Source organism: Phytoactinopolyspora halophila, assembly GCF_003287285.1.
Lineage (GTDB): Bacteria > Actinomycetota > Actinomycetes > Jiangellales > Jiangellaceae > Phytoactinopolyspora_A > Phytoactinopolyspora_A halophila.
In genome coordinates, this window is the sequence record NZ_QMIG01000037.1 from 1 (window position 1) to 43488 (window position 43488).

Below are 43488 nucleotides of genomic sequence, written 5' to 3' on the forward strand. Positions count from 1 at the left end.
AGACTCCAACCCAGCGGCTCAACCAGCTGCTCATTGCAAGCACCGATTGAACCTGCCATGTGGCCGACTAGTGTTCACGATCATCGGAGGGGGGATCGAGGGCAGTGAGCACGTACGGGCCGTCACTCGTCACGGCCACGCTGTGCTCGAAGTGTGCCGCCCACGCGCCATCAGTCGTCTTGACCGTCCAGTCGTCGTCGAGCGTGTACGTCGCCGGATCACCAAGGGTGATCATCGGTTCGACCGCCAGGCAGAGTCCCGGCTGGAGCTTCGGCCCGCGCCGGCGAGTCCGATAGTTCATCACGTGTGGGTCTTGATGCATCGCGGTGCCGATGCCGTGCCCGCCGTATTCTTCGACGATCCCGTAGTCGCCCCGAGACTGCACCAGCCGTTCGACGGCAGTACCTATCTCGCGTAGCCGACGGCCAGGGCGCATGGCCGCAATGCCCGCCCACAATGCGTCCTCGCAGTCACTCAGCATTCGTGCCACGTCGTCCGAGACATCTCCGACCGGCAGCGTCACCGCGGCATCTCCGTGCCAGCCGTCGACTACCGCGCCGAAATCGATGGATACGATATCTCCATCACGAAACGGCACGTCGTTGGGGATGCCGTGGACGACGACGTCGTTCACAGACACGCAGACCGTCGCTGGAAAGCCGTGGTAGCCCAGAAAATTCGACGTAGCGCCCCGCTCTTTCAGCTCTCGGCGGGCCAAGGCATCGAGATCGCGTCCGGTAGTGCCGGCTGTGACCGCCTCGCGCATCACAGCGTGGATCTCGGCCACCACCATTCCCGCCGCGCGCATTCCGACGAGCTCGGCGTCACTCTTGATCTCCAATGCCGGACGCCTCGCCCGCATGCCCTCAAGCGCTCCGCGATGCGGTAACGATCGCGTTCTCCACGCGTGCCGCGACCTCTTCGACCCGGCCCATGCCGTCCACGCGGACCAGCAGGCCACGCTCCGCATACAGCGCGGTCAACGGTGCGGTCTGCTCGTTGTAAACGCGCATCCGATTCCGGACGACTTCCTCCGAGTCGTCCGTGCGGCCCTCTTCCGCGGCACGCTTCAGCAGGCGGGAGACGATCTCGTTCTCGTCGACGACGAGTTCGACGACGTAATCAAGCTCGGCACCTTGCTCGGCCAGCACACTGTCGAGGAAGTCCACCTGAGACAGGGTCCGAGGGTAGCCGTCGAGCAAGAAGCCATCGGCGGCGTCGGGCTCGGAAAGGCGGTCACGCAACATGTTGTTGGTGATCTCGTCTGGAACGTACTCGCCGGCATCCATATACCGCTTGGCTTCGACACCGAGCGACGTTCCGTTGGACACGTTCGCCCGGAAGATGTCACCCGTGGAGATCGCGGGGATGCCGAAGTGTTCGGCCACCAGCTGTGCTTGGGTTCCCTTGCCAGCCCCGGGCGGGCCCATGATCAGAAGACGCGTCACTTCAAGAATCCCTCGTAGTTGCGTTGCTGCAGCTGTCCCTCGATCTGCTGCACAGTCTGCAGACCGACACCGACCATGATCAGAATGCTGGTGCCTCCGAACGTGTTGCTGAACGCCATGCCCATACCGGGATTGATGATGTTGAACGCCATCAACGGCAACAGGGCCACCAGACCGAGATAGATCGCACCGGCCGACGTGATCCGGTTCAAAATGTAGGTCAGGTATTCCTCCGTCGGCCGCCCAGCCCGGATACCCGGCACGAACCCGCCGTACCTCTTCATGTTGTCCGACACGTCTTTCGGATTGAACGTGATGGACACATAGAAGAACGCAAATCCCACGATCAAGAGGAAGTAGAACGCGAGATAGATCGGGTGATCGCCCCGCTGGAAATGCTCGGCGACCCACGCCGCCCATGCGCTTTCCTGGTTGAACTGCGCCCACAACATGGGCACATACAACAGCGAAGAAGCGAAGATCACAGGAATGACGCCGGCCTGATTGATCTTCAACGGAATGTACGTGGACGATCCCCCGTACATCCGCCGGCCGACCATTCGCTTGGCGTACTGGACCGGAATGCGGCGCTGCGACAGCTCGACGTAGACGATGAGGGCCACGACGACCAACGCCACGGCCAGAACCAGGGCGAAGATGCCCCATCCGCGAGTCAGCTGGATGTTCCAGAACATCCCCGGAACGCTGGCCACGATCTGGGTGAAGATGAGCAACGACATGCCGTTGCCCACGCCGCGGTCGCTGATCAGCTCACCCATCCACATGACCAGGGCCGTTCCCGAGGTCATCACTAGCACCATCAAGGCGAGCGATCCCACGGAGTTGTCGGCAACGATCTCTTGGGGGCAGCCGGGGAAGAACTGTCCACTCTCCGCCAGCGTCACCAGCGTCGTCGCCTGCAGCAGAGCCAGCCCGATGGTCAGATACCGGGTGTACTGGGTGATCTGGGCTTGTCCCGAGGGCCCTTCCTTCTTCAAGGTTTCCAGCTTCGGGATCACCACGGTCAGCAGCTGGAAGATGATGGCCGACGTGATGTACGGAATGATCCCGAGCGCGAAGATGGCCAGGTTCAGTAACGCGCCGCCGGTGAACAGGTTGAGCAATCCGTACAGGCCGAAGCCTTCTTCTTCGAGCGCTTGATCAGAGCAGATCTGCACAGCCTCGACGTCGACGTTCGGCGTTGGCAGATTGGAGCCCAACCGAAAGAGGACAATGATGCCCAGCATGAACAGCAGCTTCTGGCGCAGGTCAGGCGTCCGGAACGCCTGAACGAACACTCTGAGCACTTCGCTGCCTCCTGGAGACCGGCGACGGGCCGGCCCTCGTTCGTTCGTATACCGTCAGTGGGTGACCGCCGTCACAGCACCCGCTTTGTGACGATAACGTACCCGGCTGTCCGAAGAACGCCCGGACTCCGGGTACGTGATCGTCACAATTGTGTAGCCGTCCCCCCGGCCGCCTCGATCTTCTCCTTGGCGGTCTTGGAAAAGGCGTGGGCACTGACGTCCAGTTTCACGGACACCTCCCCGGTGCCGAGCACCTTCACCCGACGCTTCGGGCGTACCGCACCCTTGCCGGCCAGGTCCTCGACCGTCACCGTACCGCCATCGGGATACAGTTCCGCGAGCTTGTCCAGGTTGACTACCTGGTACTCCACGCGGAACGGGTTGTTGAATCCCTTGAGTTTCGGCAGCCGCATGTGCAACGGCATCTGGCCACCTTCGAAGGTCGCCGGAACCTGACCGCGAGCCTTCGTTCCCTTGGTTCCGCGCCCGGCAGTCTTCCCCTTGGACGCCTCGCCACGACCGACACGGGTCTTGGCCTTCTTCGCACCCGGAGCCGGACGAAGGTGATGCGGCTTCAGTGGAGATTTCTCGCTCATCGCCTCAGTCGACCTCCTCGACGGTGACCAGGTGAGATACCGCCTTGATCATGCCGCGAACCTCGGGGCGATCATCCTTGACGACGTGGTCACCGATGCGCTTCAGCCCCAAGGAACGCAACGAATCACGCTGCGCCGACGTTCCGCCGATCTTGCTCTTCACCTGGCGGATCTTCAACTGACTCATGCGTTGGCCTCCGCTCGTGCACGCAACAGCGCCGCCGGGGCGACGTCCTCGAGCGGCAATCCACGCCGGGCGGCGACCTGTTCCGGACGTTCCAGGCCACGCAACGCTTCCACCGTGGCATGCACGATGTTGAGCGCGTTCGCCGAACCCAGCGACTTGCTCAGCACGTCAGAGATGCCGGCGGCTTCCAAGACGGCGCGAACCGGCCCACCCGCGATCACACCGGTACCAGGCGATGCGGGGCGCAACAGCACCACACCCGCCGCCTTTTCACCCTGGACGGGATGCGGAATGGTGCCCTGGATCCGCGGCACCTTGAAGAACTGTTTCTTGGCCTCCTCGACACCCTTGGCGATCGCCGCGGGTACCTCCTTGGCCTTGCCATATCCGACACCGACCGTGCCATCACCGTCGCCGACGACGACCAGGGCGGTGAAGCTGAAACGCCGACCTCCCTGGACGACCTTCGCCACGCGGTTGATGGCGACGACACGTTCTACGTAGGTGGTCTTCTCCGCGCCGCCATCACCGCGACGACTGTCGCGGTCGCGACGGTCACGGCGTTCACGGCGCTCGCCACCGGCACCGCTCCCGCGGCGCTGTGGTTCAGCCATAACTCCTTCTCTCTCTGCTCGTCGTCACAATGCTCCGTCTACAGCTGAAGGCCCGACTCCCGAGCGCCTTCGGCCACCGCAGCAACCCGGCCGTGATAGCGGTTACCGGCGCGGTCGAATACCACGGACTCCACACCAGCCGACTTCGCGCGTTCGGCCACGAGCTCACCGACCTTGCGTGCCTTCGCGGTCTTGTCGCCCTCCATCGAACGGAGATCGGACTCCATGCTCGTCGCCGACACGATGGTGTGCCCCGCCGTGTCATCGACCACCTGTGCCACCATGTGCCGCAGTGATCGTGTAACCACGAGGCGCGGCCGCTGTGGCGTACCGCTGATCTTTTTACGGACCCGCAGATGCCGCCTGTCTCGCGCGGCTCTCTTGTCGCCCCGCCGAACTCGGCGGTTGATCCCGATGCCCATCGTCTACTTCTTCCCAGCCTTCCCGACCTTACGCCGGACTTGCTCACCTTCGTAGCGGATGCCCTTGCCCTTGTACGGCTCCGGTGGACGCAGGCCTCGGATCAGCGCCGCGACGTGGCCCACTCGTTGCTTGTCGATCCCTCGCACGGCGAACCTCGTCGGAGATTCCACCGTGAAGGTGATGCCCTCGGGCGCCGCGAACGGGACGGGGTGGCTGTAGCCGACAGCGAGCTCGATGTCCTCGCCCTTCGCTGTCACGCGGTAACCCACGCCGACGATCTCGAGCTTCTTCTCATAGCCGTCGGTGACACCGGTGACCATGTTGGACACCAATGTTCGGGTGAGCCCGTGCTTGGCCTTGCTGTCGGGCTCGTCATCGGGACGACGAACCTCCAGCGCGCCGTCTTCGTTGCGCTCGATCTCGATCGTCTCCGGCAGCGTATGCTGCAAGGTGCCCTTCGGGCCCGTTACCGAGATGTCCCGGCCATCGATCGCGACATCCACACCGGCAGGTACGGGAATCGGAAGCTTACCGATACGCGACACGTCCGTCTTTCCTCCTTCCCGCTACCAGACGTAGGCGAGGACTTCCCCGCCGACACCTTGTTTGGCCGCTGCCCGGTCGGTGAGGAGTCCATGCGACGTCGAAATGATCGCGACGCCGAGACCACCCAGCACCTTGGGCATGTTGTTGGCCTTCGCGTACACGCGAAGACCGGGCTTGCTGACCCGGCGAACGCCCGCAATGGATCGCTCTCGCGAGGGTCCGTACTTCAGCTCCAACACGAGAGCCTTGCCGACCTTGCCCTCGGCAGGCTCCTGCACGTCGTAACCGCTGATGAAGCCCTCTTGCTCGAGGATCTGAGCGATACGTTCTTTGAGTTTGCTATACGGCATCGGCACTTCATCGTGGAAGGCCGAATTCGCGTTTCGCAGACGTGTCAACATGTCTGCGATCGGATCGGTCATGGTCATGGTCGTCAAACCACTTTCCCGCCGGGGTTTCCGTGTCGCACGGACCTACGGCGATCTAGAAATGTCACCAGCTGGACTTCGTCAGGCCCGGAAGTTCGCCCCGGTGCGCCATCTCCCGAAGGCAGATCCGGCACAGGCCGAACTTGCGATACACCGAATGCGGGCGCCCGCACTTCTGGCAACGAGAGTACGCGCGGACCGCGAACTTCGGCTTCTTCTTGGCCTTGTGGACCAGCGCTTTCTTCGCCACGTCACTGCTCCTGTTTCATGGTCGCGTTCCTCAGCTCACTCGCTCCGCGCACGGCTGCTCCTCCGTCGCGACGCCGGGCACTCCGCTCGCTCACCTTGTCACTGCTCCTCGTTCTTGAGTCGCGTTCCTCGGCTCACTCGCTGCGCGCACGGCTGCTCCTCCGTCGCGACGCCGGGCACTCCGCTCGCTCACCTTGTCACTGCTCCTTGAACGGAAAGCCGAGCTGCCGCAACAACATCCGGCCCTCATCGTCGTTGGTCGCTGTCGTCACGACCGTGATGTCCATACCCCGGACCCGATCGATCCGATCTTGATCGATCTCGTGAAACATGGATTGTTCGTTGAGGCCGAACGTGTAATTGCCGCGACCATCGAACTGCCGGGGCGACAGACCGCGGAAATCACGAATCCGGGGCAGAGCGATCGTGATCAGGCGATCCAGGAACTCCCACATACGATCGCCACGCAACGTCACATGCACCCCGATCGGCATGCCCTCACGCAGCTTGAACTGGGCGACCGATTTACGGGCCCGGGTCACCGCGGGTCGCTGACCGGTGATGTCCGACAGATCACGAATGGCGCCCTCGATCAACTTCGTGTCACGGGCGGCCTCGCCGACGCCCATGTTCACGACGACCTTCTGGACCGAGGGAACCTGCATGATGTTCGCGATGCCGAACTGCTCACGCAGCGACGGAATGATCTCCTCGCGATAACGCTGCTTGAGCCGAGGCATGGCGGTAGTCGTTGTACTCATCAGATATCCTCACCGGTGCGCTTGGCATACCGGACCTTGTTGCCGTCCTCGTCGAACCGGTAGCCGACGCGCGTTCCGACGGTCTTCTTCTCGCCGTCAACGTCGACCTCTACGGCCAGCTGAACGTTGGACACGTGGATGGGCGCTTCCTTGTGGATGATGCCCCCTCCTTCACGTCCCCGGGCCGTTCGAGTTGGCCTGCTGTGCTTGGTGATCCGGTTGACACCTTCCACTAGCACCTTCTCGTCCTGCGGGAACGCCCTGATCACCTTGCCGACCGAGCCCTTGTCACGGCCAGCGATCACGACGACCTTGTCACCCTTCTTCACACGCATGACTTACAACACCTCCGGGGCGAGAGAGATGATGCGCATGAAGCGCTTCTCTCGAAGCTCGCGGCCGACAGGACCGAAAATGCGAGTGCCTCGCGGGTCGCCACCGTCTCTGATAAGAACGGCGGCGTTCTCATCGAACCGGATATAGGAGCCGTCGGGCCTGCGCCGCTCCTTCACCGTCCGCACGATCACGGCTTTGACGATGTCGCCCTTCTTCACACTACCGCCCGGAATGGCATCCTTCACGGTTCCTACGACGACATCGCCGATGCCGGCGTACCGCCGGCCCGAGCCGCCGAGAACGCGGATGCACAAGATTTCCTTGGCACCCGTGTTGTCAGCGACGCGTAGTCGCGACTCCTGCTGAATCATCTCAATGGCTCCTGTGTGTCACGCCGGTTCTCCACCGGCACACCCGAGGCGCGCCGGCAAGCCTTGCGGAACGGTCCTGGCACGGTATGAACTACTTCGCCTTCTCGACTATCTCCACGACGCGCCAACGCTTGGTAGCCGACAGCGGCCGGGTCTCCATCAGAAGGACGCGGTCGCCGATGCCGCAAGCGTTTTGCTCATCGTGCGCTTTGAACTTGTTGGTACGCCGTACGACCTTGCCGTACAGCGGGTGCTTGAAGCGGTCCTCGACGGCCACCACGACCGTCTTGTCCATCTTGTCGCTGACGACCCGGCCCTCGCGAAGCTTACGGAAGCCGCGAGTCCGGTCTTTCATGACAGCGTTCGTGTCACTCACAGACGTGTCCTTATTCGTCGGGCTCATGCGGCATCTTCCTTGGCCGCATCGTCGGAAGCGGGCTCGACCACGGGCGTGATACCGAGCTCACGCTCGCGCATGATCGTATAGATCCGAGCGATGTCGCGGCGCACAGCCTTCAACCGGCCGTGGCTCTCAAGTTGACCGGTAGCTGCCTGGAAGCGCAGGTTGAACAGCGTTTCCTTGGCCTTTCCCAGCTCTTCGACCAGCTCCGCGTCGGTCTTCTTCCGCAGCGACCCGGCGTCGAGGTCCTTCGATCCGATCGCCATCACAGATCACCTGTTTCGCGTGTCACGATCTTCGCCTTCATCGGCAGCTTGTGGATGGCCCGGGTGAGCGCCTCTTTGGCGATCGCCTCGTTCGGATACGAAAGCTCGAACATGACCCGTCCGGGCTTGACGTTCGCCACCCACCATTCCGGCGAACCCTTACCCGAGCCCATCCGGGTCTCGGCGGGCTTCTTCGTCAACGGCCGATCCGGGAAGATGTTGATCCATACCTTCCCGCCCCGGCGAACGTGCCGGGTAATGGCGATACGCGCGGCCTCGATCTGCCGGTTCGTCACATAGTGACCCTCGATCGCCTGGATGCCGTACTCGCCGAACGCCAGGCTCGTGCCGCCCTTCGAGATACCGCGACGCTTCGGGCTGTGCTGCTTGCGGTACTTGATCTTGCGTGGAATCAGCATGATCTCACGCCTCCTGCTTGCTGCTCGGCTCAGCCGCCGACGTGTCCGCCGGTGTCGCCGAGGCGTCGGCGGATTCCGTCTCGCCCGTCCCGCTGGTTTGCTGCTGACCACCGCGCTCTCCGCGAGCCGGCCGCCGGCGTTCGGGACGCCTGCGTTCGCGCTGCTGTGCCCGCGCCTGCGCCGCCTGCTCGGCCGCACGCTCGGCGCGGGATCCGGTGACATCGCCCTTGTAGATCCATACCTTCACACCGATGCGACCGAACGTGGTGCGAGCCTCGTAGAATCCGTAGTCAACATCGGCGCGCAACGTGTGCAGCGGTACCCGGCCCTCACGGTAGAATTCCGAGCGGCTCATCTCGGCACCGCCGAGCCGCCCGGAACACTGGATCCGAACACCCTTGGCGCCCGCACGCATCGTGGTCTGAATGGCCTTGCGCATCGCCCGGCGGAATGCGACTCGCGCAGACAGTTGCTCGGCCACACCCTGCGCGACCAGCTGGGCGTCGAGCTCGGGCTGTTTCACCTCGAGCACGTTCATCTGGACCTGCTTACCCGTGAGTTTCTCCAACTCCGAGCGCAGGCGGTCGGCTTCGACACCACGCCGGCCAATCACGATCCCCGGGCGTGCCGTGTGAATGTCCACCCGGACTCTGTCACGGGTTCGTTCAATCTCCACACTGGAGATTCCGGCACGCTCCATACCCTGGGTCATGAGCTTGCGGATCGCTACATCTTCGGCAATGTAGTCCCGATACCGCTGACCCTCATTGGTGCTGTCCGCGAACCACCGGCTCTTGTGGTCGGTGGAAATACCAAGTCGAAACCCGTGCGGGTTGATCTTCTGACCCACTAGCGGGCCCCTCCCTTCGCACCGCCGGCACCGGCCGAGGCACGCGTCCTCGCCGAAGCCGGAGCGCCGTTAGCCGACTGCTTGTCCGCCACGACGATCGTGATGTGGCACGTTCGCTTCTTGATCCGAAACGCCCGGCCCTTGCCTCCGGGCCGGAAACGCTTCAGCGTCGGTCCCTCGTCGACATAGGCCGTACCTACTTTGAGCGTGTCCCGCTGGGTACCCGTCAGATCGTAGGCATTGGCGACCGCGCTCTCCAGAGTCTTGCGCACCGGCTCCGCCGCCGCACTGGGTGTGAACTGGAGAAGGGCCGATGCCTCGTCGACATCCAGGCCACGGATGAGATCCACCACGCGGCGCGCCTTGGTGGGCGCGACACGGACGAACCGCGCCTGGGCCCTGGCTGCTTCCATCGTCAAACTCCTCAACTCAGCGTGGTAGACGTCACCGGCGACGGCTCTTGCGGTCGTCCTTCTCGTGACCCCGGAAGGTCCGCGTCGGAGCGAATTCGCCGAGCTTGTGACCGACCATGGCCTCGGTGATGAACACCGGGACGTGCTTGCGGCCGTCGTGCACGGCGATCGTATGTCCGATCATCTCCGGCACGATCATCGACCGGCGTGACCACGTCTTGATCACGTTCTTGCTGCCCTGGTCGTTCTGCGCCTCGACCTTCTTGGCCAAGTGCTCGTCGACGAAGGGCCCCTTCTTCAGGCTGCGTGGCATCTCTTCGGTCTCCCGACTCAGCGCTTCTTACCGGTCTTGCGGCGGCGCACGATCTGACGATTACTGGGCTTGTTCTTCCGGCGGGTACGACCCTCTGGCTTACCCTTCGGGTTCACCGGATGGCGGCCACCGGACGTCCGGCCTTCACCACCACCATGCGGATGATCGACCGGGTTCATGACCACACCCCGGACGTTGGGGCGCTTACCCTTCCAGCGCATCCGGCCGGCCTTGCCCCAGTTAATGTTCGACTGTTCGGCATTGCCGACCTCACCAACGGTGGCACGGCACCGGACGTCGACGTTGCGGATCTCGCCCGACGGCATCCGCAGCTGCGCCCACGTCCCTTCCTTGGCCACCAGCTGAACGCGGGCACCAGCAGAGCGTGCGATCTTGGCACCTCCACCCGGCCGCAGCTCGATAGCGTGGATGATGGTACCGACCGGGATGTTCCGCAGCGGGAGGTTGTTGCCCGGCTGGATGTCTGCCCGCGGGCCAGACTCGATCCGGCTGCCCTGCTTGACCCGGTTCGGCGCCAAAATGTAGCGCTTTTCGCCGTCCGCGTAGTGCAACAATGCGATGCGGGACGTCCGGTTTGGATCGTATTCGATATGCGCGACCCGCGCCGGCACACCGTCCTTGTCGGCCCGCCTGAAGTCGATCACTCGGTACTGCCGCTTGTGTCCGCCACCCTGGTGACGCGTAGTGATCTGGCCCGAGTTGTTCCGGCCGCCCTTCTTGGGCAGCGGCCGCACGAGCGACTTCTCCGGTTCGGACCGGGTGATCTCAGTGAAGTCGGCGACACTGGAGCCTCGACGCCCCGGGGTCGTCGGCTTGTACTTTCGGATTCCCATTCCAGACCTCGATACTCGTATCGTGACGCCGGTCTTACGTGACCGGGCCGGAGAAGATGTCGATGCGTTGGCCAGGAGCCACTGCCACGATCGCCCGCTTCGTGTCCGGGCGCTTGCCCATACCGAACCGGGTCCGGCGACGCTTTCCAGAGCGGTTGGCGGTGTTTACTCCGACGACCTTGACGTTGAACACCTTCTCGACGGCAATCTTGATCTCGGTTTTGTTCGCCCGAGGATCGACGATGAAGGTGTACTTGTTCTCATCCAGCAAGCTGTAGCTCTTCTCGGAGACGACTGGCTTGATGAGGATGTCGTGCGGGTCCTTACCGACCTTACTCATGTGGCCACCTCCGCCTCAGCTTGCTTCGCGCCGTCACCGTTCTGCTGGCGATCGGCGACGAACGCGTCGAACGCTGCCTTCGTAAAGATCAGATCGTCCGCACACAGGACGTCGTACGTGTTCAGCTGATCGTGCGGCAGCAAGTGAACGTCGGGCGCGTTTCGCAGGCTCTTCGCCGTCAGCTCGTCGCCGCGGTCGAGCACCACCAGCACACGACGGCGCTCGGTCAGCGCTCGCAAGGTGGCCAAGGCCGCCTTGGTGGATGGTGTGTCGCCGTCGACGAACCCGGTGACGACGTGCACGCGATCGTGCTGCGCCCGATCCGACAGCGCGCCCCGCAGCGCCGCCGCCTTCATCTTCTTCGGCGTGCGCTGCGCGTAGTTGCGTGGTTGCGGCCCGTGCACCGTGCCACCACCGGCGAACTGCGGCGCCCGAATCGACCCTTGCCGGGCCCTCCCAGTGCCTTTCTGCCGGTACGGCTTCGCTCCGCCACCGCGGACCATGCCCCGCGTCTTCGACGCATGAGTACCCTGCCGTGCGGCAGCCAGCTGTGCAACCACCACCTGGTGGATCAACGGCACGTTGACCTGAACGCCGAAGATCTCGGGGGGTAGTTCGACCGTCCCGGCCGACTTCCCACTCGTGTCGCGTACGGAGACCGTCGTCACTTCGATGCCTCCTTTACCGCCGTCCGGACCAGCACGACACCGCCGTTGGGGCCGGGGACGGCGCCCTTGAGCAGCAACAGCCCGTTGTCGGGGTCCACGGCGTGAATGGCCAGGCTCTGGACCGTGACCCGTTCGCCACCCATCCGGCCAGCCATCTGCTGCCCCTTGAACACCCGGCCTGGCGTCGCGCAGCCGCCGATCGCGCCTGGCGAGCGGTGTTTGCCGTGCACACCGTGCGAGGAACGCAGGCCGTGGAAGCCGTGCCGCTTCATGACACCGGCAAAACCCTTGCCCTTGCTCGTGCCTGTCACGTCCACCTTCTGGCCAGCCTCGAAGACGTCAACCGTCAGCTCCTGGCCCAGGGTGTACTCGGACGCGTCACGCGTGCGGAACTCGACCGTGTGCCGCCGTGGCGTCACGCCGGCCTTGTCGAAGTGGCCCTGAGCTGGCTTCGTGACCTTTCGAGGGTTCGGCGCTCCGTAGCTGATCTGGACCGCGTCGTAGCCGTCCCGCTCCGGGGTACGCACCTGGGTCACCACGCAGGGGCCGGCCTTCACGACCGTAATGGGAACGACCCGATTGTTCTCGTCCCATACCTGCGTCATGCCAAGCTTCTCGCCAAGCAGGCCAGATACGACCCGGCCACCGGCCTGAGTTGCGTCGATAGTCATCGCACTCGGTCCCTTAAAGCTTGATCTCGATGTCGACACCCGCCGGGAGATCGAGACGCATGAGCGAATCGACCGTCTTGGGCGTGGGGTCGATGATGTCGATGAGCCGCTTGTGTGTGCGCATCTCGAAATGCTCGCGGCTGTCCTTGTATTTGTGCGGCGAGCGGATCACGCAATACACATTCTTCTCGGTTGGCAGCGGCACCGGGCCCGCAACCTGTGCACCGGTACGCGTGACCGTGTCGACGATCTTACGCGCCGAGGTATCGATCACCTCGTGGTCATAGGCTTTGAGCCGGATGCGGATCTTTTGTCCCGCCATGGCTGCTATGTCGTCCTTTTCCCTCGTACCGCTCACGAACCGAATACTGGCTGTTGCCCGAGCGACCCCCGCGGTCGGGCGTGTCGCACCCGACAGGCACAATTCACCGCCTATCGACGGCGTCTCTCATCGGGAGATCGGCTAGACCGGGCCCGAACGTGAACCCGATCAACTAACAGGGAAGGTCTCCGTTTCGGTCACCACAGCTGGATAAACCAGCGTGCGGACCACGGCGGCCTCCGCCGAGCAACCTGACCAGTATGCCAGAGAGAACCGGCCTCTGGCCAATCCGGGTGATCGGATCCAGGTTGTAGCCACACCCCCGGGATGCCGGCCCCGGCGTCGTAGGATCTGTTCTTCGTCCTGTGACTACCCGGCCGTTTTCTGGCCGGCATTCCGAGGGTGCAACCTCTGGGCCCGATCTTGTGGTGCCGAGGCTCGCCCCGGCACCGCGTATTGTTCCTGCGTCCTACTTGATGATCTTGGTGACGTGGCCGGCACCGACGGTACGGCCACCTTCACGGATCGCGAACTTCAGCCCTTCTTCCATGGCGACCGGCTGGATGAGCTCCACCTGCATGGTGGTGTCGTCACCGGGCATGACCATGGCATCCGGGCCGTCAGGCAGCGTCACCACACCGGTGACGTCGGTGGTCCGGAAGTAGAACTGAGGACGGTAGTTGTTGAAGAACGGCGTGTGCCGGCCGCCCTCGTCCTTCGACAGGATGTACACCGTGGCTTCGAACTCCGTGTGAGGAGTGGTGGTGCCGGGCTTGGTGACCACCATGCCGCGCTCGACGTCGTCCTTCTTCGTCCCACGAAGCAGGAGGCCGACGTTCTCGCCCGCGCGGGCCTCATCGAGAATCTTGCGGAACATCTCGATGGCCGTCACCGCCGTCTTCTGCGCCTGGCCCGGGCGGATACCGACGAGCTCGACGTCCTCGTTGGGCTTGAGTACGCCACGCTCAACCCGGCCAGTGACCACCGTTCCACGACCGGTAATGGTGAAGACATCCTCGATCGGCATAAGGAACGGCTTGTCGTCCTGGCGCACCGGGTCCGGGATGTTCTCGTCCACCGCATCCATCAAGTCCTCAATGGACTTGACCCACTCGGCGTCACCTTCGAGCGCCTTCAGCGCGGACACCCGGATGACCGGCACGTCGTCACCGGGGAATTCGTACTCGGTGAGCAACTCGCGAACCTCGAGCTCCACGAGTTCGAGGATCTCCGGATCGTCGACCATGTCGGCCTTGTTCAGCGCGACCAAGATGTAGGGCACGCCGACCTGACGGGCGAGCAGCACGTGTTCCTTGGTCTGCGGCATCGGACCATCAGTGGCGGCGACGACCAGAATTGAGCCGTCCATCTGGGCCGCACCGGTGATCATGTTCTTGATGTAGTCAGCGTGACCCGGAGCGTCGACGTGTGCGTAGTGACGCTTGTCCGTCTGGTACTCGACATGCGCGATGTTAATCGTGATGCCGCGCTGCTTCTCCTCCGGAGCCTTGTCGATGTCGTCGAACGGCATCGCTGCGTTCAGCTCCGGGTACTTCTCGTGCAGGATCTTCGTGATCGCCGCCGTCAGCGTCGTCTTACCGTGGTCGACGTGACCAATCGTGCCGATGTTGACGTGCGGCTTGCTCCGCTCGAACTTCGCCTTAGCCACTGTAGGTCCTCTCCGTATCTAGGACTCGAAGGTTTTTCTTGAGCCGGTACTGCTCGGCTGCCTTACTTGTCGGGGGCCGGTGGAAAGCACCAGACCGAGATCGATCTCCGTCTTGATTCACTCTCCTCGAGCCTTCTTGATGATCTCCTCAGCTACGCTCCTGGGAACTTCGCCATAGGAATCGAAGAACATCGAGTAGCTCGCGCGGCCCTGGGTCTTGCTGCGGAGGTCACCGACATAGCCGAACATCTCCGACAGCGGGACCAGCGCGGTCACCACCCGCTGGCCGGCACGCTCCTCCATGGACTGAACTTGACCACGGCGGGAGTTGAGGTCGCCGATGACATCGCCCATGTATTCTTCCGGCGTCGTCACATCGACCTTGAACATCGGCTCGAGCAACACGGGATCCGCGCGGCGCGCAGCATCCTTGAACGCCATCGAGCCTGCGATCTTGAAGGCGAGCTCCGAGGAGTCGACGTCGTGATAGGCGCCATCCTGGAGCGTCACCTTGACATCCACCAGCGGATACCCGGCGACGACGCCGAACTCCATCGCCTCCTGACATCCCTCGTCCACAGCCGGGATGTACTCACGCGGGATACGGCCGCCGGTGATGTTGTTGACGAACTCGTAACCGCCGTCGCCATCGCCCCCGGTCGGCTCGACGTCGATGATCACCCGGCCGAACTGACCGGAACCACCGGTCTGCTTCTTGTGGGTGTACTCGACATTCTCGACCTTGCGCCGGATGGTCTCGCGGTAGGCAACCTGCGGCTTACCGACGTTCGCCTCGACCTTGAACTCTCGCTTCATGCGATCGACGAGCACCTCGAGATGCAACTCGCCCATCCCCGAGATCACGGTCTGGCCCGTCTCCTCGTCGGTGCGCACCTGGAACGTCGGATCTTCCTCGGCCAGGCGCTGGATGGCCGTCCCGAGCTTGTCCTGATCGCTGCGCGACTTCGGCTCGATCGCCACGTGAATCACGGGAGCCGGGAATTTCATCGATTCGAGGATGATGGGCTGGCCCGAGTCTGAGAGCGATTCACCGGTCGTCGTGTTCTTCAAGCCCATCACCGCAACGATCTGGCCGGCGCTCGCCTTCTCGATCTCCTCACGCTTGTTCGCGTGCATGCGGTAGATCTTGCCGATCCGCTCCTTCTGACCCTTGACGCTGTTCAGCACGTGGGAGCCGCTGATCAGCGTGCCCGAATAGATACGAATGAAGGTCAGCTTACCGAGGTGCGGATCAGCCATGATCTTGAAGGCCAGCGCCGACATCGGAGCGTCGTCCTCGGGTGGACGGGTGAGTGCGTGCGACTCGTCGCCAACCGCGTGCCCTTCGACTTCACCGGCCTCGAGGGGCGAGGGAAGGTAGCGGACCACCGCGTCCAGCATCGGCTGCACGCCCTTGTTTTTGAACGCGGAGCCACACAAGACCGGCGTCACCAAGTTCGCGATAGTGGCGCGCCGGATCGCTGCAATGAGCTCGTCACGGGAGGGTTCCTTACCCTCCAGGTAAAGCTCCATCATCGCCTCGTCGTTCTCGGCGATGGTTTCGAGCAGCTTGTCACGATGTTCTTGCGCTGCCTCGACGTGAGTATCCGGGATGTCGACCGTGTCGTACATCTCCCCCAGCGGCGTCTCGGCCGACCACATCATCGCCTTCATGTCGATGAGGTCGACCAGGCCGCGGAAGTCGGATTCCGCTCCGATCGGCAACTGCAGGACCAGCGGAGTGGCCTGCAGCCGTGTCACGATCATCTCGACACACCGGTGGAACTCCGCCCCGGTACGGTCGAGCTTGTTCACGAAGCAGATCCGGGGCACACCATATTTGTCCGCCTGGTGCCAGACCGTTTCCGACTGCGGCTCCACGCCTGCGACGCCGTCGAAGACCGCGACCGCTCCGTCGAGCACTCGAAGTGAACGTTCCACTTCCACCGTGAAGTCGACGTGGCCCGGAGTATCGATGATATTGATGGCGTGGTCGTCCCACTCGCACGTCGTCGCTGCGGACGTAATCGTGATGCCGCGCTCTTGTTCCTGCGTCATCCAGTCCATCGTGGCCGCGCCATCGTGGACCTCACCGATCTTGTAGTTGATACCGGTGTAGTACAGGATCCGCTCGGTAGTAGTGGTCTTACCCGCGTCGATGTGCGCCATGATCCCGATGTTGCGGACCTTGGCGAGGTCGATCTTGCGGAGGTCGGTCGCCATGTTCGTCTGCGTCTTCCTACGTCGTCGCCGAGTATCGGCTACCAGCGGTAATGTGCAAAGGCCTTGTTCGACTCGGCCATCTTGTGAGTGTCTTCCCGACGCTTCACACTGGCACCCAGGCCGTTGGAGGCATCGAGAATCTCATTCATCAGCCGCTCGGTCATCGTCTTCTCGCGGCGCGCGCGCGAGTAGTTCACCAGCCAACGCAGCGCGAGTGTCGTGCTGCGTCCGGCGCGAACCTCCACCGGGACCTGATACGTGGCGCCACCAACCCGGCGGCTGCGCACTTCCAGCGTCGGCTTCACGTTATCCAGCGCACGCTTCAATGTCACGACGGGGTCGGTACCGGTCTTCTCCCGGCATCCCTCCAGCGCACCGTAGACGATCCGCTCGGCGAGCGACTTCTTGCCGTCTTCGAGAACCTTGTTGACCAGCTGTGTCACGAGCGGCGAACCGTAGACCGGATCGACCACCAGCGGTCGCTTCGGCGCGGGGCCCTTGCGCGGCATCAGCTCTTCTCCTTCTTCGCACCGTAGCGGCTACGTGCTTGCTTGCGGTTCTTCACGCCCTGCGTATCGAGCGAGCCGCGAACGATCTTGTAGCGAACACCCGGAAGATCCTTCACTCGGCCACCACGCACGAGCACCATGGAGTGCTCCTGCAGGTTGTGACCGACCCCAGGGATGTAGGCCGTGACTTCGATCTGGCTGGTCAGCTTGACCCTCGCGACCTTGCGCAGCGCCGAGTTGGGCTTCTTCGGGGTGGTCGTGTAGACGCGGGTACACACACCGCGCCGCTGCGGACTGCCCCTCAGGGCAGGCGTCTTCTTCTTGGCGACCTTGTCCTGACGGCCCTTACGGACCAGCTGCTGGATCGTAGGCACTACGTCTCCGTCATCCTCGTCGTCTCAGCCGGGGGCTCCCGGGTGTCGGCTTATTGGTCGGACCGGCGATCCAACGGCACCGGGACCGAAGAACGCCGAGGTGTTGACGACCCCCGCAGTCGGGCGTGTCGCCCTACCTCGGTCCCGCACCGCCCGGATGAACCGATCGGTGTGGTCTGAACAATCCGTACCACCCGCCGAGCGGGCGGTACGAGCCTGAAAGAACTCCAGGCACGAGGAATGAGACTACCCGCTCGGGCAGTCTCAGGTCAAAGCGGAGGTGCGGTCTACGCACCTCCGCTTTCGACCTTATCAGGTGTACGAACCGAAATCGTAGTCCTCGAGACGTACGGCTTCGCCCGAACCCTGGCCGAACTCATAGTCGGAATAATCGGAGCCGTAGTCGACCATCGAATACATGGCCGCCTTGGCCTCCTCCGTGGGCTCCACACGCAGATTCCGGTATCGCGGGAGCCCGGTTCCGGCTGGAATGAGCTTACCCAGGATCACGTTCTCCTTCAGCCCGATCAACGGATCGGACTTGGCGTTGATCGCCGCCTCGGTCAGCACTCGCGTCGTCTCCTGGAACGACGCTGCCGACAGCCACGAATCGGTCGCCAGCGACGCCTTCGTGATACCCATCAGCTGGGGCCGCCCGGAGGCCGGCTGGCCACCTTCCGCGACCACCCGGCGGTTCTCCTCTTCGAACCGCACCCGCTCGACGAGCTCACCTGGCAGCAAGTTCGTGTCGCCACTCTCCAGCACGGTGATCCTGCGAAGCATCTGCCGCACGATGATCTCGATGTGCTTGTCGTGGATCGACACACCTTGCGACCGGTAGACCTCCTGCACCTGATCGGTGAGGTAGATCTGCACCGAGCGCTGTCCTTGCACTCGCAGGATGTCGTGCGGATCCGCGGTACCGGAGTGCAGGAGCTCGCCGACATCGACGTGATCGCCGTCCTGGACCCTCCACTGAGCGATGCCCGGTCCCCGGCGGTTGCTCCACTCGTAGACCCGGCGGCTGATGGGGAAGGACTGTTCGTCCGTGCCGTCATCCGGCACGATGATCACGCGCGCTCCCCTGCCGTCCTCTTCGACACGTACCCGACCGGACACCTCGGCGATAGGAGACTTACCCTTCGGGGCCCGGGCTTCGAAGAGCTCGACGACACGGGGAAGACCGTGCGTGATGTCTTCACCCGCGACACCACCGGTGTGGAACGTACGCATGGTGAGCTGGGTACCCGGTTCGCCGATCGACTGTGCAGCGATGATCCCGACTGCTTCGCCGACGTCCACCAGCTTGCCCGTGGCCAGCGACCGGCCGTAGCAGACCGCGCACACTCCGGTCTTGCTCTCACACGTGAGCACGCTTCGGACTCGAACCTTCTCGATGCCGTTCTGCACCAGGTACTTGATCTGGACATCGCCGACATCGTCACCTGCCGACGCGAGACGCGTGCCGTCTTCCGCCACGATGTCTTCGGCAAGTGCCCGTGCATAGACCGATGTCTCCGCCAGCTCGGCGACCGACAGCGTCCCGTTCGCATCGCGACTCGCGATCGGCAGGTTGAGCCCACGCTCGGTGCCGCAATCGACTTCACGGATGATGATGTCTTGCGAGACATCGACGAGACGCCGGGTCAGGTAACCCGAGTCCGCCGTACGCAGCGCCGTGTCGGCCAGACCCTTACGGGCACCGTGCGTGGAGATGAAGAACTCCAGCACCGACAGCCCCTCACGGAAACTGGACTTGATAGGCCGTGGGATGGTGTCACCCCGTGGGTTTGCCACCAGGCCACGCATGCCGGCGAGCTGCCGGATCTGCATCCAGTTACCACGCGCACCGGCATGCACCATCCGGTGGATCGAATTCGACGACACGAAGGACTCACGCATCGCCTCGTCGACCCGGTTGGTTGCCTCGGTCCAGATATCGATGAGCTCTTCACGGCGCTCGCCGTCGGAGATCACACCCCGATTGAAGTTTCGCTCGACCTTGTCTGCCTTGGACTCGAACTCTTCGAGGATGTTCTGCTTGGTGGGCGGCGCCACGACGTCAGAGACGGCAATCGTCACACCGGAGCGGGTGGCCCAGTAGAAGCCGGCCTCCTTCAGCGCATCCAGAGTCGAGGCGACTTCCGTCTTCTGGTACCGCTCGGCGAGATCGTTGACGATCTCTCCCAGACGCCCCTTGTCGACCTCGTTGTTGATGTAGGGGTAATCATCCGGAAGCATCTCGTTGAACAGGGCCCGGCCCAGCGTCGTCGACATCGTCAACTGTTGACCTGGCTCCCAGCCGTCCGGTTGCTCCACGCCGTCCGGCAGCCTTCCCGGAGTGACACGGATGCGAATCGGCGCCTGCAACGCCAGCTCGCCCTTATCGAAGGCGTTGATGGCCTCCGCCGTAGACTCGAATGCCCGTCCTTCGCCTACCAGGTCCTCGCCCTCGCTCGTGAGGACATAGAGACCCAACACCATGTCCTGCGTTGGCATGGTGACCGGGCGACCGTCCGCAGGCTTGAGGATGTTGTTGCTGGACAACATGAGAACCCGGGCTTCGGCCTGGGCCTCTGCCGACAGCGGCAAGTGAACAGCCATCTGGTCGCCGTCGAAGTCCGCGTTGAAGGCGGTACACACGAGCGGGTGGATCTGAACGGCCTTACCTTCAATCAGCTGTGGTTCAAAGGCCTGGATACCCAGTCGATGTAGCGTCGGCGCGCGGTTGAGCATCACCGGATGTTCAGCGATGACCTCTTCGAGCACATCCCAGACGATCGGACGCGCACGCTCCACCATGCGCTTGGCGCTCTTGATGTTCTGGGCGTGCGATAGGTCCACCAACCGCTTCATGACGAACGGCTTGAAGAGCTCGATCGCCATACCCTTCGGCAGGCCACACTGGTGCAGCTTGAGCTGAGGCCCGACGACGATCACCGAACGGCCGGAGTAATCCACACGCTTACCGAGCAGGTTCTGCCGGAATCGGCCCTGCTTGCCCTTAAGCATGTCGGAAATCGACTTCAACGGCCGATTTCCCGGTCCGGTCACCGGACGCCCCCGGCGTCCGTTGTCGAACAACGCATCGACGGATTCCTGAAGCATCCGCTTCTCGTTGTTCACGATGATCTCCGGCGCCCCGAGATCGAGCAGCCGCTTGAGCCGGTTGTTCCGGTTGATCACTCGGCGATACAAATCGTTGAGGTCGCTCGTGGCGAACCGGCCGCCGTCGAGCTGCACCATCGGACGAAGATCCGGCGGCATGACCGGCACGGCGTCCAGCACCATGCCTCGCGGGTCGTTGCGTGTGGTCAGGAACGGGGAGACGACCTTGAGCCGCTTAAGCGCACGCGTCTTCTTCTGTCCTTTTCCGCTACGGATGATCTCCCGCAGCCGTTCCGCCTCGGCGTCGAGATCGAAGTTCTCCAACCGTTCCTTGATCGCCTGGGCACCCATACCGCCCTGGAAATAGGCGCCGAAACGATCCCGCATCTCGCGGTAGAGCATCTCGTCACCCTCGAGGTCTTGGACCTTGAGAGTGCGGAACCTCTCCCAGACGGCGTTCAGCCGATCGATCTCGGAGTCGGCGCGCTTGCGGATCTGGCTCATCTCCCGCTCGGCCGACTCCTTGACCTTGCGGCGCACATCGCCCTTGGCGCCCTCGGCCTCGAGCTCGGCGAGATCGGACTCCAGCTTCTTGTGCCGGGCCTCGATGTCGGTATCCCTGCGCTGTTCGATCTGCTTGCGCTCGACATCGATCTGCCCCTCCAGCGACGACAGGTCTCGATGCCGGGCATCTTCGTCGACCCACGTGATCATGTAGGCAGCGAAGTAAATGACCTTCTCAAGGTCCTTGGGCGCGAGGTCGAGCAGGTACCCCAGACGCGAAGGAACTCCCTTGAAGTACCAGATGTGGGTCACCGGTGCCGCGAGCTCGATGTGACCCATCCGCTCCCGACGGACCTTGGCCCGGGTGACCTCGACACCACAGCGTTCGCAGATGATGCCCTTGAATCGGACACGCTTGTATTTACCGCAGTAGCACTCCCAATCCCGGGTGGGGCCGAAGATCTTCTCACAGAAGAGGCCGTCCTTTTCCGGCTTGAGCGTGCGGTAGTTGATTGTCTCCGGCTTCTTGACCTCGCCATGCGACCAGTCACGGATGCTGTCCGCTGTGGCGAGGCCAATGCGCAGCTCGTCGAAGAAGTTGACGTCGAGCACGTGGTTCCTTCTCTCAGATCAGTCTGTGTTCGAAAGCGAGCGGTCGGCCTTACACCTCTTCGACACTGCTCGGCTCGCGCCGAGACAGGTCGATACCGAGCTCTTCAGCGGCGCGGAAGACATCCTCGTCGCTGTCACGCATCTCGATCTGGGTGCCATCACTCGACAGGACCTCCACGTTGAGACAGAGGGATTGCATCTCCTTGATGAGCACCTTGAACGATTCCGGAATGCCGGCCTCGGGGATGTTCTCGCCCTTGACGACTGCCTCATAGACCTTCACGCGTCCGAGGATGTCGTCGGACTTGATCGTCAGCAGCTCCCGGAGCGCGTATGCCGCGCCGTAGGCCTGCAGTGCCCAGACCTCCATCTCACCGAAGCGCTGGCCACCAAACTGGGCCTTACCGCCCAGCGGCTGCTGGGTAATCATCGAATAGGGCCCGGTGGAGCGTGCGTGAATCTTGTCGTCCACGTGGTGGTTCAGCTTCAGCATGTACATGTAACCGACGGCCACCGGTTCGGGGAACGGCTCGCCAGAACGGCCGTCGAACAGCCGCGCCTTGCCGTCGCCCTTCACCAGCTGCTCTCCGTCCCGGTTGGGCAGCGTGGACGAGAGCAACCCCGTGATCTCGTCCTCCCGGGCACCGTCGAAGACCGGGGTCGCGACCCTGCTGTCCGGTGCCGCCTCGGTCATGCCGATCTCTTCGAGTCGTCTCTTCCACTCTTCGTCGTCGAGCTCTACCTGCCAGCCAGACTTCGCGACCCATCCAAGATGAGTCTCCATGACCTGACCGAGGTTCATTCGGCTCGGCACACCGAGCGGGTTGAGCACGATGTCCACGGGTGTCCCATCCTCGAGGAACGGCATGTCCTCGACGGGCAGAATCTTCGAGATCACACCCTTGTTACCGTGCCGCCCAGCCAGCTTGTCGCCGTCCTGGATCTTACGCATCTGCGCGATATAGACCCGGACCAACTGATTGACACCAGGCGGAAGTTCGTCGCCCTCGTCGCGATCGAACACCCGAACGCCGATGACCTTTCCGGACTCACCGTGCGGCACCTTCAACGACGTATCGCGCACCTCGCGCGCCTTCTCGCCGAAGATGGCGCGCAGCAAGCGCTCTTCCGGAGTCAGCTCGGTCTCGCCCTTCGGCGTGACCTTGCCGACCAGGATGTCGCCGTTGCCGACCTCGGCGCCGATCCGGATGATCCCGCGCTCGTCGAGATCGGCAAGGACATCCTCGGAGACGTTCGGGATGTCCCGAGTGATTTCCTCGGGCCCCAACTTCGTGTCACGGGCATCGACCTCGTGCTCCTCGATCTTGATGGAGGTGAGCACGTCTTCTTCGATCAACCGCTGCGACAGCAGGATGGCGTCCTCGTAGTTCTGTCCCTCCCAGGACATGAACGCTGTGAGGAGATTCTTGCCGAGCGCCATCTCGCCCTGGTCGGTGGATGGACCATCGGCAATGGCCTGCCCGGCCTCCACCCGATCCGCCTCGTTGACGATCGGCTTCTGGTTGAGGCACGTACCGGCATTGGAGCGCCGGTACTTCGCCAGCTGATAGGTCTGGTACGTGCCGTCATCGGCCATGATGGTGACGTAGTCAGCCGAGACCTCGGATACCACGCCGGCCTTCTCGGTCACGACGACTTCACCAGTATCGACCGCGGCACGATACTCCATGCCGGTACCGACCAGAGGCGCCTCGGCACGGAGCAACGGCACTGCCTGACGCTGCATGTTGGAGCCCATCAGCGCGCGGTTGGCGTCGTCATGCTCGAGGAACGGGATCATCGCCGTGGCCACCGAGACCATCTGACGCGGCGACACGTCCATGTAGTCGACCTCGGTGCCCGACACCAGCTCGACCTCACCGCCGCGCTTGCGGACGAGCACGCGATCTTCGGTGAAATGACCATCATCCGTCAGTGGCGCATTGGCCTGCGCAATAACGTTGCGGTCCTCTTCGTCGGCGGTCAGATAGACGACGTCATTGGTGACCTTGCCTTCCCGGACACGCCGGTACGGTGTCTCGACAAAGCCGAACGCGTTGATACGTCCGTACGTGGCCAGCGACCCGATCAGACCGATGTTCGGACCTTCCGGAGTCTCGATCGGGCACATCCGCCCATAGTGGGACGGGTGGACGTCGCGAACCTCCATCCCGGCACGCTCGCGGGAAAGACCGCCCGGCCCCAATGCGTTGAGCCGGCGCTTGTGCGTCAAGCCCGCCAACGGGTTGGTCTGATCCATGAACTGCGACAGCTGCGACGTTCCGAAGAACTCGCGAATGGCCGCGACCACCGGACGAATATTGATCAATGTCTGCGGCGTGATCGCCTCGACGTCCTGGGTGGTCATACGCTCACGAACCACCCGCTCCATCCTCGACAAACCGGTACGCACCTGGTTCTGGATGAGCTCACCCACGGTCCGCAGCCGGCGGTTACCGAAGTGGTCGATATCGTCGAGCTCGACGCGAACCGTCTGCTCGCCGTTCGTCAGCTCCTCCTCGCCAGCGTGCAGCCGGACGAGGTAGCGGAGCGTGGCGATGATGTCGTCGACGGTGATCGTGTTCTGCTCGAGCGCCAGGTCGAGGCCGAGCTTCTTGTTGACCTTGTAGCGGCCGACCTTCGCGAGGTCGTATCGCTTCGGGTTGAAGTAGGCATTCTCCAGAAGCTGCTGGGCTGCTTCGCGCGTCGGCGGTTCGCCCGGACGCATCTTCCGGTAGATGTCGAGTAGCGCTTCTTCCTGAGTAGTCGTGTGGTCCTTCTCCAGGGTGGTGCGCATCGACTCGTAGTCGCCGAACTCTTCGAGAATCTGCTCGTTGGTCCAGCCCAGCGCCTTGAGCAGCACGGTCACGTGCTGCTTGCGCTTGCGGTCGAGCCGGACGCCCACCGTGTCTCGCTTGTCGACTTCGAATTCGAGCCAGGCACCTCGAGAAGGGATGACCTTGGACGTGAAGACGTCCCGGTCGGATGTCTTGTCCAGTGCACGCTCGAAGTACACGCCGGGCGAACGGACGAGCTGGGAGACGACGACGCGCTCCGTCCCGTTGATGATGAACGTCCCCTTCGGGGTCATCAACGGGAAATCGCCCATGAAGACGGTCTGGGACTTGATCTCGCCGGTTTCGTTGTTGATGAACTCGGCGGTCACGAAGAGCGGTGCAGAGTACGTGAAGTCACGCATCTTGCACTCGTCGATGGTGTTCTTCGGTTCCTCGAACCTCGGATCGGAGAACGACAGCGACATCGTGCCCGAGAAATCCTCGATCGGGCTGATCTCGTTGAGGATCTCTTGCAAGCCCGAGGTCGTATTGACATCCTGGCGCCCATCGGCTTCGGCTGCGGCTACGAGTGCGTGCCAGCGCTCATTGCCGAGCAACCAGTCGAAACTCTCGATCTGAAGAGCCAGGAGGTTGGGGACCTCGCGAGGCTCCTTGAGTTTGGCAAAAGAGATGCGGGTGGAACTGGAACCGTTAATGGACTGTGGGATATTAGGCGTGACGGCCAACAGGGGTCCTTCCGAGGGCACACGGTCGGATTCAATCGCGTTGATCAGCTATGCACAGACCTCACCCGTACAGACGACAGGGCAGAGGACAGCGCAAAGTCGCAGTCTAGCCTACAAGGCTCACTGCTGTCGAGTGGCGGCCCATCTCTCGTTTCAGGACGCTTCCTATCGTGCCTTCATCGCTGCATGAAGGATCTCCCGGACGTATCGCCCAAGTCAAGGACCCTGCGCACGCGCCACGTGTCCGGCCTCTGACGATCCGGCCCAGCATGTGGAAAGTAGGCGACGGGGACCCGGCACCGTGCGGCCGGGTCCCCGTCACGCAAGAGGCATGTGCCTACTTGATGGTCACCGTCGCGCCAGCGCCTTCGAGTGCCTCCTTGGCCTGATCGGCCGTCTCCTTGTTGACCTTCTCGAGGAGCGGCTTCGGCACCTCTTCGACGAGGTCCTTGGCTTCCTTCAGGCCGAGGTTCGTCAGGCCACGAACTTCCTTGATGACCTGGATCTTCTTGTCGCCGGCCGAATCGAGCACGACGTCGAACTCGTCCTGCTCCTCGACCTCTTCCGCTTCTTCGCCTCCGCCCGCAGCGGCACCGCCTGCCGCAACGGTCACCGGAGCAGCAGCGGTGACCTCGAAGGTCTCCTCGAACTTCTTGACGAACTCCGAGAGCTCGATCAAGGACATCTCCTTGAATGCATCCAGGAGCTCATCGGTGCTGAGCTTCGCCATGGTGGCGGGTTCCTTTCTCGTGTTCGGCTAACGCCGGATCTGGTGCTGGGTTGCCCCGGTCACGTTTCCCAACCGGTCAACCCTCGTCGTTGCTCTCCTTCGCGGAAGCGTCGCCGCCTTCCTCGACCTTCTGGCGGAGCGCGTCGACCACGCGGGCCGTCTGGGACAGTGGCGCGGCGAAGAGCGAAGCTGCGTTTTGCGTGGACGCCTTCAGCGCGCCGGCCAGCCTGGCCAACAAGACCTCACGCGACTCGAGGTCGGCGAGCCTCTTGATCTCGTCCGGCGTGACCGGCGAGCCATCGAACAGGCCGCCTTTCACGTCGAGAGCAGGGTGACTCTTGGCGAAGTCACGCAAGCCCTTGGCCACCGCGACCGGATCGCCCTTGACAAAGGCGATGGCTGACGGGCCTTCGAGATAGTCCTCGATCCCGTCCACCCCGGCCTCCTTGGCCGCGAGCTTGGTCAGCGTGTTCTTCACCACCGTGTACGACGCGTCCCCACCGAGAGAACGGCGCAGCTCCGTCATCTCCTTGACGGAGAGGCCGCGATATTCGGTCAACACGACGGCCGACGAGCTCCGGAACTCCTCGGCCAACTCGGCGACCGCGGCTGCCTTCTCAGCCCTCGCCATGGGACTCCTTATGACGTACGAATAGGTCGGTGCTGTCGACCACCGGATCTCGAGATCACGTTCGACATCGATCGATCTCAACAAGCCCGAACACGAAAAAGGCCCCGAGCGCAGGGCACGGGGCGGCTGTCATGTAGATAGACATGACACGTCGTCTTACGTACACCTGCGCAGGCCGTCCACATGCAGCGGAACCTTCGTCGTGCCCTGGGACACGAAACCGGCGGTCTTCGGCGTTTGTCATCATACGGCCGACGGCTCCGGTTCACAAAATGCTCGAACTCCCCACCCCACCGAGCCACCCCAGAATGATCATGTTTGGTACGTTTTCTCGGGCCGTACTACGTCTATAGACGTGTTATGGCCCGAGAAAACGTACCAAACATGATCATTCGGAAAAGGGGGAGCGGGTTACCAGAGGCGAGTGTCGTCTTCCAGATCGAACGACTGTACGTTCCCGCGCAGTTCGTCCAGGCGTTCTTCCGACCAGCGATGGTCGGGCGGTGCCACGTGGAGCCACGCGTCGACGAGCTCGCCACCATAGTTGTGCGCATGGCCCTCGGGCATCAGGCCAGACACCGCCATATCGGCAGTGAGCTGCCAGAACGTCACGAAGGGATACCAGTTGAAGTGTGGCAGCACATCCTCACCGGGCGGCTCGCGTAGCCAATCCGGCTCTGCCCAGATCAGTTCGGGAGACCAGAACGCCACCGGATCGGAAGCGTGCTGCAAGAACAACACTCTGGGCTCTTCCCAGCCCGTCGTATCGAGTGGCTGGTGCCAACCGCCCCAGAACCGGACCGTCTGCCCTCCCTCATACACCGGCAGCCGCTCCAGCGATCCGGGTTCCCGGTTCCGGGTGACCTCTTCTCGTAGCGGGTGCCATCGTGGAGAACCGACCCAGAGAGCGCCGTCAATCTTCGTCCCCAGCTCGTCGAGGTCTTCGAACGCGGCCGCGCTCCCCACAGCGCCAAAGCTCTCTCCGTAGACGAGCAACCGCGGCCGGGAGTCCTCCGGAAGCCGGGACCAACGTTCGTAAACGGCGTCGAAGAGTTCCTCACCGGAGATCTCCACCTGTTCGCGTTCGGCCAGGAACGAGAGCCAGCTCGGCAAGTACGAGTACTGGATCGAGACGATCGCGCTGTCACCGTTGTACAAGTACTCGAGGGCGTCGGCTGCTGCGTCGTCGACCCATCCGGTCCCCGTTGGCGTGACGACCACCAGCACTTCACGTTCGAAGCCGCCCGCGCGTTCGAGCTCTCGCACCGCGAGCGACGCCAGCCCCGGTGCCGTTTCGGCCGATTCCATGCCGATGTAGGTCCGTACCGGATCCAGAGCTGGGCGCCCGCTGAACTCTTCGAGCTCGGCCGCCGTCGGCCCATCGGAGATGAACTCTCTCCCTTTACGGCCCAACGAATCCCAGGTGACCAGCGAGTCGGGGCCACCGGAGTGAGTGGTGACCGGTGGCGGCCCGCGCTGTGCATCCGTGACTTGATTGATCGCCGCGAACGCGTTGTTGGCCACACCGAGCAACGACGGATACAGCACGCCGGTCCACGACCAGAACACGATCCCGGCCACGGCGAGTGCGGACCCGACGACGGCCACCGGGATCGGGACCCAGCGGGACAGGATCCGGCCCAGCCAACGTGACGCTCCCCGCAACAACCTCCCTATCGCCAGGAGCCCGACGAATAGGAGGAACGAGAAGAGCAAGATGAGCAAGTAGTGGCTCGGCCCCGGGCTCCCCACGTCCATGAGCTCCCGGAGTTCACTCTGCCAGCGGGCGGAGGCCACCAGGTACCAGGCAGACCAGCCGGCGACGTTGATGCCCAACAAGGTCCACGCGATCAGGACGGTCCGCCGATCCGGCCGCCAGCCTCGTCTGACACGTCGGACGGCGAACCGGATGATGGCGCCGATGAGGGCGCCGATGGTATAGCCCACCGCCGCGGTGACACCGGTAACGAGCGCCTGGTAATACCACGTCCGGGGCAGCAGCGAGGGTGTCAGTGACCAGGCGAAAAACGACGCCGCCCCGACGACACCGGCAAAGTCCAGACGAAGCCACGTCAGCAGCGGTCCGATGACCGGAAGCCGGAGAATCGCCGCGAACTGCCGTTCGACGGCGGGAAGCTGGCGCCACAACGGCTCCGCGCGCTCATACAGCGCGGACCTCATCGACATGCGTGCCACCCTTGCGAGAACGCCGGGCTCGGTGGAGCTGACCGCGCCAGCCCGAGCCCGGCGGAGGGGTCACGCGCCGGCCGGTCGCGGCACGCGAACCTTGCTGGGATCGATGGGGATGCCTGGACCCATCGTCGACGTGATCGTTGCCCGCTTCAGATAACGGCCTTTGGAGGACGCCGGCTTGAGCCGCACGATCTCCTCGATCGCTGCGTTGTAGTTCTCGAGCAACGCCTCATCGGAGAACGAGGCTTTGCCGATCACAAAGTGGAGATTGGCGTGGCGGTCCACCCGAAATTCGATCTTGCCGCCTTTGATGTCACTCACAGCTTTGGCGACGTCGACCGTGACAGTACCGGTTTTCGGATTCGGCATCAGGCCGCGCGGACCGAGGACACGGCCCAGACGGCCGACCTTGCCCATCATGTCGGGGGTCGCGACGACCGCATCGAAGTCGAGCCGGCCACCTTGTACTTCCTCGATCAGCTCGTCGCCGCCGACGATGTCGGCGCCAGCGTCGCTCGCCTCCTGAGCTTTCGGCCCGGCGGCGAAGACCAGGACCCGGGCGGTCTTGCCGGTGCCGTGCGGGAGGTTGACCGTGCCACGGACCATCTGGTCCGCCTTGCGGGGGTCGACACCGAGTCGTATCGCCACCTCGATCGTGGCGTCGTACTTGGTGACGGAGGTCTCTTTCGCCAGGCGGATCGCCTCGGCGGCGGTGTAGAGGCGGCCGCGATCGATCTTCTCGGCGGCTGCCCGGTAGGCCTTGCTGCGCTTCATCGATACTCCTCAAGTGTGTGGAGGTGTGGTACGGGCTAGCGCTGCCCTTCCACAAGCTGGGCAATCCGCATCGCCCAGCGCGAGCTGTACATCTACTCGTTGATCTTTACGCCCATCTGGCGCGCGGTTCCAGCGACAATCTTCTCGGCAGCGTCGAGGTCATCCGTATTGAGATCCGGCATCTTCTGCTCGGCGATACCACGGATCTGATCACGCGTGACCGTGCCGACCTTGTTCCGGTGCGGCTCGCTGGAACCCTTATCCACGCCAGCCGCCTTCAAGATCAGCTTGGCTGCCGGTGGCGTCTTGGTGACGAACGTGAACGAGCGGTCTTCGTAGACCGTGATCTCGACCGGCACGACGTTGCCACGCTGAGCCTCGGTGGCTGCATTGTAGGCCTTGCAAAACTCCATGATGTTCACGCCGTGCTGACCGAGCGCCGGGCCGACGGGCGGCGCGGGCGTGGCCTGACCGGCCTGGATCTGGAGCTTGATCAGGCCTGCGACTTTCTTCTTCGCGGGCATCTTCTCGGGTCCTCTTCGTTCCTCGTTGGTCGTGGACGGCTCGGGCCGCCCCGTAGCACCCTGCTACAGCTTCTGAATCTGGTTGAACGAGAGCTCGACCGGCGTCTCGCGACCGAAGATCTCGACCAGGCCCTTGACCTTCTGCGAATCGGTGTTGATCTCGTTGATGGTCGCATGCAGCGTGGCAAACGGACCATCGACGACCATCACCGAATCACCGACCTGGAAGTCGACGACCTCCACCGGCTTCTTCTCGTCCGTCGTCTTCTTGACCGGCTCCTTGATCTCCGGCGCGAGCCACCGCTCGACCTCGGACAGCGTCAGCGGCAACGGTTCATGCCCGTGCCCGACGAATCCGGTGACGGCCGGCGTGTGACGGACCGCGGCCCAAGACTCGTCCGTCATCTCCATTCGCACGAGCACGTAACCGGGAAAGCGATTGCGCTTGACCATGCGCCGCTGCCCGCCCTTGATTTCGGCTACTTCCTCGGTCGGCACCTCGACCTCGAAGATGTAGTCCTCCATGTTGAGGCTGACGATCCGGTTCTCCAGATTCAGCCGGACACGGTTCTCCATACCGGAGTACGTCTGGATCACGTACCATTCGCCCGGCTTGGCCCGAAGGGCGCGGCGAAACTCCGCGAGCGGGTCTTCTTCCTCGCCCTCCGCTTCGTCGCTCTCCGCGCTGGACGAGCTCACCGAATCCGGTGCCTCGGCGGCGCCTTCCTGGCCGCCGACGTCCTCCACGGCCGGGGCGTCAGACTCTGCGCCGGTCACGTCCTGCTCCGGCTCCATCGCGGCAGCCTCGTCGTCGATGGGCGTGTGCTGTTCGGACACGGTGCGGACTTCTTCCTCCTGGTAGCTTTCCTGCATGGGCGGGTCAGCCGAATATCTCGATTATCGCCCAGCCGAAGCCCAGGTCGAGCACGGAGACGATGGCAATCATGATCGCGACGAACACGAGCACCACCGCCGTATACGTCAACAGCTGCTGGCGCGTCGGGTAGACGACCTTGCGAAGCTCGGCCACCACCTGCCGGACCCACAGCGACAGGCGCGCGATCGGCCCGCGCCGCCTCGGCTGACGCGGACGGTCGGGCGTGGCGGTCTGACCGCTCGTCTCCGTCACGTACTTACCTCGCTTGATCCTGGATTTTCACCGCCCACGCGGGGCGGTAGCTGGTGCCGGCACGGCCGCCACGCCGCGTCCGGGACGCGGCACTGGCGACCAGCAGGGCAGGAGGGACTCGAACCCCCAGCCGCCGGTTTTGGAGACCGGTGCTCTGCCAATTGAGCTACTGCCCTTCGGGGTGTGGCCGCACATACCACCCTAGCGCCGCAGGCACACTCCGGCACGGATCCACGACCACCGAAGACAAGAGTGTACGGGGTAAGGGGCGCGAAGGTCGAACTCGCGTCACAATACGGGGTGGGAAAGCGACCGAATTCGCGGATCGACAACGCCGCCAGCTAGAGTTCCAGCAGAGGACTTGTCTCGTACCGGCAAGGATGTCGATCATGTGGGAGCGCTGAGATGAGCGGCAGCACACCAGGCGACGACGCTGGCTCGGGTTCCCGGTGGAATCCGTTCAGCATGCCCAGCGGGCGGCGTGATCCGGAGCAATCATCGTGGGGCGATGAGCACTCGTCGGCATCGTGGGGTTCGGGATCGCCAGAACGAGCAGGTCACGGCGCGCCGCATCCGCCACGTCAGCTCGTGCTCGCCGTCAGGCTGATGTATATCGGAGCCGCCATCTTCGGGCTCAATCTCCTGTTCTTTCTTGTCAACGCCGAGAACATACGTACCGAGCTACGCGAGAGTCTCCAGACAGAGGACGAACTCGGCGTGGAACAACTCGAAAGCCAGGCCGACACCATCTACGCGTCAGGTGTCGGCATGCTGATCGTCGGCATTCTCCTCTGGCTCTGGATGGCGCGCGCCAACAAGCGCGGCCGCTACTGGGCGCGGATCGTCGCCACGATTCTCGGTGGGATGTACATCATCTTTGCCTTGTTCAGCCTCCTGGGGGCACTCACCTTGGCGTCGGTCATCACTGCCGTCACGATCGCGATCGCGGCAAGCGCGCTGGTTCTCATGTACCGGCCCGAATCGAGCGAGTACTACCGGGCCATGTCGCCACGCGTGTACTGAACCGTCCCCACGGGTGCCGCTCGGGTACCGCCGCATCAACAGCCCCATGGTGAGCCACCATGGGGCGCGCATCGGGAGCCCGGACAACTCCTTGGCGCGCCGCCCCAGGGTGATGCCAAGATAAGCGGCATGACCCTGGCATCCTCCGCCGGCGCCCCGTCCGGCGCTTCGCGTTCCCGAATATCGAACCGCATCTCGGCCATCACCGAGTCCGCCACGCTAGCCGTCGACGCCAAGGCCAAGGCGTTGAAGGCCGAGGGCCGTCCCGTTATCGGGTTCGGCGCCGGCGAGCCGGACTTCCCCACACCCGAGTACATCGTCGAGGCAGCCGCAGCCGCGTGCCGCGACCCGAAGAATCACCGCTACAGTCCGGCCGGCGGGCTTCCCGAGCTGAAGGAAGCGCTGGCGGCAAAGACCGCTCGGGATTCCGGTTACGAGGTCGATCCTTCCCAGGTGCTCGTCACCAACGGCGGCAAACAAGCCGTCTACGAGGCGTTCGCCACGATCATCGACCCGGGTGACGAAGTCCTGCTCCCCACTCCGTACTGGACGACGTACCCGGAGGCCATCAAGCTCGCAGGCGGGGTGGCAGTCGAGGTGATTACCGACGAGAACACGGGCTATCGGGTGAGTATCGAGCAGCTCGACGCCGCCCGCACCGATCGCACCAAGGTGCTGCTGTTCTGCTCGCCGTCCAACCCGACGGGTGCCGTGTACCCGCCCGGCGAGGTCCGGGACATCGGCCTCTGGGCCCACCAGAACGGAATCTGGGTCGTGACCGACGAGATCTACGAACATCTCACCTACGGGGATACGTCGTTTGCATCCATGCCCGTGGAGGTGCCCGAGCTCGCCAGCACGTGCCTCGTCTTGAACGGCGTGGCCAAGACCTATGCCATGACCGGCTGGCGGGTGGGCTGGCTCATCGGGCCCACCGACGTGGTCAAGGCCGCGACCAACCTGCAATCGCACGCCACGTCCAACGTCGCCAACGTGTCGCAGCGAGCCGCTCTCGCCGCCGTCACTGGTGATCTCGCGGCCGTCGCGACGATGCGCGCAGCCTTCGACCGCCGACGCCACACGATCGTGTCGATGCTCAACGAGATCGACGGTGTGCACTGCCCCGAACCGCAGGGCGCGTTCTATGCTTACCCGTCGGTCAAAGGTGTGCTCGGACGTCAGATCGCGGGTCGTACCCCGCGGACGAGCGTCGAGCTCGCCGAGGTGATCCTTGAGGAGGCCGAGGTCGCGGTCGTGCCGGGCGAGGCTTTCGGGCCGAGCGGATACCTCCGGCTCTCCTACGCCCTCGGAGACGACGACCTTGCCGAGGGCATCGGGAGGATCCAACGGCTGTTGGGCTGAACTACGTGAGCTGAATCGCGCATCCAGGTAGTGAGCGGGCACGCGGTCACGGGAGAAGGGAAGGACGCCAACGGGGGCGTGAATCCTGCCACAAGTGCGTCGCGCAGCGCCCCCGATCGAAGGCACAGTATGTATGTGACCCTTCGTGATCTCAGTTTGCTCCCCAAGGCCCACCTCCACCTGCACTTCACCGGATCGATGCGGCATTCCACTCTGGTGGAACTCGCGGATCAGCACGGCATTCGGCTTCCGGACGCCCTGCGGGACGAGTGGCCACCGCGACTTTCCGCCGCAGATGAGAAGGGGTGGTTCCGGTTCCAACGCCTCTACGATCTCGCGCGATCTGTCCTTCGCACCGAGGCGGACGTGCGCCGGCTACTGTTCGAGGCAGCGGAGGACGATGCCGCCGAGGGATCCCGGTGGCTGGAGATCCAGGTCGATCCATCCGGGTACGGAAACCAGTTCGGCGGCATCACGGCGTTTACCGATCTCGTCCTGGACGCCGCACGAGATGCGGCTGAACGCCACGACATCGGCATCGCCGTGATCATCGCCGCCAATCGGACCCGTCACCCGCTCGACGCGCGGACCCTGGCTCGGCTCGCGGCGAAGTACGCGGGACGCGGGGTTGTGGGCTTCGGCCTGTCCAACGACGAGCGGCGCGGCGTGACCGAGGACTTTGCCCGCGCCTTCAAGATCGCTCGCCGGGCGGATCTGATCGCGGCACCACACGGAGGCGAGCTCCGTGGACCGGACAACATCTGGTCCTGTCTCGACGAACTCGACGCGCACCGTCTCGGGCACGGGGTGCGCGCCGTGGAGGACCCCGCGCTCTTGTCGCGCGTCGTCGAGGAGAACGTGACACTCGAGGTCTGCCCCGCGTCAAACGTGTCACTGGGCGTGTACACGGATCTGCCGAGCGTCCCCCTCGAGGTACTGCAGCGAGCGGGAGCGCAGATCGCGCTGGGCGCCGACGACCCGCTTCTGTTCGGGTCTCGCTTGCTGGATCAGTACGAAACGGCGCGCCAGGTACACGGGTTCAGCGACGCCGAACTCGCCGCCTTGGCTCGTTCATCGGTTCACGGCTCAGCTGCGCCGTCGGATATTCGAAAGCGCATGCTCGAGGACATCGACGCGTGGCTGGCGGCCCCTGCCGACGAGTAGCCCGACGGGAACGACGACGGGCAACCGCTGTTGGGGAGACACGCTGGGCTCAGCCCGGCACGGCGGCCGCTGCCTGACGATCGCCCACGATGTCGAGGATCCCCGGTGCACCGGATCGGACGTACCATTCGTACCCATACGCCACGTCGAACGCTTCGTGGCTGACCTCGTCGGCCTCGATCTGGCTGGCGTGCGCGGCGATCGCGGCACGCTTGCTGCGCAGTTCGGAGGGAGTCGCGGCCAGCATGAGCTCGACCTCGGAGGAAGGGACGCCGTACGGGAGTGCCGTAGCGCGGGCCGCAGCGTGAACGAGGTGCGGGCGGGCGTCGTGCAAATGGTCGCGGTCCACGGTTGCCTGGTATGCGGTCACGCCGGTGAGCTCGGCTGTCATGGTGCCGATCCGATGCGCTGCGACGTGATCCGGGTGTCCGTAGATTCCCGACGCGTCGTCGTGCACGATCGCCTCCGCGTTCTCCTCTTCGACGATGGCTGCCAGACGGCGCGCCATGAGCTGGACATCGGCCGTGACGAGGGCATCCGGGTGGAGGTTGTCAGCCGCACCCGGCAGCCCGGAGTCGCGCCGGCCCAGGAGGACCAGCCGTGACACGCCGAGCAGCTCGGCAGCACGCTCGACCTCGGCGATCCGGCGTCCGGTAAGCGTCTCGTCCACGTCGAGCGGAACGCGCACCTCTCCGAGATCGCCGAGCGTCGCGGTGACGAGAACCACTCGCGCGCCGCGATCCGCAAGACGGCGCAGCGTCACCCCGGTGAAGATGGCTTCGTCGTCGGGATGAGCGTGCAAGACGAGTATGGTGCGACCGTGTAGCGTGATCATCATTACCTGCTGACGAGATGGCCCGAATCGGGCGACGGACGATGGTCGAGACGTCGAGTACGTGCGTCAGCGACAACAACAGCAGGCGACGGCAGCGCGGGCCCGACCGGCCTCGGCGAGAATCTGCGCATCGATCACGGAGGGAATTGTGCCACAATCCGGCTCGGCACGCATACCCGCATGCCGGAGTCGGCCACCTACAGCGTGCAGCCCACCAACACAGGCTCGTTGGTCAGCTCGATTCCGAACACGTCCCGCACGCACGCGCGGATCTCGCGCGCCAACGCCAGCAACTCGTCGGTCGAGGCGCCACCCCTGTTCGTGAGCGCGAGGGTGTGCTTGGTCGACAACGAGACCCGGGCATCCGGACGATCATTCCCGCCATCGGTACCGGCCGTCGACGGATATCCACGCCCGAAACCGGCATGTTCGATCAGCCATGCCGCGCTGGTCTTGATCTTTCCATCGGGCTGGGACCACCGCGGGGCACCCTCCGGCAGCCGGTCGGCATCGGCGGCGTCGAGCACCGGGTTCGTGAAGAACGATCCGGCACTCCAGGTGTCGTGGTCTGCGGCGTCCAGGACCATGCCCTTGCGTCGCCGCAGCTCGAGGACGGCAGCGCGCACGTCGTCCAGCGGGGCACGCTCGCCCGGCTGCACGCCGAGTTTCCGGGCCAGTTCCGCGTAACCGACGGGGGCGCCGAGCGTGCCCTGCCGCAGCTGATAGCTGACGGACAGGATGACATAGCGTTCGGAGCCCTTGAAGCGGCTCTTCCGGTACTCGAATCGGCAGTCGGCGTTGGCAAAGGTCCGAACACGCTGATCGACCCGATCGTACGTCCGAACGGTCCAGATCGTCTGCGCCACGTCCTGTCCGTACGCACCAACGTTCTGCATCGGTGTCGCACCCACGGCACCGGGGATGCCGGACAGCGCCTCGATTCCCACCCACCGCTCACCTACGGCGCGCTCGACCAGTTCATCCCACGATTCGCCCGCAGCCACAGTGACGATGACCCCACCACAAGCCGCGAGGTCATCAGCTTCACATCCCGCAGAATCGACATCGACGCCCCTGGTCGCGACGCGAACTACGGTGCCCTCGAAACCCTCGTCCGCGACGACGAGGTTGGATCCGCCACCGAGGACGAGGACCGGCTCGCCACGCGAATCGCATTCTCGTACCGCGTCGATGAGATCGGCCTCGGTCTCGGCATCGACGATCCGCTTGGCCGGTCCGCCGAGCCGCAGCGTGGTGAGCTCGGACAGGGGAATCCCGGACCTCTCCACCATCAGTGCTCCTCGCCGTGGAACCCGGGTAGAACGTATCGGAGCGGCCCGCTACGAGGACTCGCCGGCACCGGTGTGGCTTCCTGGCGGGCGCGTCAGCGCACGAGCCTGGGTCAGAACCTTCTGCTCGTCGACCCGAACGTCGAGTTCGACGGCCACCAGGCCATCATCACGCAGCTCGGCGACCGTGCCGGTGACGTCGACGGCCACGCCCTCGTCGTCATCAGGAACGACGACCGGACGGGAGAACCGGACGCCGTACTCGACTACGGCTGCCGGATCACCGAGCCAATCCGTGAGCAGCCGGCCGGCCAGTGCCATCGTCAGCATCCCGTGCGCCAGGACGCCGGGCAGCCCGACCGATTTCGCGACCCGGTCGCTCCAATGGATGGGGTTGAAATCGCCGGAGGCGCCAGCGTAGCGGACAAGATTCTCCCGCGTGATTCGATACTGTGCCGAGGCCACGACCTGTCCAACTGTCAGATCTGTCCGATCCTCACGCATCGCTCTCCTCCTCCGGCCGGATGAGCAGCGTGGCCTTGGCCGTGCACACGTGGGTATCAAGGGCGGCGTTGCGGACCTCGTTGCGGATCGTCAAGAGGTCGTTGCCACCTACCTGCCGGATCGCGTCGAGCGTCGTGGTGGTCTCGACGAGTTCGCCGACGACGAGAGGTCTGGCGTACGTGAATCGTTGATCGACATGTACCAGCCGGGCGAACTCGATCCCCAAGTCGTCCATCAGCAACTCGAACCCGCGCATCACCGGGATCATCGCGAACGTCGGTGGCGCGACGACATCCTGGTGTCCGTGCTGCCGGGCTGCTTCGGTCTCGGTGTATACCGGGTTGGGATCGCCGATCGCCTCAGCGAATTCTCGAACCTTCTCCCTGCTCACCTCATACGGTTGCGGCGGGTACACACGTCCAACGACGGAAGGATCGATAGCCATGGCGTCGCGTTATCGACGTTCGGTCTCGACCGGGCGGCGTGCCGCGGTCCGACCGTGCTGGACGAATCGCATCGATCAGCGGGTCTCGCGATGCGGCGTGTGAGTGCGACAGCGAGCGCAATACTTCTTGAGCTCGAGCCGGTCGGGATCGTTACGCCGGTTCTTCCTCGTGATGTAGTTGCGCTCCTTGCACTCCGTGCATGCCATGGTGATCTTCGGACGGATGTCAGCGGTCTTGGCGGCCACGGGTGCCTCTCTTAGGGTTCAACGACTACGAACCTAGCAAGGATAACCGGCGCTCGAGCGAATCTTCGAATCGTGCGGACACGCCCGGGCCGGCCACAGTAGCGGGGGCGGGACTTGAACCCGCGACACCACGATTATGAGCCGTGTGCTCTGACCACCTGAGCTACCCCGCCAAGTCCGGTCCCGCCGCCCTCAGGCTGCGGGATCGTCCAGAGCCCCAATACGGAATCGAACCGTAGACCTTCTCCTTACCATGGAGACGCTCTGCCGACTGAGCTATTGGGGCACATGCGCGAGACGAGGGTACACAACCCGGCAGCATCGACGCGAATCCATTCCATGATCGACTCGCATTGATCATGTCGGCCAGTGTCGAAGTCACGCCGGATACCCTCGTGCCCGATTGCCACGACAAGACTACCAAGCACGCCGGCCGGCACGGCCACCGTGCCTCGCCGTCAGCGTCACGACGAACATCAAACGAGAAGTCAGGAAACGCCGACGACTGTGGCCGGAGCAGGACCGCCCTGGACCCGAGGGGGTCCAGGGCGATGCCGAACGTTCTCAACGAACGCCGTGGCAGGTGTAGGATTCGAACCCACGTAGGCTGTGCCGGCTGATTTACAGTCAGCTCCCTTTGGCCGCTCGGGCAACCTGCCGTAGACCGGCACCTCGGCTCGGTCCGGATGAGAGAATACCTCATAGCCCGTGTAGCTCGGCAACTCGGTTCGCGGCACGATCCAGGCCGATCAGCGCCGGCGCCGCCCACACCGCGACAAGTCCGTACATGACAAGGAGTATCAGGTGGCAGGCGAGTCTTCGTTCGACGTCGTCAGCAAGATCGACAAGCAAGAAGTGGACAATGCCCTCAACCAGGCAGCCAAGGAAATCTCCCAGCGCTTCGACTTCCGCGGCACGGAAGCCGCCATCCGTTGGCACGGCGAGTACGGAGTAGAGATGGAGGCCTCCGCCGAGGACCGCGTCCTGGCCGTGCTTGACGTGTTCAAGAACAAGCTCGTCAAACGCCAGGTGTCGCTCAAGGCCCTGGATGCGGGCGAGCCCAAAGCGTCAGGCAAGCTCTACAAGATCGTCGCCAGCTTGCAGGACGGCCTCGACCAGGAGCAGGCGAAGAAGGTCACGAAGGTGATCCGGGACGGGGGCCCCAAGGGCGTCAAGACCCAGGTCCAAGGCGACGAGGTCCGCGTGTCGGCGAAGAAGAAAGATGACCTTCAGGACGTCATGACGCTTCTGAAAGAACAGGATTTCGACTTCGCGATCCAGTTCACCAATCTGCGCTGAACACCTCGAGGATCGCTTCCCGACGGACCGGCAACGGTGCGTTCACCGCCTCAGCGGCGGTAGCCGGCAAGGTGCTCGAGGCGAGCGATACGTTCGGCGGTCGAGGGGTGAGAGCGGAACAACCGCCAGTATCCCGTCGAACGCAACGGACTAGTGATCATCAAATGGCTCGCGGCTACCACGCCCGGCTCGGTGGGAAGCACCAGCGCGCGACCCGCGGCGTCGAGCTTGCGCAGCGCCCGTGCCAGGGCGAGAGGCTCGCCTATGACGCGTGCGGCCTCGCGGTCGGCCTCGAACTCCCGGGACTCGCTCACGGCGAGACGCGCCCAGGCAGCCATGAGCACGCCCGCCGGTGGTATGGCCATCGCGACGCGGGTCAGTGCTACCGCGACGCAAGCCGGGACGGTATCACGGTGCCGAATGTGCGCCAGTTCGTGACCGATGACTGACCGCAGCTCATCAACGTCGAGCTGATCGAGAGCACCTTGTGTGAGACAGATCACCGCATGGTCGGGGTGCCGCCCAGCGGCGAACGCGTTCACAGCCGGAGTCGGACTGACATAGACGCGTGGCATCGGAACCCGGCTGCGGGTCGTCACGTCCCGCACGATCCGGCACAATTCCGGCTGCTCGGCTTCACCGACGGGATAGGCGTGCATGGCCCGGACGGCTACTGCCACTCCCCGCACCCAGGCGTACCCACCGAACACGACGACGAGAACCAGTGCGACCGAGATTCCCACCGGACCGAAGATCGACCCCCCGAGCACGAGCACCGATGCCGGAACGGCGAGCAGTACGACGGCTCGTAGCTGGTTGCGCCACGCCCGGCAGACGTGAATCTTCAGCATGCTGGGCACACAGGCCGAACGTCTGGTGCAGGTCGTCGGTTCCATTTTCTGGACGCGATGGAATAAGGAGGGTGCCTCTCACGCTATGGACGACAAGGCTCGTCACTCAGGCTTGCCTTACCATGGACAGGAGACAGGCCCCCACGCGCGCCCCTGAAAGGCGCCCACACGCAGGAGGCATCGACACGCCGTGACGGCGAAAGAGGTCCGCGAACTCGATCGCGTGGTGATCCGGTTCGCCGGTGACTCCGGTGACGGCATGCAGCTCACCGGCGATAGGTTTACCGCAGAGACGGCATCGTTCGGTAACGATCTGTCAACATTGCCCAACTTCCCGGCGGAGATCCGGGCCCCGGCAGGCACGCTGCCGGGTGTCTCGAGCTTCCAGCTACACTTCGCCGATCATGACATCCTGACTCCCGGCGATGCTCCGGATGTCCTGGTCGCGATGAACCCGGCAGCGCTGAAGGCCAATCTCGCCGACCTTCCCAAGGGCGCGACGATCATCGCTGACACCGCCGAGTTCACGTCGAGAGCGTTGAAGAAGGTCGGCTATACGTCGAACCCGTTGGAAGACGGCAGCCTGGCAAGCTACAAGGTTCATGCGGTCGATCTGACCGGCATGACCATGAAGGCGCTCGAGCCGTTCGGGCTCAGCCGCAAGGAAGCGTCCCGCTCGAAGAACATGTTCGCGCTCGGCCTGCTGTCGTGGATGTACGGACGATCCATCGACGGCACGGTCACGTTCTTGCAGTCCAAGTTCGCCACCAAGGCGGCGATCCGCGATGCGAACATCAGCGCCGTCAAGGCCGGATGGAACTATGGCGAGACCACCGAGGATTTCGCCGTCTCGTACCAGATCAAGCCGGCGCCGACGCCCCCCGGCACGTACCGGAACATCACGGGGAATACGGCGCTCAGTTACGGGCTGGTCGCCGCGTCCCGCCAGTCGTCACTTCCGCTCTTCCTCGGGTCGTACCCGATCACTCCGGCCTCGGACATCCTGCACGAGATGTCCAAGCACAAGAAGTTCGGCGTGCGCACCTTCCAGGCCGAGGACGAGATCGCCGGCGTGGGCGCGGCACTCGGAGCGTCGTTCGGCGGATCCCTGGGAGTCACCACCACCTCGGGGCCGGGAGTCGCGCTGAAATCCGAGACCGTCGGGCTCGCGGTGGCCCTCGAGCTCCCCCTGATCATCGTCGACGTGCAGCGAGGTGGCCCCTCCACGGGGTTGCCGACGAAGACCGAACAGGCTGACCTGTTGCAAGCGATGTTCGGGCGGAACAGCGAGGCGCCCACGCCGATCGTTGCTCCTGCCTCCCCGGCCGATTGCTTCGAGATGGCCCTGGAGGCAGCCCGGATCGCCGTGACGTATCGCACTCCGGTCTTCTTGCTCTCCGATGGCTACCTGGCCAACGGATCCGAGCCGTGGGCGATTCCGGACGTCGAGACGCTGCCCACCATTGATCCCGGATTCGCGACGGAGCCGAACCACCATTCGGATGATTCCGCGGAATTCTGGCCCTACCTTCGGGATCCGCAGACACTGGCCCGGCCCTGGGCGATTCCGGGCACTGCCGGCCTCGAACACCGCGTGGGCGGTCTGGAAAAGGCCGACGGCACGGGCAACGTCTCCTACGATCCGACCAATCACGACTACATGGTGCGCACCCGGCAGGCGAAGGTCGACGGTGTCGACGTGCCCGACCTCGAGGTCGACGATCCCACCGGGGATGCCCGGCTGCTGGTGTTGGGCTGGGGTTCGACGTATGGCCCCATCGGCGCGGGGGTACGCCGGGCACGCCGGGCAGGACACTCCGTCGCGCAAGCGCACCTGCGCTATCTCAACCCCCTTCCGGCCAATACCGGTGAGATCTTGCACCGGTACGAACGCGTTCTGCTGCCAGAAATGAATCTCGGCCAGTTAGCGATGTTGCTCCGCGCCCGGTACCTGATCGACATCATCGGCTACAACCAGGTTCGCGGGCTGCCGTTCAAGGCCGAAGAGCTCGCCGACATCATCATGAAAGAGGATGATCAACTGTGACCGCCACTGAACTCGGCATGCCCGGTCTCGATGGCGTCCCCACGACGGACGTCGCGCAGACCAAGAAGGAGTTCTCCAGCGATCAAGAAGTTCGCTGGTGCCCGGGCTGTGGCGACTACGCCGTCCTCGCCGCCGTCCAGGGATTCTTGCCAGACCTCGGCCTCGCGCGGGAGAACATCGTCTTCATCTCTGGCATCGGCTGCGCCGCGCGCTTTCCGTACTACATGAACACGTACGGCCTGCACTCGATCCATGGCCGGGCACCGGCCATCGCCACCGGACTCGCCGCGTCCCGGCCGGACTTGTCGGTCTGGGTCGTCACGGGAGATGGAGACGCGCTGTCCATCGGTGGCAACCATCTCATGCACGCCCTGCGACGCAACGTGAACATGACGATCTTGTTGTTCAACAACAGGATCTATGGCCTGACCAAGGGGCAATACTCTCCCACCAGCGAACAGGGCAAGATCACAAAATCCACACCGATGGGGTCACTCGACGCCCCGTTCAATCCGATCTCTCTCGCGCTCGGCGCGGAGGCGACGTTTGTCGCCCGCACCATCGATTCCGATCGAGCGCACCTGACCTCAGTCCTACACGCTGCCGCAGCGCACCGGGGCACGTCGCTCGTGGAGATCTATCAGAACTGCAACATCTTCAACGATGGCGCGTTCGAGATCCTCAAGAATCGTGACACCCGCGAGGAAGTTCTCATCCGCCTCGAACATGGCGAACCGGTCCGTTTCGGTGCCAACGCCGAACACGGCATCCGGCGCAACCCCAACACCGCCGGACTCGAGGTGTGCGGCGGCGATGACCCGGCCGTCGTTGTCCACGATGCCCAGGCACCGGACCCGAGCCGAGCTTTCGCGCTCTCCCGGTTGGCCGACCCGGGGACCCTGGCTCGCACCCCGATAGGGATCTTCCGCCAGGTCGAACGACCCACCTATGGCGATCTGATGAATGATCAGGTCGATCAGGCAGTCGCCACCCAGGGTCCTGGTGATCTCGCCGGACTGCTGCACGGAGGCGACACCTGGACCGTGGAGTGAGGCGCATCGGCGCCATCATCCCGGACGCCTAGGGCATGTCTGACAAATGTGCGGTCCAAGCGATCACTGCGTTGAGCATGACAGCA

49 protein-coding genes and 4 tRNA genes are annotated in these 43488 nt (G+C 63.8%); 6 read left to right on the forward strand and 47 right to left on the reverse strand.

What is annotated here, in order from left to right; genetic code table 11:
* Positions 1-67 precede the first annotated feature (67 nt).
* The 38 genes from map to DPM12_RS20605 form a co-directional block, all read right to left on the reverse strand.
* Positions 68-862, reverse strand: coding sequence for a type I methionyl aminopeptidase (map, locus tag DPM12_RS20420; protein WP_112260204.1), 795 nt, complete (start codon positions 860-862; stop codon positions 68-70).
* 4 nt (positions 863-866) lie between these two features.
* Positions 867-1448, reverse strand: coding sequence for an adenylate kinase (locus DPM12_RS20425; RefSeq protein WP_245951329.1), 582 nt, complete (start codon positions 1446-1448; stop codon positions 867-869).
* On the reverse strand, positions 1445-2755 hold the full coding sequence (gene secY / locus DPM12_RS20430) for a preprotein translocase subunit SecY (RefSeq protein ID WP_112260205.1): 1311 nt from the start codon (positions 2753-2755) through the stop codon (positions 1445-1447). Before secY ends, DPM12_RS20425 begins: the two co-directional genes overlap by 4 nt.
* A gap of 143 nt (positions 2756-2898) precedes the next feature.
* A complete protein-coding gene (rplO, locus tag DPM12_RS20435) occupies positions 2899-3351 on the reverse strand; it encodes a 50S ribosomal protein L15 (protein WP_112260206.1) in 453 nt (150 codons plus the stop codon).
* Positions 3352-3355: 4 nt separating this feature from the next.
* The gene (gene rpmD / locus DPM12_RS20440) at positions 3356-3538 is read right to left on the reverse strand and encodes a 50S ribosomal protein L30 (protein WP_112260207.1); all 183 of its coding nucleotides are present in this window, start codon (positions 3536-3538) and stop codon (positions 3356-3358) included.
* Complete coding sequence (gene rpsE, locus DPM12_RS20445; protein WP_112260208.1) at positions 3535-4152, reverse strand: 30S ribosomal protein S5; 618 nt, start codon at positions 4150-4152, stop codon at positions 3535-3537. The genes rpmD and rpsE overlap by 4 nt, the downstream gene beginning before the upstream one ends.
* A 38-nt stretch (positions 4153-4190) precedes the next feature.
* The gene (gene rplR, locus DPM12_RS20450; RefSeq protein WP_112260209.1) at positions 4191-4574 is read right to left on the reverse strand and encodes a 50S ribosomal protein L18; all 384 of its coding nucleotides are present in this window, start codon (positions 4572-4574) and stop codon (positions 4191-4193) included.
* A gap of 3 nt (positions 4575-4577) precedes the next feature.
* Positions 4578-5120, reverse strand: a complete 543-nt coding sequence (gene rplF, locus DPM12_RS20455) for a 50S ribosomal protein L6 (protein ID WP_112260210.1) — start codon at positions 5118-5120, stop codon at positions 4578-4580.
* Between the two features lie 21 nt (positions 5121-5141).
* The gene (gene rpsH, locus DPM12_RS20460) at positions 5142-5549 is read right to left on the reverse strand and encodes a 30S ribosomal protein S8 (RefSeq protein WP_112260211.1); all 408 of its coding nucleotides are present in this window, start codon (positions 5547-5549) and stop codon (positions 5142-5144) included.
* Positions 5550-5613: 64 nt separating this feature from the next.
* Positions 5614-5799 (reverse strand): type Z 30S ribosomal protein S14, encoded by a 186-nt coding sequence (locus tag DPM12_RS20465; RefSeq protein ID WP_112260212.1) that lies wholly within the window; start codon positions 5797-5799, stop codon positions 5614-5616.
* A 196-nt stretch (positions 5800-5995) separates the two neighbouring features.
* A complete protein-coding gene (rplE, locus tag DPM12_RS20470; RefSeq protein WP_112260213.1) occupies positions 5996-6559 on the reverse strand; it encodes a 50S ribosomal protein L5 in 564 nt (187 codons plus the stop codon).
* The gene (gene rplX / locus DPM12_RS20475; protein WP_112260214.1) at positions 6559-6894 is read right to left on the reverse strand and encodes a 50S ribosomal protein L24; all 336 of its coding nucleotides are present in this window, start codon (positions 6892-6894) and stop codon (positions 6559-6561) included. The genes rplE and rplX overlap by 1 nt, the downstream gene beginning before the upstream one ends.
* A 3-nt stretch (positions 6895-6897) precedes the next feature.
* Positions 6898-7266, reverse strand: a complete 369-nt coding sequence (gene rplN, locus DPM12_RS20480) for a 50S ribosomal protein L14 (protein ID WP_112260215.1) — start codon at positions 7264-7266, stop codon at positions 6898-6900.
* A 91-nt stretch (positions 7267-7357) separates the two neighbouring features.
* A complete protein-coding gene (rpsQ, locus tag DPM12_RS20485) occupies positions 7358-7621 on the reverse strand; it encodes a 30S ribosomal protein S17 (RefSeq protein WP_112260247.1) in 264 nt (87 codons plus the stop codon).
* Positions 7622-7665: 44 nt separating this feature from the next.
* Positions 7666-7932, reverse strand: a complete 267-nt coding sequence (gene rpmC, locus DPM12_RS20490; RefSeq protein ID WP_112260248.1) for a 50S ribosomal protein L29 — start codon at positions 7930-7932, stop codon at positions 7666-7668.
* Positions 7932-8351, reverse strand: coding sequence for a 50S ribosomal protein L16 (gene rplP / locus DPM12_RS20495; protein ID WP_112260216.1), 420 nt, complete (start codon positions 8349-8351; stop codon positions 7932-7934). The genes rpmC and rplP overlap by 1 nt, the downstream gene beginning before the upstream one ends.
* A 4-nt stretch (positions 8352-8355) precedes the next feature.
* Positions 8356-9201, reverse strand: a complete 846-nt coding sequence (gene rpsC / locus DPM12_RS20500; protein ID WP_112260217.1) for a 30S ribosomal protein S3 — start codon at positions 9199-9201, stop codon at positions 8356-8358.
* Positions 9201-9614 carry a 50S ribosomal protein L22 gene (rplV, locus tag DPM12_RS20505; protein ID WP_112260218.1) on the reverse strand — a complete coding sequence of 138 codons (414 nt, stop codon included), beginning with the start codon at positions 9612-9614 and terminating at the stop codon, positions 9201-9203. Before rplV ends, rpsC begins: the two co-directional genes overlap by 1 nt.
* Positions 9615-9645: 31 nt before the next feature.
* Positions 9646-9927 carry a 30S ribosomal protein S19 gene (gene rpsS, locus DPM12_RS20510; protein ID WP_112260219.1) on the reverse strand — a complete coding sequence of 94 codons (282 nt, stop codon included), beginning with the start codon at positions 9925-9927 and terminating at the stop codon, positions 9646-9648.
* Positions 9928-9944: 17 nt separating this feature from the next.
* On the reverse strand, positions 9945-10781 hold the full coding sequence (gene rplB, locus DPM12_RS20515; protein WP_112260220.1) for a 50S ribosomal protein L2: 837 nt from the start codon (positions 10779-10781) through the stop codon (positions 9945-9947).
* Positions 10782-10815: 34 nt separating this feature from the next.
* Entirely contained in the window at positions 10816-11121 is a 306-nt protein-coding gene (gene rplW, locus DPM12_RS20520) for a 50S ribosomal protein L23 (RefSeq protein ID WP_112260221.1), read from the reverse strand.
* Positions 11118-11789, reverse strand: coding sequence for a 50S ribosomal protein L4 (rplD, locus tag DPM12_RS20525; RefSeq protein WP_112260222.1), 672 nt, complete (start codon positions 11787-11789; stop codon positions 11118-11120). Before rplD ends, rplW begins: the two co-directional genes overlap by 4 nt.
* Positions 11786-12460, reverse strand: a complete 675-nt coding sequence (gene rplC / locus DPM12_RS20530) for a 50S ribosomal protein L3 (protein WP_112260223.1) — start codon at positions 12458-12460, stop codon at positions 11786-11788. The genes rplD and rplC overlap by 4 nt, the downstream gene beginning before the upstream one ends.
* Before the next feature lie 13 nt (positions 12461-12473).
* Positions 12474-12782, reverse strand: coding sequence for a 30S ribosomal protein S10 (gene rpsJ, locus DPM12_RS20535; protein WP_026877498.1), 309 nt, complete (start codon positions 12780-12782; stop codon positions 12474-12476).
* Between the two features lie 469 nt (positions 12783-13251).
* On the reverse strand, positions 13252-14451 hold the full coding sequence (gene tuf, locus DPM12_RS20540; protein WP_112260224.1) for an elongation factor Tu: 1200 nt from the start codon (positions 14449-14451) through the stop codon (positions 13252-13254).
* 117 nt (positions 14452-14568) lie between these two features.
* Positions 14569-16674, reverse strand: a complete 2106-nt coding sequence (fusA, locus tag DPM12_RS20545) for an elongation factor G (RefSeq protein ID WP_112260225.1) — start codon at positions 16672-16674, stop codon at positions 14569-14571.
* Positions 16675-16712: 38 nt separating this feature from the next.
* A complete protein-coding gene (gene rpsG / locus DPM12_RS20550; RefSeq protein WP_112260226.1) occupies positions 16713-17183 on the reverse strand; it encodes a 30S ribosomal protein S7 in 471 nt (156 codons plus the stop codon).
* On the reverse strand, positions 17183-17557 hold the full coding sequence (gene rpsL / locus DPM12_RS20555; protein WP_112260227.1) for a 30S ribosomal protein S12: 375 nt from the start codon (positions 17555-17557) through the stop codon (positions 17183-17185). Before rpsL ends, rpsG begins: the two co-directional genes overlap by 1 nt.
* Before the next feature lie 312 nt (positions 17558-17869).
* Positions 17870-21781 (reverse strand): DNA-directed RNA polymerase subunit beta', encoded by a 3912-nt coding sequence (locus tag DPM12_RS20560; RefSeq protein ID WP_112260228.1) that lies wholly within the window; start codon positions 21779-21781, stop codon positions 17870-17872.
* A 49-nt stretch (positions 21782-21830) separates the two neighbouring features.
* Positions 21831-25286, reverse strand: a complete 3456-nt coding sequence (gene rpoB / locus DPM12_RS20565) for a DNA-directed RNA polymerase subunit beta (RefSeq protein WP_484266832.1) — start codon at positions 25284-25286, stop codon at positions 21831-21833.
* A 355-nt stretch (positions 25287-25641) separates the two neighbouring features.
* Entirely contained in the window at positions 25642-26034 is a 393-nt protein-coding gene (rplL, locus tag DPM12_RS20570; protein WP_112260229.1) for a 50S ribosomal protein L7/L12, read from the reverse strand.
* 76 nt (positions 26035-26110) lie between these two features.
* Positions 26111-26665 (reverse strand): 50S ribosomal protein L10, encoded by a 555-nt coding sequence (gene rplJ / locus DPM12_RS20575; RefSeq protein WP_112260230.1) that lies wholly within the window; start codon positions 26663-26665, stop codon positions 26111-26113.
* 411 nt (positions 26666-27076) lie between these two features.
* Positions 27077-28852: an alpha/beta hydrolase gene (locus DPM12_RS20580; RefSeq protein ID WP_112260231.1), complete on the reverse strand. Its 1776-nt coding sequence runs from the start codon at positions 28850-28852 to the stop codon at positions 27077-27079.
* 69 nt (positions 28853-28921) lie between these two features.
* A complete protein-coding gene (gene rplA / locus DPM12_RS20585) occupies positions 28922-29632 on the reverse strand; it encodes a 50S ribosomal protein L1 (RefSeq protein ID WP_112260232.1) in 711 nt (236 codons plus the stop codon).
* Positions 29633-29724: 92 nt separating this feature from the next.
* Positions 29725-30156: a 50S ribosomal protein L11 gene (rplK, locus tag DPM12_RS20590; RefSeq protein WP_112260233.1), complete on the reverse strand. Its 432-nt coding sequence runs from the start codon at positions 30154-30156 to the stop codon at positions 29725-29727.
* Positions 30157-30219: 63 nt separating this feature from the next.
* Positions 30220-30993, reverse strand: coding sequence for a transcription termination/antitermination protein NusG (gene nusG / locus DPM12_RS20595; protein ID WP_245951330.1), 774 nt, complete (start codon positions 30991-30993; stop codon positions 30220-30222).
* A gap of 43 nt (positions 30994-31036) precedes the next feature.
* A complete protein-coding gene (gene secE, locus DPM12_RS20600; protein ID WP_112260235.1) occupies positions 31037-31285 on the reverse strand; it encodes a preprotein translocase subunit SecE in 249 nt (82 codons plus the stop codon).
* A 103-nt stretch (positions 31286-31388) separates the two neighbouring features.
* Positions 31389-31461: transfer RNA gene (locus DPM12_RS20605), tRNA-Trp, on the reverse strand.
* A 229-nt stretch (positions 31462-31690) separates the two neighbouring features.
* Between DPM12_RS20605 and DPM12_RS20610 the strand changes: the two genes are divergently transcribed.
* The 3 genes from DPM12_RS20610 to DPM12_RS20620 all read left to right on the forward strand — a co-directional run bounded on the left by DPM12_RS20610 (position 31691) and on the right by DPM12_RS20620 (position 34834).
* Positions 31691-32308: a hypothetical protein gene (locus DPM12_RS20610; protein ID WP_112260236.1), complete on the forward strand. Its 618-nt coding sequence runs from the start codon at positions 31691-31693 to the stop codon at positions 32306-32308.
* A gap of 129 nt (positions 32309-32437) precedes the next feature.
* Positions 32438-33670 (forward strand): pyridoxal phosphate-dependent aminotransferase, encoded by a 1233-nt coding sequence (locus DPM12_RS20615; protein ID WP_112260237.1) that lies wholly within the window; start codon positions 32438-32440, stop codon positions 33668-33670.
* Between the two features lie 135 nt (positions 33671-33805).
* Entirely contained in the window at positions 33806-34834 is a 1029-nt protein-coding gene (locus DPM12_RS20620) for an adenosine deaminase (protein WP_211659186.1), read from the forward strand.
* Positions 34835-34883: 49 nt separating this feature from the next.
* Here the strand turns inward: DPM12_RS20620 and DPM12_RS20625 are convergent, their stop codons facing one another.
* The 8 genes from DPM12_RS20625 to DPM12_RS20660 form a co-directional block, all read right to left on the reverse strand.
* Entirely contained in the window at positions 34884-35669 is a 786-nt protein-coding gene (locus DPM12_RS20625; protein WP_158542983.1) for a PIG-L family deacetylase, read from the reverse strand.
* Positions 35670-35866: 197 nt separating this feature from the next.
* Complete coding sequence (locus DPM12_RS20630) at positions 35867-36961, reverse strand: UDP-N-acetylmuramate dehydrogenase (RefSeq protein ID WP_112260240.1); 1095 nt, start codon at positions 36959-36961, stop codon at positions 35867-35869.
* A 48-nt stretch (positions 36962-37009) separates the two neighbouring features.
* Entirely contained in the window at positions 37010-37462 is a 453-nt protein-coding gene (locus DPM12_RS24385) for a MaoC family dehydratase (RefSeq protein ID WP_112260241.1), read from the reverse strand.
* Positions 37455-37907, reverse strand: coding sequence for a MaoC family dehydratase N-terminal domain-containing protein (locus tag DPM12_RS20640; protein ID WP_112260242.1), 453 nt, complete (start codon positions 37905-37907; stop codon positions 37455-37457). Before DPM12_RS20640 ends, DPM12_RS24385 begins: the two co-directional genes overlap by 8 nt.
* Before the next feature lie 75 nt (positions 37908-37982).
* Positions 37983-38153, reverse strand: a complete 171-nt coding sequence (gene rpmG / locus DPM12_RS20645; protein WP_112260243.1) for a 50S ribosomal protein L33 — start codon at positions 38151-38153, stop codon at positions 37983-37985.
* A gap of 99 nt (positions 38154-38252) precedes the next feature.
* Positions 38253-38326, reverse strand: a tRNA-Met gene (locus tag DPM12_RS20650).
* Positions 38327-38366: 40 nt separating this feature from the next.
* Positions 38367-38439: transfer RNA gene (locus tag DPM12_RS20655), tRNA-Thr, on the reverse strand.
* Positions 38440-38730: 291 nt separating this feature from the next.
* Positions 38731-38812: transfer RNA gene (locus tag DPM12_RS20660), tRNA-Tyr, on the reverse strand.
* 145 nt (positions 38813-38957) lie between these two features.
* Here DPM12_RS20660 and DPM12_RS20665 point away from each other — a divergent pair.
* A complete protein-coding gene (locus tag DPM12_RS20665; protein WP_112260244.1) occupies positions 38958-39452 on the forward strand; it encodes a YajQ family cyclic di-GMP-binding protein in 495 nt (164 codons plus the stop codon).
* Positions 39453-39502: 50 nt separating this feature from the next.
* Here DPM12_RS20665 and DPM12_RS20670 read toward each other — a convergent pair whose 3' ends face one another.
* Positions 39503-40303 (reverse strand): M48 family metalloprotease, encoded by an 801-nt coding sequence (locus DPM12_RS20670; RefSeq protein ID WP_112260245.1) that lies wholly within the window; start codon positions 40301-40303, stop codon positions 39503-39505.
* A 190-nt stretch (positions 40304-40493) separates the two neighbouring features.
* Here DPM12_RS20670 and DPM12_RS20675 point away from each other — a divergent pair, with 190 nt between their 5' ends.
* Positions 40494-42350, forward strand: a complete 1857-nt coding sequence (locus DPM12_RS20675) for a 2-oxoacid:acceptor oxidoreductase subunit alpha (RefSeq protein WP_211659188.1) — start codon at positions 40494-40496, stop codon at positions 42348-42350.
* 17 nt (positions 42351-42367) lie between these two features.
* Complete coding sequence (locus DPM12_RS20680; RefSeq protein ID WP_112260251.1) at positions 42368-43402, forward strand: 2-oxoacid:ferredoxin oxidoreductase subunit beta; 1035 nt, start codon at positions 42368-42370, stop codon at positions 43400-43402.
* Positions 43403-43488: the final 86 nt, after the last annotated feature.

Bases quoted from the DNA above. Each gene is read 5' to 3' on its own strand.
- map (WP_112260204.1), bottom strand. From the start codon at position 862: ATGCGGGCGAGGCGTCCGGCATTGGAGATCAAGAGTGACGCCGAGCTC.
- rplO (WP_112260206.1), bottom strand. From the start codon at position 3,351: ATGAGCGAGAAATCTCCACTGAAGCCGCATCACCTTCGTCCGGCTCCG.
- rpmD (WP_112260207.1), bottom strand. From the start codon at position 3,538: ATGAGTCAGTTGAAGATCCGCCAGGTGAAGAGCAAGATCGGCGGAACG.
- rpsE (WP_112260208.1), bottom strand. From the start codon at position 4,152: ATGGCTGAACCACAGCGCCGCGGGAGCGGTGCCGGTGGCGAGCGCCGT.
- rplR (WP_112260209.1), bottom strand. From the start codon at position 4,574: ATGGGCATCGGGATCAACCGCCGAGTTCGGCGGGGCGACAAGAGAGCC.
- rpsH (WP_112260211.1), bottom strand. From the start codon at position 5,549: ATGACCATGACCGATCCGATCGCAGACATGTTGACACGTCTGCGAAAC.
- rplE (WP_112260213.1), bottom strand. From the start codon at position 6,559: ATGAGTACAACGACTACCGCCATGCCTCGGCTCAAGCAGCGTTATCGC.
- rplX (WP_112260214.1), bottom strand. From the start codon at position 6,894: ATGCGTGTGAAGAAGGGTGACAAGGTCGTCGTGATCGCTGGCCGTGAC.
- rplN (WP_112260215.1), bottom strand. From the start codon at position 7,266: ATGATTCAGCAGGAGTCGCGACTACGCGTCGCTGACAACACGGGTGCC.
- rpsQ (WP_112260247.1), bottom strand. From the start codon at position 7,621: ATGAAAGACCGGACTCGCGGCTTCCGTAAGCTTCGCGAGGGCCGGGTC.
- rpmC (WP_112260248.1), bottom strand. From the start codon at position 7,932: ATGGCGATCGGATCGAAGGACCTCGACGCCGGGTCGCTGCGGAAGAAG.
- rplP (WP_112260216.1), bottom strand. From the start codon at position 8,351: ATGCTGATTCCACGCAAGATCAAGTACCGCAAGCAGCACAGCCCGAAG.
- rplV (WP_112260218.1), bottom strand. From the start codon at position 9,614: ATGGAAGCAGCCAGGGCCCAGGCGCGGTTCGTCCGTGTCGCGCCCACC.
- rpsS (WP_112260219.1), bottom strand. From the start codon at position 9,927: ATGCCACGCAGCCTGAAGAAGGGGCCCTTCGTCGACGAGCACTTGGCC.
- rplB (WP_112260220.1), bottom strand. From the start codon at position 10,781: ATGGGAATCCGAAAGTACAAGCCGACGACCCCGGGGCGTCGAGGCTCC.
- rplW (WP_112260221.1), bottom strand. From the start codon at position 11,121: ATGAGTAAGGTCGGTAAGGACCCGCACGACATCCTCATCAAGCCAGTC.
- rplC (WP_112260223.1), bottom strand. From the start codon at position 12,460: ATGACTATCGACGCAACTCAGGCCGGTGGCCGGGTCGTATCTGGCCTG.
- rpsJ (WP_026877498.1), bottom strand. From the start codon at position 12,782: ATGGCGGGACAAAAGATCCGCATCCGGCTCAAAGCCTATGACCACGAG.
- fusA (WP_112260225.1), bottom strand. From the start codon at position 16,674: ATGGCGACCGACCTCCGCAAGATCGACCTCGCCAAGGTCCGCAACATC.
- rpsG (WP_112260226.1), bottom strand. From the start codon at position 17,183: ATGCCGCGCAAGGGCCCCGCGCCGAAGCGACCGCTGGTGGTCGATCCG.
- rplL (WP_112260229.1), bottom strand. From the start codon at position 26,034: ATGGCGAAGCTCAGCACCGATGAGCTCCTGGATGCATTCAAGGAGATG.
- rplJ (WP_112260230.1), bottom strand. From the start codon at position 26,665: ATGGCGAGGGCTGAGAAGGCAGCCGCGGTCGCCGAGTTGGCCGAGGAG.
- DPM12_RS20580 (WP_112260231.1), bottom strand. From the start codon at position 28,852: ATGTCGATGAGGTCCGCGCTGTATGAGCGCGCGGAGCCGTTGTGGCGC.
- rplA (WP_112260232.1), bottom strand. From the start codon at position 29,632: ATGAAGCGCAGCAAGGCCTACCGGGCAGCCGCCGAGAAGATCGATCGC.
- rplK (WP_112260233.1), bottom strand. From the start codon at position 30,156: ATGCCCGCGAAGAAGAAAGTCGCAGGCCTGATCAAGCTCCAGATCCAG.
- DPM12_RS20610 (WP_112260236.1), top strand. From the start codon at position 31,691: ATGAGCGGCAGCACACCAGGCGACGACGCTGGCTCGGGTTCCCGGTGG.
- DPM12_RS20615 (WP_112260237.1), top strand. From the start codon at position 32,438: ATGACCCTGGCATCCTCCGCCGGCGCCCCGTCCGGCGCTTCGCGTTCC.
- DPM12_RS20625 (WP_158542983.1), bottom strand. From the start codon at position 35,669: ATGATCACGCTACACGGTCGCACCATACTCGTCTTGCACGCTCATCCC.
- DPM12_RS20630 (WP_112260240.1), bottom strand. From the start codon at position 36,961: ATGGTGGAGAGGTCCGGGATTCCCCTGTCCGAGCTCACCACGCTGCGG.
- DPM12_RS24385 (WP_112260241.1), bottom strand. From the start codon at position 37,462: ATGCGTGAGGATCGGACAGATCTGACAGTTGGACAGGTCGTGGCCTCG.
- DPM12_RS20640 (WP_112260242.1), bottom strand. From the start codon at position 37,907: ATGGCTATCGATCCTTCCGTCGTTGGACGTGTGTACCCGCCGCAACCG.
- DPM12_RS20670 (WP_112260245.1), bottom strand. From the start codon at position 40,303: ATGCTGAAGATTCACGTCTGCCGGGCGTGGCGCAACCAGCTACGAGCC.
- DPM12_RS20680 (WP_112260251.1), top strand. From the start codon at position 42,368: ATGCCCGGTCTCGATGGCGTCCCCACGACGGACGTCGCGCAGACCAAG.